General features: G+C 69.5%; 54 protein-coding genes (1 of these 54 running past the window's edge). 35 read left to right on the top strand and 19 right to left on the bottom strand.

Translation table 11 applies throughout. The annotated features are described in order from the left end of the window. The 17 genes from METY_RS15770 to acs all read left to right on the top strand — a co-directional run. Positions 1–1,527, top strand: the 3' portion of a protein-coding gene (locus tag METY_RS15770; protein ID WP_103122344.1) for an N-acetylglutaminylglutamine amidotransferase. 246 nt of this gene lie to the left of the window's left edge; only the last 1,527 of its 1,773 coding nucleotides appear in the window; its start codon lies beyond the left edge, outside the window; it ends in the stop codon at positions 1,525–1,527. A gap of 40 nt (positions 1,528–1,567) precedes the next feature. Further along, entirely contained in the window at positions 1,568–3,319 is a 1,752-nt protein-coding gene (ngg, locus tag METY_RS15765; protein WP_444849095.1) for an N-acetylglutaminylglutamine synthetase, read from the top strand. Positions 3,320–3,375: 56 nt separating this feature from the next. Next, positions 3,376–4,536 carry an osmoprotectant NAGGN system M42 family peptidase gene (locus METY_RS15760; protein ID WP_103122342.1) on the top strand — a complete coding sequence of 387 codons (1,161 nt, stop codon included), beginning with the start codon at positions 3,376–3,378 and terminating at the stop codon, positions 4,534–4,536. 78 nt (positions 4,537–4,614) lie between these two features. Beyond that, positions 4,615–5,007: an ester cyclase gene (locus METY_RS15755; RefSeq protein WP_103122341.1), complete on the top strand. Its 393-nt coding sequence runs from the start codon at positions 4,615–4,617 to the stop codon at positions 5,005–5,007. 144 nt (positions 5,008–5,151) lie between these two features. Beyond that, on the top strand, positions 5,152–5,919 hold the full coding sequence (locus METY_RS15750) for a chorismate mutase (protein WP_103122340.1): 768 nt from the start codon (positions 5,152–5,154) through the stop codon (positions 5,917–5,919). 25 nt (positions 5,920–5,944) lie between these two features. Next, complete coding sequence (locus tag METY_RS15745) at positions 5,945–7,081, top strand: pyridoxal phosphate-dependent aminotransferase (RefSeq protein ID WP_103122410.1); 1,137 nt, start codon at positions 5,945–5,947, stop codon at positions 7,079–7,081. Further along, positions 7,074–8,009, top strand: coding sequence for a prephenate/arogenate dehydrogenase family protein (locus tag METY_RS15740; RefSeq protein ID WP_103122339.1), 936 nt, complete (start codon positions 7,074–7,076; stop codon positions 8,007–8,009). Before METY_RS15745 ends, METY_RS15740 begins: the two co-directional genes overlap by 8 nt. 9 nt (positions 8,010–8,018) lie before the next feature. Continuing rightward, positions 8,019–8,882, top strand: a complete 864-nt coding sequence (mutM, locus tag METY_RS15735; protein WP_103122338.1) for a bifunctional DNA-formamidopyrimidine glycosylase/DNA-(apurinic or apyrimidinic site) lyase — start codon at positions 8,019–8,021, stop codon at positions 8,880–8,882. A 168-nt stretch (positions 8,883–9,050) separates the two neighbouring features. Then, entirely contained in the window at positions 9,051–9,833 is a 783-nt protein-coding gene (locus METY_RS15730) for an enoyl-CoA hydratase (protein WP_103122337.1), read from the top strand. A gap of 145 nt (positions 9,834–9,978) precedes the next feature. Next, complete coding sequence (locus METY_RS15725) at positions 9,979–10,785, top strand: TSUP family transporter (protein ID WP_103122336.1); 807 nt, start codon at positions 9,979–9,981, stop codon at positions 10,783–10,785. Positions 10,786–10,798: 13 nt separating this feature from the next. Beyond that, positions 10,799–11,299, top strand: a complete 501-nt coding sequence (locus METY_RS15720) for a hypothetical protein (protein ID WP_103122335.1) — start codon at positions 10,799–10,801, stop codon at positions 11,297–11,299. 73 nt (positions 11,300–11,372) lie between these two features. Next, positions 11,373–12,155, top strand: a complete 783-nt coding sequence (locus METY_RS15715; RefSeq protein WP_103122334.1) for an AcvB/VirJ family lysyl-phosphatidylglycerol hydrolase — start codon at positions 11,373–11,375, stop codon at positions 12,153–12,155. A 171-nt stretch (positions 12,156–12,326) separates the two neighbouring features. Next, a complete protein-coding gene (gene rpmI, locus METY_RS15710; protein WP_020187175.1) occupies positions 12,327–12,524 on the top strand; it encodes a 50S ribosomal protein L35 in 198 nt (65 codons plus the stop codon). 57 nt (positions 12,525–12,581) lie between these two features. Further along, entirely contained in the window at positions 12,582–12,956 is a 375-nt protein-coding gene (rplT, locus tag METY_RS15705; protein WP_020187176.1) for a 50S ribosomal protein L20, read from the top strand. 186 nt (positions 12,957–13,142) lie between these two features. Continuing rightward, positions 13,143–14,234: a phenylalanine--tRNA ligase subunit alpha gene (pheS, locus tag METY_RS15700; protein WP_103122333.1), complete on the top strand. Its 1,092-nt coding sequence runs from the start codon at positions 13,143–13,145 to the stop codon at positions 14,232–14,234. Between the two features lie 127 nt (positions 14,235–14,361). After that, positions 14,362–16,782: a phenylalanine--tRNA ligase subunit beta gene (gene pheT / locus METY_RS15695; protein ID WP_103122332.1), complete on the top strand. Its 2,421-nt coding sequence runs from the start codon at positions 14,362–14,364 to the stop codon at positions 16,780–16,782. Positions 16,783–17,004: 222 nt separating this feature from the next. After that, positions 17,005–18,960, top strand: coding sequence for an acetate--CoA ligase (gene acs, locus METY_RS15690; protein WP_103122331.1), 1,956 nt, complete (start codon positions 17,005–17,007; stop codon positions 18,958–18,960). Positions 18,961–19,046: 86 nt separating this feature from the next. Here the strand turns inward: acs and METY_RS15685 are convergent, their stop codons facing one another. Next, complete coding sequence (locus METY_RS15685) at positions 19,047–19,466, bottom strand: thermonuclease family protein (protein ID WP_244593690.1); 420 nt, start codon at positions 19,464–19,466, stop codon at positions 19,047–19,049. 287 nt (positions 19,467–19,753) lie between these two features. Between METY_RS15685 and METY_RS15680 the strand changes: the two genes are divergently transcribed. After that, positions 19,754–20,266 carry a L,D-transpeptidase gene (locus METY_RS15680; RefSeq protein ID WP_200819705.1) on the top strand — a complete coding sequence of 171 codons (513 nt, stop codon included), beginning with the start codon at positions 19,754–19,756 and terminating at the stop codon, positions 20,264–20,266. A 14-nt stretch (positions 20,267–20,280) separates the two neighbouring features. On the opposite strand, the gene METY_RS15675 is transcribed toward METY_RS15680, so the two are convergent. Beyond that, a complete protein-coding gene (locus METY_RS15675) occupies positions 20,281–22,680 on the bottom strand; it encodes a transketolase (RefSeq protein WP_103122330.1) in 2,400 nt (799 codons plus the stop codon). 136 nt (positions 22,681–22,816) lie between these two features. On the opposite strand from METY_RS15675, the gene METY_RS15670 reads away from it, so the two are divergent. Together METY_RS15670 and METY_RS15665 are read left to right on the top strand one after the other, a co-directional pair. Next, positions 22,817–23,320 carry an MmcB family DNA repair protein gene (locus METY_RS15670; RefSeq protein WP_244593689.1) on the top strand — a complete coding sequence of 168 codons (504 nt, stop codon included), beginning with the start codon at positions 22,817–22,819 and terminating at the stop codon, positions 23,318–23,320. A 249-nt stretch (positions 23,321–23,569) separates the two neighbouring features. Beyond that, a complete protein-coding gene (locus METY_RS15665; RefSeq protein ID WP_244593688.1) occupies positions 23,570–23,758 on the top strand; it encodes a hypothetical protein in 189 nt (62 codons plus the stop codon). 219 nt (positions 23,759–23,977) lie between these two features. Here METY_RS15665 and METY_RS15660 read toward each other — a convergent pair whose 3' ends face one another. The 3 genes from METY_RS15660 to htpX form a co-directional block, all read right to left on the bottom strand. Next, the gene (locus METY_RS15660; protein WP_103122329.1) at positions 23,978–25,735 is read right to left on the bottom strand and encodes a heparinase II/III family protein; all 1,758 of its coding nucleotides are present in this window, start codon (positions 25,733–25,735) and stop codon (positions 23,978–23,980) included. An 82-nt stretch (positions 25,736–25,817) separates the two neighbouring features. Then, on the bottom strand, positions 25,818–27,146 hold the full coding sequence (locus METY_RS15655) for an RsmB/NOP family class I SAM-dependent RNA methyltransferase (protein ID WP_103122328.1): 1,329 nt from the start codon (positions 27,144–27,146) through the stop codon (positions 25,818–25,820). A gap of 44 nt (positions 27,147–27,190) precedes the next feature. Then, on the bottom strand, positions 27,191–28,120 hold the full coding sequence (gene htpX, locus METY_RS15650; RefSeq protein ID WP_103122327.1) for a zinc metalloprotease HtpX: 930 nt from the start codon (positions 28,118–28,120) through the stop codon (positions 27,191–27,193). Between the two features lie 129 nt (positions 28,121–28,249). On the opposite strand from htpX, the gene METY_RS15645 reads away from it, so the two are divergent. The 4 genes from METY_RS15645 to METY_RS15630 all read left to right on the top strand — a co-directional run bounded on the left by METY_RS15645 (position 28,250) and on the right by METY_RS15630 (position 30,940). Continuing rightward, the gene (locus METY_RS15645) at positions 28,250–28,441 is read left to right on the top strand and encodes a DUF1674 domain-containing protein (protein ID WP_103122326.1); all 192 of its coding nucleotides are present in this window, start codon (positions 28,250–28,252) and stop codon (positions 28,439–28,441) included. A 100-nt stretch (positions 28,442–28,541) separates the two neighbouring features. Next, positions 28,542–29,186 (top strand): extensin-like domain-containing protein, encoded by a 645-nt coding sequence (locus tag METY_RS15640; RefSeq protein WP_103122325.1) that lies wholly within the window; start codon positions 28,542–28,544, stop codon positions 29,184–29,186. 102 nt (positions 29,187–29,288) lie between these two features. Further along, positions 29,289–30,593 (top strand): SAM-dependent methyltransferase, encoded by a 1,305-nt coding sequence (locus tag METY_RS15635; protein WP_103122324.1) that lies wholly within the window; start codon positions 29,289–29,291, stop codon positions 30,591–30,593. Between the two features lie 101 nt (positions 30,594–30,694). After that, complete coding sequence (locus METY_RS15630; protein WP_103122323.1) at positions 30,695–30,940, top strand: hypothetical protein; 246 nt, start codon at positions 30,695–30,697, stop codon at positions 30,938–30,940. Positions 30,941–30,949: 9 nt separating this feature from the next. Here the strand turns inward: METY_RS15630 and METY_RS15625 are convergent, their stop codons facing one another. After that, the gene (locus METY_RS15625; RefSeq protein WP_103122322.1) at positions 30,950–31,960 is read right to left on the bottom strand and encodes an inorganic phosphate transporter; all 1,011 of its coding nucleotides are present in this window, start codon (positions 31,958–31,960) and stop codon (positions 30,950–30,952) included. Positions 31,961–31,967: 7 nt separating this feature from the next. Continuing rightward, on the bottom strand, positions 31,968–32,612 hold the full coding sequence (locus METY_RS15620; RefSeq protein ID WP_103122321.1) for a DUF47 domain-containing protein: 645 nt from the start codon (positions 32,610–32,612) through the stop codon (positions 31,968–31,970). A gap of 89 nt (positions 32,613–32,701) precedes the next feature. Here METY_RS15620 and METY_RS15615 point away from each other — a divergent pair, with 89 nt between their 5' ends. Next, on the top strand, positions 32,702–33,148 hold the full coding sequence (locus METY_RS15615; RefSeq protein WP_244593687.1) for an NUDIX hydrolase: 447 nt from the start codon (positions 32,702–32,704) through the stop codon (positions 33,146–33,148). Between the two features lie 10 nt (positions 33,149–33,158). On the opposite strand, the gene METY_RS15610 is transcribed toward METY_RS15615, so the two are convergent. Next, the gene (locus tag METY_RS15610; RefSeq protein WP_103122319.1) at positions 33,159–34,106 is read right to left on the bottom strand and encodes an amidohydrolase family protein; all 948 of its coding nucleotides are present in this window, start codon (positions 34,104–34,106) and stop codon (positions 33,159–33,161) included. Between the two features lie 102 nt (positions 34,107–34,208). Beyond that, the gene (locus tag METY_RS15605) at positions 34,209–35,216 is read right to left on the bottom strand and encodes a TraB/GumN family protein (protein ID WP_103122318.1); all 1,008 of its coding nucleotides are present in this window, start codon (positions 35,214–35,216) and stop codon (positions 34,209–34,211) included. Between the two features lie 276 nt (positions 35,217–35,492). Between METY_RS15605 and METY_RS15600 the strand changes: the two genes are divergently transcribed. Beyond that, the gene (locus tag METY_RS15600) at positions 35,493–36,311 is read left to right on the top strand and encodes a HesA/MoeB/ThiF family protein (RefSeq protein WP_103122317.1); all 819 of its coding nucleotides are present in this window, start codon (positions 35,493–35,495) and stop codon (positions 36,309–36,311) included. A gap of 152 nt (positions 36,312–36,463) precedes the next feature. On the opposite strand, the gene METY_RS15595 is transcribed toward METY_RS15600, so the two are convergent. Beyond that, complete coding sequence (locus METY_RS15595; protein ID WP_103122405.1) at positions 36,464–36,832, bottom strand: hypothetical protein; 369 nt, start codon at positions 36,830–36,832, stop codon at positions 36,464–36,466. 122 nt (positions 36,833–36,954) lie between these two features. Next, the gene (locus METY_RS15590; protein ID WP_103122316.1) at positions 36,955–37,950 is read right to left on the bottom strand and encodes a 2-hydroxyacid dehydrogenase; all 996 of its coding nucleotides are present in this window, start codon (positions 37,948–37,950) and stop codon (positions 36,955–36,957) included. A 179-nt stretch (positions 37,951–38,129) separates the two neighbouring features. Between METY_RS15590 and METY_RS15585 the strand changes: the two genes are divergently transcribed. Beyond that, positions 38,130–38,696 (top strand): SH3 domain-containing protein, encoded by a 567-nt coding sequence (locus METY_RS15585; RefSeq protein ID WP_103122315.1) that lies wholly within the window; start codon positions 38,130–38,132, stop codon positions 38,694–38,696. A 42-nt stretch (positions 38,697–38,738) separates the two neighbouring features. Here METY_RS15585 and METY_RS15580 read toward each other — a convergent pair whose 3' ends face one another. Further along, positions 38,739–39,032 carry a hypothetical protein gene (locus METY_RS15580; RefSeq protein WP_146035739.1) on the bottom strand — a complete coding sequence of 98 codons (294 nt, stop codon included), beginning with the start codon at positions 39,030–39,032 and terminating at the stop codon, positions 38,739–38,741. Positions 39,033–39,111: 79 nt separating this feature from the next. After that, positions 39,112–39,615, bottom strand: a complete 504-nt coding sequence (irrA, locus tag METY_RS15575) for an iron response transcriptional regulator IrrA (protein WP_103122313.1) — start codon at positions 39,613–39,615, stop codon at positions 39,112–39,114. A 240-nt stretch (positions 39,616–39,855) separates the two neighbouring features. Here irrA and fabA point away from each other — a divergent pair, with 240 nt between their 5' ends. The 8 genes from fabA to METY_RS15535 all read left to right on the top strand — a co-directional run bounded on the left by fabA (position 39,856) and on the right by METY_RS15535 (position 46,404). Then, positions 39,856–40,377: a 3-hydroxyacyl-[acyl-carrier-protein] dehydratase FabA gene (fabA, locus tag METY_RS15570; RefSeq protein ID WP_020187203.1), complete on the top strand. Its 522-nt coding sequence runs from the start codon at positions 39,856–39,858 to the stop codon at positions 40,375–40,377. A gap of 115 nt (positions 40,378–40,492) precedes the next feature. Further along, complete coding sequence (fabB, locus tag METY_RS15565; RefSeq protein ID WP_103122312.1) at positions 40,493–41,704, top strand: beta-ketoacyl-ACP synthase I; 1,212 nt, start codon at positions 40,493–40,495, stop codon at positions 41,702–41,704. 212 nt (positions 41,705–41,916) lie between these two features. Continuing rightward, positions 41,917–42,753 carry an enoyl-ACP reductase FabI gene (gene fabI / locus METY_RS15560; protein ID WP_103122311.1) on the top strand — a complete coding sequence of 279 codons (837 nt, stop codon included), beginning with the start codon at positions 41,917–41,919 and terminating at the stop codon, positions 42,751–42,753. A gap of 63 nt (positions 42,754–42,816) precedes the next feature. Next, positions 42,817–44,076 (top strand): hypothetical protein, encoded by a 1,260-nt coding sequence (locus METY_RS15555; RefSeq protein ID WP_103122310.1) that lies wholly within the window; start codon positions 42,817–42,819, stop codon positions 44,074–44,076. Between the two features lie 49 nt (positions 44,077–44,125). Beyond that, positions 44,126–44,776 (top strand): YitT family protein, encoded by a 651-nt coding sequence (locus METY_RS15550; RefSeq protein WP_244593686.1) that lies wholly within the window; start codon positions 44,126–44,128, stop codon positions 44,774–44,776. 107 nt (positions 44,777–44,883) lie between these two features. Next, the gene (locus METY_RS15545; RefSeq protein ID WP_244593685.1) at positions 44,884–45,372 is read left to right on the top strand and encodes a sigma-70 family RNA polymerase sigma factor; all 489 of its coding nucleotides are present in this window, start codon (positions 44,884–44,886) and stop codon (positions 45,370–45,372) included. Continuing rightward, entirely contained in the window at positions 45,359–46,138 is a 780-nt protein-coding gene (locus METY_RS15540; protein WP_200819704.1) for an anti-sigma factor family protein, read from the top strand. The genes METY_RS15545 and METY_RS15540 overlap by 14 nt, the downstream gene beginning before the upstream one ends. After that, complete coding sequence (locus METY_RS15535; protein ID WP_103122307.1) at positions 46,135–46,404, top strand: hypothetical protein; 270 nt, start codon at positions 46,135–46,137, stop codon at positions 46,402–46,404. The genes METY_RS15540 and METY_RS15535 overlap by 4 nt, the downstream gene beginning before the upstream one ends. Positions 46,405–46,410: 6 nt before the next feature. On the opposite strand, the gene METY_RS15530 is transcribed toward METY_RS15535, so the two are convergent. The 6 genes from METY_RS15530 to infB form a co-directional block, all read right to left on the bottom strand. Beyond that, positions 46,411–49,185, bottom strand: coding sequence for a response regulator (locus METY_RS15530; RefSeq protein ID WP_103122306.1), 2,775 nt, complete (start codon positions 49,183–49,185; stop codon positions 46,411–46,413). 264 nt (positions 49,186–49,449) lie between these two features. Continuing rightward, positions 49,450–51,675, bottom strand: coding sequence for a polyribonucleotide nucleotidyltransferase (gene pnp, locus METY_RS15525; protein WP_103122305.1), 2,226 nt, complete (start codon positions 51,673–51,675; stop codon positions 49,450–49,452). Between the two features lie 332 nt (positions 51,676–52,007). Then, positions 52,008–52,277: a 30S ribosomal protein S15 gene (gene rpsO / locus METY_RS15520; protein WP_103122304.1), complete on the bottom strand. Its 270-nt coding sequence runs from the start codon at positions 52,275–52,277 to the stop codon at positions 52,008–52,010. 41 nt (positions 52,278–52,318) lie between these two features. Next, positions 52,319–53,248, bottom strand: coding sequence for a tRNA pseudouridine(55) synthase TruB (gene truB, locus METY_RS15515; protein ID WP_103122303.1), 930 nt, complete (start codon positions 53,246–53,248; stop codon positions 52,319–52,321). Then, a complete protein-coding gene (gene rbfA, locus METY_RS15510; RefSeq protein ID WP_103122302.1) occupies positions 53,245–53,679 on the bottom strand; it encodes a 30S ribosome-binding factor RbfA in 435 nt (144 codons plus the stop codon). The genes truB and rbfA overlap by 4 nt, the downstream gene beginning before the upstream one ends. Positions 53,680–53,821: 142 nt before the next feature. Then, a partial coding sequence (gene infB, locus METY_RS15505; RefSeq protein WP_200819703.1) for a translation initiation factor IF-2 occupies positions 53,822–55,892 on the bottom strand: 2,071 nt, incomplete at its 5' end.

Here is a 55,892-nt window from a genome sequence, read left to right as displayed (position 1 = left end):
GAGCTCCGCGTGGAGCTCGAGGCGAAGGGCCACCGTTTCTTCTCGGACGGCGACACGGAGATCATCGTCAAGGGGTGGAAACAGTGGGGGACGGAGCTGCCGAAGAAGCTGTTCGGCATGTTCGCCATCGCGATCCACGAGCGCGACTCCGGCCGCGTGATCCTCATCCGCGACCGCCTCGGCATCAAGCCGCTCTACGTCTCCGAGGGCGCCGGCCGGGTGCGGTTCTCGTCGTCGCTCCCGTCGCTGCTGAAGGCGGGCGGCGTCGACACCACGATCGATCCGGTCGGGCTCAACGCCTACATGACGTTCCACTCGGTGGTGCCGGCGCCGCGCACCATTCTCGCAGGCGTCCGCAAGCTGCCCCCGGCGACCCTGCGCATCTATGAGCCGGACGGCCGCACCAAGGAGGAGGTCTACTGGGCCGTCTCCTACGAGCGCTCCGCCGCCGACGTCGCGCGTTCCTTCGACGAGTGGCGCGAGCAGGTGCACCAGTCCTTACGCACGGCGGTGAAGCGCCGCATGGTCGCGGACGTGCCAGTCGGCGTGCTGCTGTCGGGCGGCGTCGACTCCAGCGTGGTGGTGGCGCTGCTGGCGGAGCTCGGCCACCAGAACGTCGAGACCTTCTCGATCGGCTTCGAGGCCCGCGGCGGCGAGGAAGGCGACGAGTTCAAGTATTCCGACATCGTCGCGCAAAAGTTCGGCACCAAGCACCACAAGATCACGATCGAGGAGCGCCGGATGCTGGACGCGCTTCCCGGCGCGATCGACGCCATGTCGGAGCCGATGGTGAGCCACGACTGCGTGGCGTTCTACCTCCTCTCGGAAGAGGTGCGGAAACACGTCACCGTCGTGCAGAGCGGCCAGGGGGCGGACGAAATTTTTGCCGGCTATCATTGGTACCCGCCGGTGGCCGCCTCCAATGCGCCGGCCGCGGACTACGCCCGGGCGTTCTTCGACCGCGACAACGCGCGGTACAACGCGCACGTCACGGAACAGTACGCGACCGCCGACCACGCCCGGGCCTTCGTCGAGGAGCACTTCGACACGCCGGGCGCCGACGACGCCGTCGACAAGGCGCTGCGCCTTGATAGCACCGTGATGCTCGTCGACGACCCGGTGAAGCGCGTCGACAACATGACCATGGCGCATTCGCTTGAAGCCCGCGTGCCGTTCCTCGACCACGAACTGGTCGAGCTCGCGGCGCGCATCCCCGGCGAGCACAAGCTCGCGGACGGCGGAAAGGGCGTGCTGAAGGATCTCGCCCGGCACATCGTACCGAAGGAGATCGTCGACCGGCCGAAGGGCTACTTCCCGGTGCCCGGCCTCAAGTATCTCGAAGGTCAGACGCTCGAGATGGTGCGCGACGCGCTCGGCAGCCAGGCCGCCCGCGAGCGGGGGCTGTTCCGGCCCGAGTATCTCGAAACCCTGTTCGACGATCCGACGGCGCACATCACGCCGCTGCGCGGCTCCGAACTCTGGCAATGCGCGCTGCTGGAGGTGTGGCTCCAGACCCACGGCGTCTGAGCGCCCGTCGACCGACCGACAACGAACGAAAGAGCCGAACATGATCGTTTCGGGAGACGCCGCGGCCCTCGCCTATCGCAACGGGCGGGGCCTTATGGGCGAAGCGCAAGAGGGGACTATGGCCAACACCACCGACGCGATCGTCGACTGCGGTTGGGGCCGACTGTTGTTCGCCCAGACCTTCGCCGATCCCAAGACCCTCGCCGAGGCCTTGCGCGAGGAGGGCCCGGACGCCCGCGACATCGCCGTCTACGTGGACGATCCCCACGTCCTGCTCGCGCAGGCGCCGCTCGAGCTCTTCCTCGACCCGAGCCACATGTTCCGGCTCGACCTCACGACCTACGAGCCCTCGAAGCGCGGACAGCGCGCGTTCGTCGTGCGCCGCGTGGAGCAGGCCCGCGACGCCGAGGAGATCAACCGCATCTACTCCGCGCGCCACATGGTGACGGTGCGGCCCGACTTTTTCGATCGCGCCCGCGAGGACGACGTCGTGATTCACCTCGTCGCCGAGGACGCGCGGACCCACGCCGTGATCGGGACCGTCACCGGCGTCAACCATGGCCATGCCTTCGGCTGCGGCGAGAAAGGCTCGTCGCTGTGGTGCCTCGCGGTCGACCCCCAAGCCCCCCATCCCGGCGTCGGCGAAACGCTTGTGCGCCGCCTTGCGGAGACGCTGCGGGACCAGGGCGCGCTCTGGATGGACCTGTCGGTCATGCATGACAACGCGCAGGCGATCAGCCTCTACGAGAAGCTCGGCTTCGCCCGCATTCCAACCTTCTCGGTCAAACGCAAGAACTCGATCAACGAGCGGCTGTTCATCGGCGACCAGGGCGCAGAGGGCCTCAATCCCTATGCGAAGCTTATCGTCGACGAGGCGCGGCGCCGCGGCATCGGGGTGGACGTGACGGACGCGGAGGGCGGCTTCTTCCGCCTGACCCACGGCGGCCGCTCCATTCTCTGCCGCGAGAGCCTGAGCGAGCTGACCACCGGCGTCGCCATGTCGATCTGCGACGACAAGGCGGTGACGCGTCGGGCCGTGTCCCGCGCCGGCGTCGCCGTTCCCGAACAGATCGAGGCCGGTGAACGGGAGGAAATCGAAACCTTTCTCGCCCGTCACGGCGCGGTGGTGGTGAAACCCGCGCGCGGCGAGCAGGGGCGCGGAATCGCCGTGGGGCTTCGAACGATCGACGAGGTCGAAGCGGCGGTGGAGCGCGCCAAAGCGTTCTGCGACCGCGTGTTGATCGAGCAGATGGCCGAAGGCGAAGACCTCCGGCTGATCGTCATCGACTTCAAGCTGGTCGCCGCCGCCGTGCGCCGTCCGGCCCAGATCACCACCGACGGCCGCTCGACCATCCGCGCGCTGATCGAGGCGCAGAGCCGGCGCCGCTCCGCAGCGACCGGCGGCGAAAGCCAGATTCCGATCGATACCGAGACCGAGCGCTGCGTGCGGGCGGCGGGCTTCGCGCTCGACGACGTCGCGCCGCCGAACCAGACCCTCGCCGTCCGTAAGACCGCGAACCTGCACACCGGCGGCACGATCCACGACGTCACCGGCGTGGTGCACTCCGCGCTGGTAGAGGCTGCTGTGAAGGTAGCGCGCGCCATCGATATCCCGGTCGTCGGCGTCGACCTCATGGTGCGCGCGCCGCATGAGCCGACCTACGCCTTCATCGAGGCGAACGAGCGGCCAGGCCTCGCCAACCACGAGCCGCAGCCGACCGCCGAACGCTTCATCGACCTGTTGTTCCCGCTGTCGATGCCGGCGAGCGTGCGGCGGATGGGGCTGGGGTGACGGCCGTCAGCTCGTGGTATTGAGGCCTCTCGAATCGCTCCAACCGCGGAGACCCCATGCCGCGTCTCGACGTCGACATCGACTATCTTGGCGACCAGCTCAAAGCGCTGCTTAGGATCCCGAGCCCCTCGGGCTTCACCGACACCATTACCCACGCGGTGGTCGACGAACTGCAGCGTCTCGGCGTCGAGCCCGAGGTCACGCGCCGGGGCGCCATCCGCGCCCGGCTGAAGGGCCGGGCCAAAGATCCCTCCCGCGCGCTGATCGCCCATCTCGATACGCTGGGCGCGCAGGTGAAGTACCTCAAGCCGAACGGACGGCTGGAGCTGGTGCCGATCGGGAGCTGGTCCGCCCGCTTCGCGGAAGGCGCGCGCTGCACGATCTTCACCGAAGCGGGCGCCTACCGCGGCTCCATCCTGCCGCTGAAGGCCTCCGGCCACACCTACGCCGACGAGATCGACACGCAGCCGACCGGCTGGCCCTATGTCGAGGTGCGGGTCGACGCGCTGGTGCGCGACGTACCGGACCTCAACCGGCTCGGCTTCCACGTCGGCGACGTCGTCGCGATCGATCCGGAGACCGAGTTCCTCGAGAACGGCTTCATCGTCTCGCGCCATCTGGACGACAAGGCCGGCGTCGCGATCCTGCTGGCCACGCTGAAGGCGGTGATCGACTCCGGAAAGAAGCCCGCGGTCGACACCTGGTGGATCTTCTCGATCGCCGAGGAGGTCGGCGTCGGCGCTTCCGCGGTGCTCCCGCACGACGTCGCCGCCATGGTGACGATCGACAACGGCACCACCGCGCCGGGGCAGGCGTCGGACGAGTTCGGCGTGACGATCGCCATGGCCGACCAGACCGGACCGTTCGATTACCATCTCACCCACGAGCTGATCCGGCTCGCGCGCGACAACGACATCCGACACCAGCGCGACGTGTTCCGCTACTACCGGTCCGACAGCGCCTCGGCCATCGAGGCGGGCGTCGACGTGCGCACCGCGCTGGTCACCTTCGGCATCGACGCGAGCCACGGCTACGAGCGCATCCACATGCACGCCCTGCGCTCGCTGGCCGAACTGATGACCGCCTATGTGACAAGCCCGATCGACATCAAGCGCGACGCGAAGCCGGTCGGCTCCATTGAGGGCTTTCCGCATCAACCGATCGAGCCGGCCGAGCCGGACATCGAGCCGGGCGAACAGCTGCCTGCGGAGGGCTGACGGCGCGGCGTCGATTCCCTCGCCCGGCCACTGCTCGGGCGACGCGCCATGATCGCAATGTCACGGGTTCGATCACCCATGCCAAGCAACGACGATCTCGAGGCCGCGTACCGCGGCTACATCGCCTGCCTCAATGGCCGGGACTGGACGATGCTCGACCAGTTCGTCCACGGCGACGTCCGTCACAACGGCAGGCCTCTGGGGATCGCCGGCTATCGGTCCATGCTGGAGGCCGATTGCGAGCGAATACCTGATCTGCGTTTCAGCGTTGAGCTTCTGGTCGTAGACCCACCGCTGGTGGCGAGCAGGCTGGACTTCGACTGCACCCCCAAAGGCGAGTTTCTCGACCTGCCCGTGCACGGCCGGAGGGTGCGGTTCTGCGAGAACGTCTTCTATCAATTTCGCGACCGACGGATTCTGGAAGTCTGGTCGGTCGTCGATAAGGCCGCGATCGAAGAGCAGCTTCGCTAGGCCGCCGCCCCCGCCCTTCTTCCGTCGCCGGATCTTTCCGCCGATCCTGCGCGGCGAGGTCGCGCGGTTTGCCTCTCGCCTTCGCTCGTCTATGAAGGAGCCGCCGCGGGCGAGAGGTCTGCCGGCCGAGCCGAAGACGCCGCCATGAACGACGCGACCCCTGATCCGCTGACCGACATCCGCCGTGAGATCGATCGGATCGACGAGGCCATGCATCGGCTGCTGATGGAGCGCGGCGCGGTCATCGACCGGCTGATCGCCATCAAGCGCACCTCGCAGACGGGCTCGGCGTTCCGGCCGGGACGCGAGGCCGACATGATGCGGCGGATCGCAGGACGGCATGAGGGCCGCCTGCCGCTTGCTACCGCCGAGCACCTCTGGCGCACCATCATCGCGACCTTCACCCATGTGCAGGCGCCCTTCACGCTGCATGTGGAGCAGGGTCCCCAAGCGCTCGCGATGCACGACCTCGCCCGTTTTCACGTGGGCTTCGACGTGCCGCTGGAAGGTCACGCCTTGCCCGGCCGCGTGGTGGAGGCGGTGCGCGCCTCGACCGGCGACCTCGGTCTCGTCCGCCTTGAGCCGAAGCCAGCCGGCGCTTGGTGGGAGGCGCTCGGCGGCGAGGGCCCGCAGGTCATGGCTCGCCTTCCCTTCCTGCCAGCGGAAGGCCATCCCGCGCCGACGCCTGCGCTCGTCATCGCCCGGCCGCTTGGGCCCGGCAGCGCGAGCGAGGTGTCCGTCTGGGCGGTGCATGACGACGGCGACCTCGCGCTGGCGCCGGATGTCGAAACCCTGGCTGCGGTCACGCGCAACGGCGTCCGCAACCGGCTCGTCGCCGCTCCCGGGGCGGAGCCTCCCGCGCCCAACGCCCTGCCGCTCGGCGGCTATGCGCAGCCGGCCGCGGCGCGCTGATCCCGTTTCACGAAAGCCCATCTCGATGACGTCCGCGTCCCCCGCCGCCCTCACACCTGCCGATCGCCCGTCGCCCCGGGCGGGCGCGCTCGCGATCGAGGCCTATGTGCCCGGCAAGAGCAAAGCGCCGGCCGGCGTGAAGCTCCATAAGCTCTCGTCGAACGAGACGCCGCTCGGCGCGAGCCCGCGCGCGATCGAGGCTTTCCGGGACGCGGCGGGCCATCTGGAAATCTACCCGGACGGCTCCTCCACCGCGTTGCGCGAGGCGATCGGCCGGGCCTACGGGCTCGATCCGGCGCGCATCGTCTGCGGCGCGGGTTCCGACGAGCTCCTGTCGCTGCTGGCCTATGGCTACCTCGCCCCGGGCGACGAGGGCGTCTTCACCGAGCACGGCTTCCTCGTCTACCGGATCGCGATCCTCGCCGCCGGCGGCGTCCCCGTGGTCGCGCCCGAGACCAACCTGACGGCCGACGTCGACGCCATTCTCGCCTGCGTGACCGATCGCACGCGCCTCGTCTATCTGGCGAACCCCAACAACCCGACCGGCACCTACCTGCCGTTCGACGAGGTGAAGCGGCTGCACGCCAACCTGCCGGGCCACGTGCTGCTCGTGCTCGACGCGGCCTACGCGGAGTACGTCCGCGCCAATGATTACGCCGCCGGCATCGAGCTCGTGAGCGGCTCGGAGAACGTGGTGATGACGCGCACCTTCTCGAAGGTGCATGGCCTCGCGGCGCTGCGCATCGGCTGGATGTACGGACCGGCGGCGGTGGTCGACGTGCTGAACCGCATCCGCGGGCCGTTCAACCTGTCGGCCCCGGCGATCGCAGCCGGCGCCGCGGCGATCGCCGACCGCGCGCATCTGGACGCCTCTGTCGACCACAACGCCCGCTGGCTGACGACGCTCACCGACGAGATCCGCGCGCTCGGCCTTGCGGTGACGCCGAGCGTGGCGAACTTCGTGCTGGTGCATTTCCCCGACGCGCCCGGCCGCACCGCGGCGGAGGCCGACGCCTTCCTGACCGCCCGGGGCGTGATCCTGCGCGCGGTCGCCTCCTACGGCCTGCCGCATGCGCTGCGGCTGTCGATCGGCTCCGAGGAAGCGAACCGCGCCGTGCTCGACGGGCTGAGAGCCTTCCTCGCGGGCGGCGCCCGTGGCTGACGCGCCTCTGTTCGACCGGGTCGCCATCATCGGCCTCGGCCTTATCGGCTCTTCGATCGCCCGGGCCGCAAAGGCCGGCGGCCTCGTGGGAACGCTGGTCGCCGCCGACCGGGACGCCGCAGTGCGCGCGCGCGTGGCCGAACTCGGCATCGCCGACGTCGTCGCCGAAAGCGCGGCGGAAGCGGCCGAGGCCGCCGACCTCGTCATCGTCTGCACGCCCGTCGGCGCCTGCGGCGCGGTCGCGGCCGAGGTCGGGTCGCGGCTGAAGCCAGGCGCGATCCTCTCCGACGTCGGCTCGGTGAAGGGCGCGGTCGTGCGGGACATGGCCCCGCACGTGCCGCCCTACGCCACCTTCGTGCCCGCTCATCCCATCGCCGGCACCGAGGACTCTGGACCCGACGCCGGCTTCGCCGAGCTGTTCCGGGGGCGCTGGGCGATCCTGACGCCCCTGTCGCCCGCCGATGAAGGCGACGTCGCGCGGCTCGGCGGGTTCTGGGAAGGTATGGGCGCGATGGTCGACACCATGTCGGTGGAGCACCACGACCTGGTCTTCGCCATCGTCAGCCACGTGCCGCACCTGATCGCCTACAATATCGTGGGCACCGCCGCGGACCTCGAGGAGGTGACCCAGCAGGAGGTCATCAAATACTCGGCCTCCGGCTTCCGCGACTTCACGCGCATCGCCTCCTCCGACCCGACCATGTGGCGCGACGTGTTCCTCAACAACCGCGAGGCGGTGCTGGAGATCCTCGGCCGTTTTGTGGAGGACCTGACGGCGCTGCAGCGGGCGATCCGCTGGGGCGAGGGCGACACGTTGTTCAACCTGTTCACCCGCACCCGCGCCATCCGCCGCTCGATCGTAGAGCAGGGCCAGGACACCGCCGCTCCCGACTTCGGCCGGCGAGCGGCCGCGTCGGCGAAGGACTGACGAGGCGGGATGCCCGAGCTCCCCGAGGTCGAGACCGTCCGCCGGGGGCTTGCGCCGGTCATGGAGGGCCGCCGCATCCTGAGCGTGGACGCGCGCCGCCCGGACCTGCGCTTTCCCTTTCCCGAACGGTTCGCGGCGAGGCTCAAGGACCGCACCGTCACGTCGCTGGGACGCCGAGCGAAGTACCTGCTCGCCGACCTCGACGACGGCGAGGTGTTGGTGATGCACCTCGGCATGTCGGGCTCGTTCCGCATTCTTCTCCCCGAAGCGGAAGTCGCGCCGGGATCGTTCCACCACCCCCGCTCCAAGGCCGCGATCCACGACCACGTGGAGTTCGCGTTCGAGGGCGGCGCCACGGTGACTTACAACGACCCCCGCCGCTTCGGCTTCATGACGCTCGGCCCGCGCGCGACCCTCGAGACGCACCCGCTGTTCCGCCACGTCGGGATCGAGCCGCTCGGCAACGCGCTGGACGGCGCCCTGCTGCTGCGCCTGTTTGGGACCAAGCAGACAAGCCTGAAAGCCGCGCTGCTCGACCAGCGGCTGATCGCGGGCCTTGGCAACATCTACGTCTGCGAGGCGCTGCACCGGGCGAAGCTTTCGCCGACCCGCGCCGCGGGCACGCTGACGATCCGGAAGGCCAATCTGCTGGCTGACGCGATCCGCGCGGTGCTCGAGGAGGCCATCGCCGCCGGCGGCTCGACGCTGCGCGACTTCGCCCACGCCGACGGGGCGCTTGGCTATTTCCAGCACGCGTTCCGCGTCTACGACCGCGAAGGCGACCCCTGCCCGACGCCGGGCTGCCGCGGCGTGGTCCAGCGCATCGTGCAGACGGGGCGCTCGACGTTCTTCTGCGCGCAGTGCCAGAAATGAGCGGCCGAATCCCCCACAGGCGTCGTCCGCCGGCTTGACCGGAGGAACCCGTCGTCGACGTCGAGCGTCACGCCGGACATGGATGGTCCGGTCAAGCCGGACCATGACGCGCTCTAAACGATATGTTCCCTTCACGGCCAAACGCCGCCGTCGCTTCTGAGAGGCCCCATGACCGACGCCGTTTACGAAACCCTGCTCGTCGAGACCCGCGGCGCCGTAGGCCTCATCACGCTCAACCGCCCGAAGGCGCTGAACGCCCTGAACGCGCGGCTGATCGCGGAGCTGGCGGAGGCCTTCGAAGCCTTCGAAGCGGACGACGCGGTGGGCGCCGTGGTGGTGACGGGGAGCGAAAAGGCGTTCGCGGCCGGCGCCGACATCAAGGAGATGGCGCAGAAGACCTACGCCGAAGCCTTCCTCGAGGACTTCGGCGCTGGCTGGCGGCGGATCACCACCTGCCGCAAGCCCTCGATCGCGGCGGTGGCGGGCTATGCGCTCGGCGGCGGCTGCGAACTCGCCATGATGTGCGACATGATCTTCGCCGCTGACACCGCGAAGTTCGGCCAGCCCGAGATCACCCTCGCCATCATCCCCGGCTTCGGCGGAACCCAGCGGCTGACGCGCGCCGTCGGCAAGGCCAAAGCCATGGACCTGATCCTGACCGGCCGGATGATGGACGCAGGCGAAGCCGAGCGCGCCGGTTTGGTCGCCCGGGTCGTCGCGCCGGAGCGGCTGGTTGACGAGGCGTTGGAGGCCGCGGCGAAGATCGCTTCGTTCTCGCGCGTGGCGGTGCTCGCCGCCAAGGAGGCGGTGAACGTGGCGCAGGAAACGAGCCTCGCCGAGGGCGTCCGCTTCGAGCGCCGCGCCTTCCAGGCCCTGTTCGCGACCGACGATCAGACCGAGGGCATGGCGGCCTTCGTTGAGAAGCGGAAGCCGACGTTCAAGAACAGATAAACCCCGCCGACCCCAGTTCCATGTCATCTCGGACGGCCGCAGGCCTGGCCGATCGTCCGCCGGACCCCCGCCTTATTGCTCCTCGATCCCGGCGCGCGCTTCGCTCGGCCGGGATGACGCCCGTCCTCTCGCCTGGCGCAGCCCCTTGGATCTTCCTCTCGAAATTCTCGCGCTCTTCGCCGTGGTGGGTTTGCTCGCGGGCGTGGTGGACGCCATCGCCGGCGGCGGCGGGCTGGTGACCGTGCCGACGCTGCTGCTTGGTGGGCTCGACCCGGTGTCGGCCATCGCCACCAACAAACTGCAGGGCGCGATCGGCACGGCCGCCGCCACCGCCCGCTTCGCCCGGGCCGGCATGCTCGACGTCCGGTCTCCTGCGACATGGGGGCTGTCGATCGCGGCCTTCCTCGGCGCGGTCGCCGGCGCCGCCCTCGTCGCCTTCGCGCCCGTCGAGCTCATGCGGGCCGCGCTGCCCTTCCTTCTGATCGCGGTCGCGCTCTATTTCACCTTCGGTCCACGGCTGTCCGACGTCGACGGCCGAGCCCGGCTGGGGCCGGTCGCCTTCGCGCTCGGCGTCGCAGCTCCCATCGGCGCCTACGATGGGCTGTTTGGGCCCGGCGCCGGCGCCTTCTACATGATCGGGCTCGTGGGACTGGCGGGCCTCGGCGCGGTGAAGGCCGTGGCGCGCACCAAGCTCCTGAACCTTTCGTCCAACCTCGCAGGACTGATCGTGTTCATCTTGGCCGGACACGTGGTGTGGTCGGCCGGCCTCGCCATGTCAGCGGGGACGTTGGTCGGCGCCCGGCTCGGCGCCGGCCTCGCGCTGAAGCACGGCGTCGGCCTGGTGCGCCCGCTCGTCATCGTGGTGGCCCTTGCCCTCTCCGCGCGCCTGATGTTCGATCCCGCCACCCGGTGGGCGCAATGGTCAGATCGGCGTTCTGACCGTGTCCGATAGCGAAAGATCGCCGTTGCGCGCCTCGACCTTCGCCCTCGCCCTTCTGGCCGCGGTCGCAGCCACTTCCGCTCTCGCCGCCGAGACCGGCGGCTGCGGCGCTTTCGCCTGGCCGATCGAGCCGGACAAGGCGCTGCTGGCGGCCGCCCCCATGGCCGAGAGCGGCGCGCGGCTCGATCTCTCCCGTCCCGCCGCCGTGCGGCTGGTGCTGACGGACGCCGCCAAGGCCGGCTTCGAGCTGCCGCCGGGCAAGCCGGCGGCGGCCGCGGCGCCAGCCGGCGTGCTGCGCTTCGAAGCCAGAACCGGCGCGTACCAGATCACCATGACGGAGCGTGTCTGGATCGACGTGGTGCAGGCCGGCAAACGCCTGGACGAGGCGGGATTCTCCGGCGTGCTCGACTGCGAGGGGGCGCGCAAATCCGTCCGCTTCGAGCTCCAGGACGGACCGGCGACGGTCCAGATCAGCGGCTCGCCGTCGCGCACCGTCGGAATCGCGGTGACAGCCCTGCCGCAGTGACGTATGGCGGCCCTGACCGCGCCGCAATCCGCGCGCGACGTCGAGCCATCCGGATGGCCTGCGGAACTTGCCTATGACGCCGCGCCGCGCTCTGATCAGCCTCGCCTTCGCCGGCGCCGCCCTCGCGGCCACGCCGGTCCTCGCCCGGACCTTTCATCACTGGTTTCCCGGCTTCGCCGCGGCGGCGCTGCCCCCCGGAGAAACGCTGCCGGAGATCGCGGACCTGCCTGTCGTGGCGGTCGCGCCCCGCGCCGGCCCACCTCGCGCCGCCGTAATCCTTGTCACCGGGAGCGGCGGATGGGCCGACCTCGACCGTAAGCTCGCCGCGGGCTTCGCCGCCGAAGGGATCGCGACGCTCGGGCTCGACAGCCTGCGCTACTTCCTCGCGCCACGGTCGCCGGACGAAGTCGGAGCCGACGTCGGCCGCATGATCGAGGCCGCCCGCCGCGTCTGGGGCGTGGAGGACGTGGCGCTGGTCGGCTACTCCTTCGGCGCCGACACGGTTCCAGTCGCCTACAACCGGCTTCCGCCGGCCGACCGCGCCGCCGTGCGCGCCGTCGCGATGCTCGGCTTGTCCCGCAGGGCGGATCTCGCGATGGGCGTGGCAAAGATCGTGGCGCGGTTCGACGGCTACCCGCAGTCGACCGCGAGCGAGGTCGCGCGCGTCGCGCAGGCCCCGGAGCGCGCGGCGATCGTTTGCGTCTACGGCGAAGAGGAGCAGGCGGAGGGCCGCACGCTCTGCCCATCGCTCGACCCGTCGCGCGTGCGCTTGATCGAGACCGCCGGCGGCCATCATTTCGACGGCGATTACGCCGCCCTCGCCCACGCCGTGGCGGCGACGCTGAAGCGCGCGTGAGCCGTTGCAAACGAACGGGAGCCCGCGTATAAGCCCGGCTTCCGCGCGTGCCCGGCCTGACATGGGCTGCCGTGGCGCGCCCCTCAACTGCTCGAAGCCTCGGGCTTGGCCGGTCTCCCCTCCGCGGGCGGCGGTCGATTGCCGGAGGCTTCTCCTCATTCGGAGAGCGAAATGCCCAAGATCAAGTCCAAGTCGGCGGCGAAGAAGCGTTTCCGCTTCACCGCGACCGGCAAGGTCATCTCCGCCCAGGCCGGTAAGCGCCACGGGATGATCAAGCGCACCAACAAGCAGATCCGCAACCAGCGCGGCACGACCATCCTGACCCCGCAAGACGCGCGGATCGTCCGGACGTTCCTGCCCTACGGCTGACGCGTCGACGCTTCCAAAGCGCTCATCCCGAACACCTGAGACGAGAGATTTACGACCATGGCTCGCGTTAAACGGGGCGTCACGTCCCACGCCAAGCACAAGAAGACGCTCGACGCCGCGAAGGGCTTCTACGGCCGTCGCAAGAACACGATCCGCGCGGCGAAGGCCGCCGTCGATCGGTCGATGCAGTACGCCTACCGCGATCGCAAGAACAAGAAGCGCACCTTCCGCGCGCTCTGGATCCAGCGCATCAACGCCGCGGTTCGCGAGCACGGCCTGACCTACTCGCGCTTCATCGACGGTCTCGCCAAGGCCGGCATCGAAGTCGACCGCAAGGTGCTCTCGGATCTCGCGATCCACGAGCCGGCCGCCTTCGCCGCGATCGCGCTGAAGGCCAAGGACGCGCTTCCGAAGGAAGCCGCCTCGGCGTGATCCTCGGAGCGGCCCGTCCAGCGCCGCTCCTTCTGATCCAAGCTCGTCGTCATGCCCCGGCGTGTCCGGGGCATCCACAGCAGTCGTAGAGCTCCACGCCGCCGGTGGATCCCCCGGACAAGCCGGGGGATGACGTTGCGTTTCAGGCCCGGGGACAAACCCGGCCGAGCGGAAGCGGCGTCTCGCATGACCGACATCGACAGCCTCAATGCCCTCGAAGCCGACGTGCTGGCGCAAGTCGCCGGCGCCGCCGACGAAGCCGCGCTCGAGGCCGTGCGCGTGGCGGCGCTTGGCAAGAAGGGCTCCGTCTCCGAAAAGCTGAAGACGCTGGGCTCCATGAGCCCGGACGACCGCAAGACCTTCGGTCCGGCGCTCAACGCGTTGCGCGACCGGGTCGCTGCGGCGCTCGGAGAACGGAAGGCCGCGCTCGCCGACGCGGCGCTGGAGGCCAGGCTCGCCTCCGAGCGGCTCGACGTCTCGCTCCCCGTGCGCGAGAGCGGCCTCGAGACTGGCCGTATCCATCCCGTGAGCCAGGTGATGGACGAGCTCACGGCGATCTTCTCCGCCATGGGCTTCTCGGTCGCCGAAGGTCCGGACATCGAGACCGACGAACTCAACTTCACGGCGCTGAACTTCCCCGTCGGCCATCCGGCCCGCGAAATGCACGACACCTTCTTCCTACCCGAGAAGCCGAACGGCGAGCGCCTGCTGCTGCGCACGCACACCAGCCCCGTGCAGGTGCGCACCATGAGGAGCACGCAGCCGCCAATCCGGGTGATCTGCCCCGGCCGCACCTACCGCTTCGACATGGACCAGACGCACACGCCGATGTTCCATCAGGTCGAGGGCCTCGTCATCGACAAGGAGGCCCATCTCGGCCACCTGCGCTGGGTGCTCGAGGAATTCCTCAAGACCTTCTTCGAGGTGCCGTCGGTCGAGCTCCGGTTCCGCCCCTCGTTCTTCCCCTTCACCGAACCGTCGATGGAGGTCGACGTCCGCTGTCGGAAGCTGCCCAACGAGGTGCGCATCGGCGAGGGCGACGACTGGCTCGAAATTCTCGGCTGCGGGATGGTCCACCCCAACGTGCTCCGCAACTGCGGCGTCGATCCGGACGTCTACCAGGGCTTCGCCTGGGGCATGGGGATCGACCGCATCGCGATGCTGAAGTACGGCATGCCCGACCTGCGCGACCTGTTCTCCGCGGACGCCCGCTGGCTCAGCCACTACGGCTTCCGCCCGCTCGACTTCCCGACGCTCGCGGGCGGGCTGAGTTCGTAAGGCGCGTCATCCCGCGCGGCCGCAAGGCCGATCCGGGATCGTTCGCCGTGAAAGACGCCTTTTTCTGACGACGATCCCGGCTCCGCGCTTCGCTTCGGCCGGGAAGACGCCCTGAGGGCCAATCCACATGAAATTCTCCCTCTCCTGGCTGAAAGAGCACCTCGCCGGCGACGCCGATCTCACGACGGTGACGGATACGCTGACCCGCGTGGGCCTCGAGGTCGAGCACGTGGAGGACAGGGCGGGCGACCTCTCGGCCTTCGTGGTTGGCCACATCCTCGACGCCCAGCGCCACCCCAATGCGGACAAGCTGCAGGTCTGTTCCGTCGACGTCGGCAAGGGCGCGCCGCTGCAGGTGGTCTGCGGGGCGCCAAACGCGCGGACCGGCCTGAAGGTGGTGTTCGCCGCGCCCGGCACGGTGATCCCGTCCTCCGGCGTCAAGCTCGGCGCCTCCGAGATCCGCGGCGTCGCCTCCGGCGGCATGCTGTGCTCCTCGCGCGAGCTGGGCTTGGGCGACGAGCACGACGGCATCCTGGAGCTGCCCGCCGACGCGCCCGTCGGCCGCCCCTTCGCGCCGCTTGTCGGCCTCGACGACCCGGTCATCGAGATCGCCGTCACGCCCAACCGTCCGGACTGCCTCGGCGTCCACGGCGTCGCCCGCGATCTCGCCGCAGCGGAGATCGGCGAGCTGATCGAGCCGCCCGCCCGCACGGTCCGGGGCGCTTTCCCTTGCCCGACGGCCGTCCGCTTCGACTTCGGCGACGCCGAGCCGCTGTCGCCGTTCTTCGCGCTGCGCCTTGTGCGCGGCGTCAGGAACGGGCCCTCGCCCGAGTGGCTGCAGCGCAAGCTGAAGAGCATCGGCCAGAAGCCGATCAACGCGCTCGTCGACGTCACCAACTACCTGACCTTCGACCGCGGCCGCCCGCTGCATGTGTTTGACGCCGCCAAGGTGAAGGGAGACCTCGTCGTACGCCGCGCGCGGGCGGGCGAGAGCCTCCTTGCGCTCGACGGCAAGACCTACGCGCTCGACGAGACCATGTGCGTCATCGCCGACGACAACGGCGTTCAGTCGATCGCGGGCGTCATGGGCGGCGCCGCCACGGGTTGCGACGCGACCACGACCGAGGTGCTGATCGAAAGCGCGTTGTGGGACCCGCTTAACATCGCCCGCACCGGCCGCGCGCTGAACGTCCACTCCGATGCCCGCCACCGCTTCGAGCGCGGCGTCGACCCGGCCTTCACCTTGCCGGGCCTCGAGCTCGCGACCCAGCTTGTCATCGACATCTGCGGCGGCGAGGCGTCCGACATCGTCACCGCCGGCGAGATTGTCGAGCGCGACCTGATCCTCGACTTCCCCGTCTCGGAGGTGAAGCGCCTCGCGGGCCTCGCCGTCACCCCGGCCGAGGTCAAGGTCCCGCTCCACCGGCTGGGTTTCTGGGTCACCGGCCAGGGCGAGCTGCTGAAGGTCGCGGTGCCGAGCTGGCGCCCGGACGTGTCGGGCAAGGCCGACATCGTCGAGGAGGTGGTGCGCATCATCGGGCTCGACCGGGTGCAGGCGACGCCTCTGCCGGCGGGCGCCAGCGTCGGCGGCGCGAAGCTCAGCCCGGTGCAGCGCCGCGCCCGCATCGCGCGTCGGGCCCTCGCGGCCCGCGGCATGGTGGAGGCCGTGACCTGGTCCTTCGTCTCCAAGGCGCAGGCCGACAGCTTCGGCGGATCGAAGCCCGAGCTTGCGCTCGCCAATCCGATCGCCGCCGACCTCTCCGACATGCGCCCCAGCCTGCTGCCGGGCCTGATCGCCGCCGCCCAGCGCAACGCCGACCGCGGCCTGTCCGACGTCGCGCTGTTCGAGGTCGGGCAGGTGTTCTGGGGCGACCGTCCCGAGGACCAGAAGATCGCCGCAGCCGCCATCCGGCGGGGGACGGCCAAGGCGCGCGGCGCCGGCCGTCATTGGGGCGAAGCCGCCGCGCCGGTCGACGCCTTCGACGCCAAGGGCGACGCTCTCGCCGTGCTCGCGAACCTCGGGCTGCAGCCTTCGGCCGTCCAGATTGCGCAAGGGTCCGCGCCGGCGTGGTTCCATCCCGGACGCTCGGGCGTGCTGCAGCTTGGTCCCAAGGTCGTGCTCGGCGCCTTCGGCGAGCTGCACCCACGCACGCTTGCGGCGCTCGGGGTCTCCGGTCCGCTCGTCGGCTTCGAGTTGATCCTCGACGCGCTGCCGCAGCCTAAGGCGAAGCCCACGCGAGCGAAGCCGCCGTTCGACGGCTCGGCGTTCCAGCCGCTCTCCCGCGACTTCGCCTTCGTGGTGGACCGCGACGTGCCCGCCGGCGAGCTGATCCGGGCGGCGCAGGCGGCGGAGCGGAAGCTCGTGACCCGCGTCGACCTGTTCGACCGCTACGAAGGACCGGGCGTGCCCGAAGGCAAGGTCTCGCTCGGCCTCGCCGTCACGCTGCAGCCGCGCGAGAAGACGCTGACCGACGCCGAGATCGAGGAGATTTCCGCCCGCATCGTCGCCCAAGTCGCCAAGGCCACGGGCGCGACCCTGCGGGGCTGAGTCCCTGCATCAAGTCTCCGTCAAGGCCCGCCCCCGGCGGCGGCGCGAGCTTTGCCGCGTGGAAGCCTTGACCTAGCTCATGGTCAGACGCCCACCGTCTGCGCGCAAAGTACAAGCTCGCAGCCGCTTGAGGCCGCGCGGCGCCGCAGCATAAGCTGGCGCGAGACCAAAAGCCCGCCGCCGTCACGAGCGGGCGGAACCGACGCCCGGGAGGCGAGCGAGATGTCCGAGAAACTGCACCCCGTTCCTCAGGAGTGGGCGAAGCGCGCCCATGTGGACGCCGCCAAGTACGACGCGGACTACGCCCGCTCGATCCAGGATCCCGACGGCTTCTGGGGCGAGGTCGGCAAGCGAGTCGACTGGATCACGCCCTTCACCAAGGTGAAGAACGTGTCCTATGCGCCCGGGAACGTCTCAATCAAATGGTACGAGGACGGCGCGCTCAACGTCGCCGCCAACTGCGTCGACCGCCATCTGGAGACCCGCGGCGACCAGGTCGCGATCCTGTGGGAGGGCGACGATCCGAAGGACTCCAAGGCGATCACCTATCGCCAGCTGCACGAACAGGTCTGCCGCTTCGCCAACGCGCTGAAGGACCGGGGCGTCGCGAAGGGCGACCGGGTCACGATCTACCTGCCGATGATCCCGGAAGCCGCCTACGCCATGCTCGCCTGCGCCCGCATCGGCGCGATCCACTCGATCGTGTTCGGCGGCTTCTCGCCGGACAGTCTGGCGAGCCGCATCGAGGGCTGCGCGTCAAAGGTCGTCATCACCGCGGACGAGGGCTTGCGCGGCGGCCGCAAGGTGCCGCTCAAGGCGAACACGGACGCGGCGATCGCCAAGGTCGGCGGCGTCGACACCGTCTTCGTCGTCACCCGCATCGGCGCCGACGTGGCCTGGACCGAAGGCCGCGACGTCCGCTACGAGGACGCGGTCGCGGAGGCTTCGCCCGAGCACGAGCCCGAGACGATGAACGCGGAGGACCCGCTGTTCATCCTCTACACCTCCGGCTCCACCGGCCAGCCGAAGGGCGTGCTGCACACCACCGGCGGCTATCTTGTCTACGCCTCCTACACGCACCAGCTGATCTTCGACTACCACGACGGCGACGTGTACTGGTGCACGGCGGACGTCGGCTGGGTGACGGGCCACTCCTACATCGTCTATGGCCCGCTTGCGAACGGCGCGACCACGCTGATGTTCGAGGGCGTGCCGAACTATCCCTCCACCTCCCGCTTCTGGGAGGTGGTCGACAAGCACAAGGTCAACATCTTCTATACCGCGCCCACCGCGATCCGCGCCCTGATGGGCGGCGGCGAGGAGCCGGTGAAGAAGACCTCGCGGGCCTCGCTGCGTCTGCTCGGCTCCGTGGGCGAACCGATCAACCCGGAAGCCTGGGAATGGTACTACCGGGTCGTGGGCGACAGCCGCTGCCCCATCGTCGACACCTGGTGGCAGACCGAGACCGGCGGCATTCTGATCACGCCGCTGCCCGGCGCGACGGATCTCAAGCCCGGCTCCGCCACCAAGCCTTTCTTCGGCGTGAAGCCGGAGCTGGTCGACGCCGAAGGCAAGGTGCTGGAGGGCGCCGCCGAGGGCAACCTGGTGATCGCGGACTCGTGGCCCGGCCAGATGCGCACGGTCTACGGCGACCATAAGCGCTTCGAGGACACCTACTTCTCGACCTACCCCAACAAGTACTTCACCGGCGACGGCTGCCGGCGCGACGCCGACGGCTACTACTGGATCACCGGCCGCGTCGACGACGTCATCAACGTCTCCGGCCACCGCATGGGCACCGCCGAGGTCGAGAGCTCGCTGGTTGCGCACGAAAAGGTGGCCGAGGCCGCGGTCGTCGGCTATCCGCACGACGTCAAGGGCCAGGGCATCTACGCCTACGTGACGCTCAACAGCGGCGTCGAGGGCGACGACGCGCTCCGCAAGGAGCTGATCGCCTGGGTGCGCAAGGACATCGGCCCGATCGCGGCGCCGGACCTGATCCAGTTCGCGCCGGGCCTGCCGAAGACCCGCTCCGGCAAGATCATGCGCCGCATCCTGCGCAAGATCGCCGAGGACGACTTCGGCGCGCTGGGCGACACCTCGACGCTGGCCGACCCCGGCGTGGTCGACGACCTGATCGACCACCGCCAGAACAAGGCGAAGAGCCAGGCGGCCTAAGCGCCGGGCCTGCGACGAGCGACGTCATCCCGGACGGCCAGAGGCCGATCCGGGATCGTCTTCTGGATCCAGCCCTCCACGCGCGCTCAGCACCAACCCGTGCGGCGGCCGCCGGCGTAGGCGCGGCCGTGGCCGGCTTTGATCAGGGTCTCGGCCACGTCGCCGACGCCGGACGCCGTTACGCGCGCGACCACGCGCCCGAAATACTTGTCGCCGCGCACGCCTGTAAGCGTCAGCGGACGGTCGCGGAGAAGGTCCGCCAGCGCCTCCCGGGCCGCCTCCGCCGAGGCGATCTCGACCGCGCACCGGCCGCGCCGCTCGGGCGTGTCGACGCCGTCGATCCGCACCCGCGCTACGATCTCCTGGCCAGGAAACGCCTGCACCCGAGCCTCGAAGGTGTCTCCGTCGACCACATCGAGCGCCGTGGCGCGCAGCCCCGGAAGTGATGCGGTCTGCGGCGACGGCGGCGCGGCGGGCGGCGGCGCGGCCTCTGGGAGGAGCAGCAAGGCCGCCGCCGTCACGGCCGCGCCAACGACCGCCCCAGCGAGCCCATCCGTGAGACGGCGACGACTGACATAAGACCAGAATCGGATCATGGTCCCAGTCACGGGTCTGTTTATGTCTAAATCAAGGAACAAAGTCCTTATTCAGCATTAGACAACTATAACGACCGTGCGTGCGGCCGCTGTGCAACCATCGACAGCGGCTACACGTTGTTAGGCCGGCGTGAACCGGACGCGCGGCACAAGAGTGCAGTCGTCTTCAAGTTGATCGGGTTGCTTAGGTGCGTTTCATGGGGAAGAGGTGGTGGTTCGCTCTGGGGGCGTTTGCGCTGGCGATCGCCGGCCCGCATCCGGAGGCGGCGGCGCGCGAAATCGTGCCGTTCGACAGCGACGCCTACAGCGCGGGCACCATCGTCGTTCGCAACGCGGAGCGGGCGCTCTACCTCGTCGGCGGGGACGGCCGGGCGATGCGCTACCGGGTCGCGGTCGGCAAGCCCGGCAAGCAATGGTTCGGCTCCGCATGGATCAAGGGTAAGTACGTGCAGCCGGCATGGTCTCCCCCGGAGGACGTCCGCCGCGACAAGCCGAACCTACCGGACGTGATCCCAGGGGGCAGCCCAAGGAACCCCATGGGGCCGCGCGCGCTCCTGCTTGACCGCGACCAGTACGCGATCCACGGCACCAATCGCCCGAAGTCGATCGGAACCTACGCGTCCTATGGCTGCATCCGCATGCGCAACGAGGACATCGTCGACCTCTACGAGCGTGTCCGCGTGGGCGGCAAGGTCGTCGTGGTGCCCTGACGGCTGAACTTGAACTACCCCAAGGCTGTCAGATGCCTCAGGGGCCGTCCGGGCGCCAGACCCTCCGCCGCCCGGACGAGGCCCTGCGCGTCGATGCCGAAGTGCCGGTAGAGGTCGGCGATGGTTCCGGTCTGGCCGAAGTGCTCGACGCCGAGCGCGCGGACGCGATGGCCGCAGACCGAGCCCAGCCAGCCGAGCGTCGCCGGATGGCCGTCGATCACGGTGACGATCGCGCAATGCCGGGGTAGCCGCCCCAGCAGGCGTTCGGCCAACGACGTCGCATGGGCGACGCCGCGTTCGCGGGCCCGGTGCGCCGCGGTCCAGCCTGCCATCAGCCGGTCGGCCGAGGTGACGGCCAGCAGACCCACGTCGCGGCGATCGCCGGCGATCAGCCCCACAGCCTCGATCGCCTCCTTCGCGACCGCGCCCTGATAGGCGATCACCACCTCGCAGTTCGGGCCGGGCTCGCGCCACCAGTAGGCGCCGTCGACGATCTCGCCCGCAAACTCCGGCGTCATCGCGCGCTGCGGCTGCTCCAGCATGCGTGTGGAGAGCCGGAGGTACACTGAGCCGCCGGTCTCCTCGCGCTCCCAATCCGCCACGCCGGACTTGCCGTCGCGCTGCACGTAGTCGAAGGCGAAGGCGAGGATCGCCGCCAGCTCGTCGGCGTAGGCCGGCTCGAAGCTCGCGAGCCCGTCCTGGGCGAGGCCAATCAGCGGGGTCGCGATCGACTGGTGCGCGCCGCCCTCCGGCGCGAGCGTCACGCCCGAGGGCGTCGCGGCCAGAATGAAGCGGGCGTCCTGGTAGCAGGCGTAGATCAGCGCATCGAGGCCGCGGGCGATGAAGGGGTCGTAGAGCGTGCCGACCGGGATCAGCCGCTCGCCGAACAGGGAGTGCGACAGCCCCAGGGCGCCCAGCGCCAGAAACAGGTTCATCTCGGCGATGCCAAGTTCGAGATGCTGGCCCTTCGGCCCGAACTCCCACTTCTGCGCCGAGGCGATGCGCTCCTCGCGGAAAAGATCCGCCATGCTCTCGCGGGCGAACAGGCCGCGACGGTTCACCCAGGGTCCGAGGTTGGTGGAGACGGTCACGTCCGGCGAGGTGGTGACGATACGATCGGCGAGGGCGGTGTCGCCTTTCGCGAGCCTGTCCAGCAGACGACCAAAGGCGGCCTGGGTCGAGGTCTCGACGGGAACGTCGGCCTCGAGCCGCGCGGGGACCGGAAGCTTGCCGCTCTCGTAGCCGCGGCGGCCCTTCGCGACGAAAGGAACGCCCGCAAGAAAGGCCTGAAGCTCGTCGGGCGGAATCGACAGGCCCTCGAACAGGTCCCACTCCCGGCCTTCGCGGACGCCCATGGACTGCCGAAACGCCGCCATCTGGGCCGGCGTCATCAGCCCGGAATGATTGTCCTTGTGGCCGGCGAGCGGCAGGCCGTAGCCCTTGATGGTGTAGGCGAGGAAGCAGACCGGCCGGTCGTGGTCGATGCGCTCGAAGGCCTCGAGCAGCGTCGGCAGGTCGTGGCCGGCGAGGTTCGTCATCAGCGCCGCGAGCTCGACGTCCGAGCGCCGCTCGATAAGGGCCGTGACCGCGCCTTGGTCGCCGATCTCGTCGAGCAGACGCTTGCGCCACGCCGCGCCGCCCTGGAACGACAGCGCCGAGAACAGCTGGTTCGGGCAGCGGTCGATCCAATCGCGGAGCTTTCCGCCCCCGGGCTCCGCGAAGGCCTCCTCCAGCAGGCGCCCGTACTTCAGCACGACCACGTCCCAGCCAAGGCCTTCGAACAGCGCCGAAATGCGTTCGTACAGGCCCTCACGCACGACCGCGTCGAGGCTCTGGCGGTTGTAGTCGATGATCCACCAGCAGTTTCGGAGCCCGTGCTTCCAGCCCTCGAGCAGGCACTCGAAGATGTTGCCCTCGTCGAGCTCCGCGTCGCCCACGAGCGCGATCATGCGCCCCTCCGGCCGCTCCGTCCCCAACCCCTTGGCGCGCAGGTAGTCCTGCGTCAGCGAGGCGAACACCGTGGCCGCGGCGCCGAGGCCGACCGACCCTGTGGAGAAGTCGACGTCGTCCACGTCCTTCGTCCGGGAGGGATAGGACTGCGCGCCGCCGAAGGCGCGGAACGCCTCCAGCTTCTCGCGGGTCTGGTTCCCGAACAGGTACTGGATCGCGTGGAACACTGGGCTCGCGTGCGGCTTCACCGCCACCCGGTCCTCGGGCCGCAGCGCCGCGAAGTAGAGCGCCGTCATGATCGTCGCGAGCGACGCCGAAGACGCCTGATGGCCGCCGACCTTCAGCCCGTCCGACGGGCGCAGATGGTTGGCGTTGTGGATCGTCCACGTCGCGAGCCAGAGCGCCTTGCGCTCGAGCTCCCGCAGCGGCGCGAGCCGCCGGTCGTCCGCCTGTCCCACCGCCATGATCTTGCGTCCTGTTCCGGGTTAGGGACGGTCATCATAGCCCCCGCGCGCCCCACGTCGACCGGTCTACGAGCATGGGAGCAACTTCACTCTTGCGCCGTTCCCTGTTCGTGCCATTATCGAACGTATGGAGAACATGTCGCCTTCAGAGACCTCGGCTGAGCTGCTTGACGAGGTCGTGGCGGAAGCCGCCCGGCCGTCGTCGTTGTCGGGAGTGGCCGCCACGCTGGCGCGCGGCGTGTGCCGGCATTTCGTCGCCGCCGGCTACGGCTGTCTCCGCGAGACGCCGCTCCGCTCCGGCCGGCGCGCGGACGTGATGGCGCTTGGCCGCACGGGCGAGATCGTCATCGTCGAGATCAAATCCGGGCCGCAGGATTTTCGCTCCGACCGCAAATGGCCGGAGTACCGGCCGTTCTGCGACGCGCTCTACTTCGCCGTGGGCGCGGACTTTCCGCAGGCCCTGATCCCCGAGGACGTCGGCTTGATCGCCGCCGACGGCTACGGCGCGGCCATTCTGCGTGAAGCCCCGCGCTTTCCGCTGGCGGGCGCGCGCCGCAAGGCCGTCTCGCTCGCGTTCGCGCGGCTCGCCGCGGCCCGCTTGCAGGCGACGGTGGATCCGGAAGGATTCAGCATGTCGTGAACGAATCGCAGGAAATGACGCAACCCAGCCACAGTCCAGTCTCATTTCAATACAAACTCAGTATTGACGTTCAGCAACGATGATTCGGACGTGAGTTTGTCTGTCGATCAAGTGTAGCGCTCGCTCTTTAGCTAGGAGTGGGCCGTGAAGCGGCGCGGAGGCGCTGATCCAATGTCGAACGATGACGTGAACGCCGTAGTCCTTCGCCTCGCCCGTACTCTTCAGCGTTGCGGGGAGGACCCGCGCGTCGTGTTCGCCGCGCTGATCGGCAGCGCCGCCACGATCGCCTCCGATCTGGGCCATGACGTCAATTCGCCCGACGACCTGCGCCGCGCGATCGACGAGGTCGTGGAATCCGGTCACCTCGGGGACTTTCGGGCGGGCGCGGTGAGCGCGGCCTCGGTCGTGATCCCCTTCCCCGCCGCGCGCGTCGCCTGACAAAGCGCGCCGACAGGTTCCGCATCGCAACCGATTGGTGAGATGATCGTTGGTCGCGGGGGATAGAAAGGCGCTCCGAGCGACCGGGCGGCCGAGGCGCAGAGCGGCTCGACGCCTTCCCAGACCGACCCTATGTGTCGAACTCCGCGCCGCGGAGCTGTCCAAGCTTGGCGCGTCGCTCGGCCGCTTCGCCGGGCGGCCTAGCCCAGACTCTTCGCCCTAGATCAGCGTCGGTCCGTCGTCGCGCCCCGTCGTCCGGGAGCGACGCTCCGTTCCAAGCTCGGCGTCGAGGCGACGGAAGCTCCAGCCGATCAGGGGCGCGCCTCGCACCGTCGCATGCACGACGATCTGTTCGGTTCGCCGCGGCCCGTTGGCGCCCGCGAAGTAGATGCTCTCCTCCAGCTCCACGGCGAAACCCGGCGCCGCGAACAGCCAGCCTCGGCCGCTCGGCAGCGCGAGCATGGCGCCCTGGCCGTCCTGCGTGACGCTCGCGCGCACGCCGGGATGGAGATGGAATCGAAGCGCCACGCGCGAATCCTCCGGTCCGCGCCCGGCGTGGACGGGCCGCAGAGCGTCTTCGCCTTCGAGACGGTCGCCCGCGCTCGCCACCGTCATCGTGCGCGCGTGGATCACCCCGAAGCGGCGAGCGTAGCCGTCGTGCGTGGCGGAGACGCGCATGCCCTCCCCCGTCCGCTCGCGGCGGGCGAGGACCGCGCGCGGGCCGGCGACCACGATCCGGCCCAAGAGTCCGGCGCAGCGAACGCCGGCGAAGCGGCAGGACGAGGTGTCCGCGACGACGAGGGTCGAATGGGCGGCCGTCGCGCGCGGCGCGAGGCCCCAACTCGCGCGGCCGAAGCGGGGGACCCCGCAGTTGACCACGATCTGCTCGGGGCCGCTGGACAGTTCGAACGACAACGCGCCGGCATGCGCGTCGCGCGACGCTCCCGGAGGCGGCGGCGGGCCCACGTCCACAAGCACCGCCGTTGGCCCGGCCTGCAGACGCGCATAGCCGGAATGAGGCGCCTCTTCGGGCAGCGGGCCGCGGGCGTCGTCATAGGCGAGGACCGTCGCCACCAAGTCGGCCTGCGTCGGTCCGGCGCCGTTGAACTGTGCGAAGGCCCCATCGCCGTGCCGGAAGAACCGGATCATCGGCATAGCGCGATCGACGGCGTTCAGGAGCGACTGCGGCGGTTGGGCGTTGCGGGCGGCGTAGGCCTGCCGCAGCGGCAGCAGATCTAGCATCGCCTCGACCAGCGCGCTCGGGTTCCGGCTGATATGCCCGCCGTCCGGAAGGATCTGGCGGTCGAGCTCCTCTCCAAGCGCGACGGAGGCCGATTTCAGCAGCCGCCCGTCGCCGGCGAAGCAGAGCCCGGCGTAGGCCAACGCGCAGACGACGTTAAGTCGCGGCAGGCCGTCGGGCGCGAGGCGGCGCGCGCGGCCAAGCCTTCGCGTCTGGCGCGCGAGGCTTCGCAGGAAGCGCCGGTAGAAGGCGCGGTCGGCGCCGTCGAGGATCAGCGGCGACTGGCAGAGCCAGGAGATCACGCGCCGCGCCGTGACATGGGCGGCGCGGGCGATCGGGTCTCCGCCGCCGCCAAGCGCGATCCACTCTTCGACCAGCGCCCGGGCGTTGGCGCGGGCGAGCGTCGTGTCGGCGGCGCGCAGGTGGCGCAGCCATCCGAAGCCGTGCAGCGCCTCCGCCCATTCCGGCGACGGCGGCTCGACACGGAACGGCGAGGCTCCTTCGACCGGCACGCTCTTTCCCGCGAAGGCGAACACCCCGGCGTAGATCTCGCCGGCTCGGGTCGGGTCCGAGGTGCGCAGGTCCTGCGGGGCGATGACGAGCTTGTCCGGCGCGCGCCCCGTCGCATGCAACGGCGCTGCGGCCAGGCCCGCCATCCGCCGCCAGCCGCCGCGCGCGACCTCGCCTACGGCGAAGCGCATGAGCCGCGCGGTCTCCTCGAGCGCCCCGATGCTCATGGCATGCGGGCCCTTCGCCGTTTCCCCCTCATTTCAGGAGTCGTCGCACACCTGCAGGCGCTTGTCGCGATTCGCGGACGCGTCAGCTCACGCGCATCCGCGCGGCGAAGAAGCCGTCGAGGCCGGCGAGCCGGGGGTCGTCCGCCGCAAGGTGGCTCGGCAGAGTGCGCAGGAAGCCGTCCGAACCCACGGCCTCGCCGTAGCCCGGCAACTCGGCCTCGGTCACAGGCTCGAGCGCGACGCGGCCGGCCGCACGAGCGAGGAAGGCCTCAATCTGACGCTCGCCTTCTTCCGGCTCCAGCGAACAGGTGCAGTACACCAGCAGGCCGCCCGGCTTCACCAGCCGAAGCGCCGCGTCGAGCAGCCGCGCCTGCAGCTTCGCGAGCGTCGCGATGTCGCTTTCCCGCTTCATCCAGGCGACGTCGGGATGCCGGCGGATGGTGCCGGTGGCGCTGCAAGGCGCGTCCAACAGCACGGCGTCGGCAGGCTCCAAAGACACGCTGGCGGCGTCGCCGACCCGGGCTTCGGCTGACAGCTTCAGCCGCGAAAGATTGTCGCTCAGGCGGCGCAACCGCTCGGCGGACTTGTCGACCGCGACGACCTCGGCGCCGGCCGCGGCCAGCTGGGCCGTCTTGCCGCCGGGCGCCGCGCAAAGATCGATGGCCCGCTTGCCCTGGAGGTCGCCGAACAGCCGGGCGGGCAGCGCCGCGGCGGCGTCCTGCACCCACCACGCGCCGTCGTCGAACCCGGCGAGCTGCGCCACGCGGCCGCCATGCGCCAAGCGCACGCCGCCGGTCGGCAAGGCGACCCCGCCGAGCGTTTCCGCCCAGCCAGCGGGATCCGATTTCACGGTGAGGTCGAGCGCCGGTTCGACGCTCAGCCGGAGCGCGATCGCCGCGGCGGCCTCCGCGCCATAGGCGCGCGTCCAGCGGGCGTAGAGCCATGCCGGCAGGTCGGCCCCTAGCGTCGGCTCGGGGGCGCCTTCGCTGACGATCTTGCGCAGCACGGCGTTGACAAGGCCGGAGAAGTGGCGCGCGTCCGGATCGGCGCGCGCGCAGGCGACGGCGAGGTCCACCGCGGTGTGCGCCGGCGTGTCCATGAACAGAGCTTGCGCGGCGCCGGTGGCGAGGATCGCCTCCAGCGGCCCTGCCTTCTTCGGCAAGCCCTTCTCGAGCTTCGCGGCGATCAAGGACCGCAGGGTGCCGAACCGCCGCAGCGTCGACCCGGCGATGGCGCGGGCGAGCGCCCGGTCGCGCTCCTCCAGCGCCCGGAAGCCGGTGGGGTCGTGCTCCGCCTCGAGCGCGCCGTCGAGCGGGCGCGAGCGGGACAGCACGCCTTCCACCAGCCGAACGGCCACGCGGCGCGGCCCGAGGCCCACCGGCTCAGGCGCCGGCCGCTGGCCGCCTCCCATCGAGCGGCGGCCAGGCGTCGAGGTTCGGAACGCGGGGGGGCGGGTCAACCCCAGGGGCCGCTTCGACGCTGCGATCCGCCCCAGGGGCCCGAAGCCGGACCCGACGGAGCGACGGAGGGCCGGGCGCCCATGCCACGGGCGAGCTCCATCAAGGCGGCGATCCGGTTCTCCGTCGCCGGGTGGGTCGAGAACAGATTGTCCATCCGGTGCCCCGAGAGCGGGTTGATGATGAACATGTGCGCGGTCGCGGGGTTGCGCTCGGCAGTGTCGTTCTCGATGTGGGCGGCGGCGCCGGCGATCTTGCCGAGGGCGGAGGCCAGCCAGTCCGGACGGCCACAGATCTCGGCGCCGAGCTTGTCAGCCTGATACTCACGGGTGCGGCTGATCGCCATCTGAACGATCATCGCGGCGATGGGGGCAAGAATCATCATCGCGATCGAGCCTATCACGCCGAAGGGCGAACCGTTGTTCTCGCGGTTTCCGGAGAACAGAAATCCGAAGTTCGCCAGCATCGAGATCGCGCCGGCGATGGTCGCCGTGATCGTCATGATCAGCGTGTCGTGGTTCTTCACATGCGCCAGCTCGTGCGCCATCACCCCCGCCACCTCCTCTCGGCTAAGGGAATGGAGCAGACCCGTGGTGGCGGCCACCGCCGCGTTCTCGGGGTTGCGGCCGGTCGCGAAGGCGTTCGGCTGAGGCTCGTCGATGATGTAGACGCGGGGCATCGGCAGTCGTGCGCGGGCCGCGAGCTCCTGCACCATCGTGTAGAATTCGGGGGCGGAACGGGCGTCCACCTCCTGCGCGTTGTGCATGCGCAGAACGGCCTTGTCGGAGTTCCAGTAGCTCCAGGCGTTCATGGCGAGCGCCACGACGAAGGCGATCATCAGGCCGCCTTTGCCGCCGATCAGGAAGCCCACTCCCATGAACAGCGCGGTCATGCCTGCCAGCAGAAGGGCCGTGCGGAAGTAGTTCATGTGGGTCGGGTCTCCACCAGGGGTCGCGAATGCTCGCGCGGGCGCGGAAGCGGCTTATATGTGGGGGGCGTCCTCGTTTTGCGCCAATGCGTCGCGGGGTCACGATTGGATCAGCGGAGGAAGCAGGCCATGGCCGAGGAGCCGCGAAGAGACTTGAGCGAGGCCGCCGCCCGCGCGCTGGCGGAGGCCGAAACTCGCCGCGCCGACTACGAGCGTCAGGCGGCGGAGCTTACGAAGGCCAAGGAACTGAACGGCCGCAAGGGGCCGGAGCCCGTGCGCTACGGCGATTGGGAAAGCAAGGGATTGGCGAGCGATTTCTGAACGCCCGCCGGCCCCCGAAGCGGCGAACGAGCCGCCGCCTCGCCCGCGACGTCGGCCGATCCTCGGTCGCCTCGTCGCCCGCGGCCTTCTGGGGGTCGCCGTGGTCGTCGGCGTGACGGCGGCGATCGTCGCGTCCGATCTCGATCGCTATTGGCCGCTCGACCTGCGCGACCCCCCAGGCGTCTTCACCCAGTGGCGCATCCGCGCGCTCGCCGCCTCGCCCGATCTGTGCCGCCGCGTGCTCGCGCGCTCCGAGATCGAGGTCCGCGCGGCCTCTCCGCGGCCGCTCGTCGGCGGCTGCGGCTATGTCGACGGCGTGGTTCCGGCAGCGGCCTCGATCGCCCTCGACGCTCCGCCGGCGATGCGCTGCGCCCTCGCGGCTGCGGTGGCGGCCTGGGAGCGGCGCGTGGTGGAGCCGGCGGCGCTCAAGCACCTCGGATCGAAGCTCGTCGAAATCCGCCACTTCGGCAGCTATTCGTGCCGCAACGTCTACGGCCGGGCGAACGGCCGCCGCTCGCAGCACGCCACCGCAAATGCGCTCGACGTCGCGGCCTTCCGCCTCGCCGACGGTCGCACGATCAGCGTGCTCGGAGACTGGAGCGACGGCGGCGCGCGCGGCGCCTTCCTGCGTGAGGTCCGCGACGGCGCGTGCGGCCTGTTCGCGGGCGTGCTGTCGCCCGACTACAACGCCGCCCACCGTGACCATTTCCACTTCGACCTCGGCCCGTATGACGTCTGTCGCTGAAGCGCGCTTGCGCTTGACCCGGCGCGTCGTCCGTCGCACACGGCGTGCGGGACGCGCCTTGCGATCGGGGACGCACGGCGGATCGCGAGGAGAGCCGGCTCGATGACCGCCGCTGAACGACGCTTGGCGCTCGCGCGCGACATCGCCGCGTCGGTGGCGCCCCTGCTCGGACCCCATCTGGCGCTCAGGTTGTGGGACGGCTCGACCGTTCCTGCGAACGCCGGCCCCGATCAGCTGGTGGTGACGTTCGGCGACGAAGGCACCCTCGCCGCGCTGTCGAAGTCGCCGAAGCTCGACACGCTGGTGCGCCTGCACGCGCTCGGCCGAATCGATCTCGAGAACGGCGACCTGTTCGATCTCGCCGAACGTCGCCCCTCGGTTCGTGGCCGCGACCTGCTGCGCGCCGTAGGTCCGCTGAAGCTCGCGCGCGGGGCGGCCGCCTTCCTCAAGGTGCCGGCTGGCCAGACGAAGCTGCCTTGGGAGGGCCAACCCGGCGCCGCGCCGGGGAAGTCCGGCGACCCTGACAACAACCAGAAGAATATCGCGCACCACTACGACGTCTCGAACGCCTTCTACCGACTGTTTCTGGACGAGAAGCTGATCTACTCCTGCGCCTATTTCGAGGACTGGGAGCAGGATCTGGACGCGGCCCAGCAGGCGAAGATCGATCTGGTGTGCCGCAAGCTGCGGCTGCAACCCGGCGAAACCTTCCTGGACGTGGGTTGCGGCTGGGGCGCGTTGATCTGCCACGCGGCGGAAGTCTACGGCGTCACGGCCCATGGCGTGACGCTGTCCAAGGAGCAACTGGCCGGCGCGCAGGAGGAGATCCGCGCGAGGGGCCTGCAGGGCCGGGTCACCGTCGCGCTCGCGGACTGGACGATGGTCGCGGGGGCGTTCGACAAGATCGCCTCGGTCGGCATGTTCGAGCACGTCGGCCTCAGGAACGCCGACGCCTACTACCGCGGCATTCGCAAGCTGCTGCGGCCGGGCGGGCTCTACCTCCATCACGCCATCACGCGGCGCGCCAAGCCCGGCGACGACCGCAAGCTGCGGCCGGAGGCCAAGGCGATCCTGCGCCACATCTTCCCCGGCGCGGAGCTCGACCACATCGGTTCGACGCTTGCGGGAATGGAGCGGGCCGGACTGGAGCCGCAGGACGTGGAGGCGCTGCGCCGGCACTACGCCCGCACCACCGCGCTCTGGTGCCGCCGGCTTCAGGGCAACCGCGCCGCAGCCATCGCCGAGGTCGGGGAGGTGCGCACCCGGATGTGGATCGCCTATCTGGCCGGCGTCTCGCTCGCCTTTGCGCGAGGCTCGATCGGCGTCTGCCAGACGCTGGCTTCCGCCCGTCAAAAGAGCGGGGCGGTCGAGCTTCCGCTCACTCGGCGCGACCTCTACCGGGGCTGAAGACGGCGCGCGAAGCCTCGATGGGGCGCGCGAGAGCCGCCCTTTCAATCCTTCGCGACTACGTCAAAAGACACAGCACGGCGTAGGTAAAGATGCGTAGCATGGCGGAAAATGTCCGGGAGGACGCCATGCCCTACAACGTACTCGTCACTCAAGACGGGCGATCGACGATCGCTTTCGCGCGCAGCGCCACCGAAGCGTTGGCGCTTGCCCGCGAGAAGGAAGCCTCCGGCCTCAGCGAGATCGTGGTGATGTCGAACGACGGCGGCGAAGTCGCCGTGGACCGGCTGATCCGCCTTGCGGAACTCGAGGCGATCACCCTCTCGCCGCCGACCGTTTTCGGCTAAGAAGCGGCGTCAGCCGAAAAGCCAAGCCATGATCTTGTAGGTCGCGAATCCGATCACCGCGGCCGCCGGCAGCGTGAGCACCCACGCGGTCACGATGTCGCTCGCGACATTCCAGCGAACGGCGGTCGTGCGCCGCGCGGCGCCGACGCCCACGATCGCGCCGGTGATGGTGTGCGTGGTCGAGACCGGCACCCCGAGCCAGGTCGCCATGAACAGCGTGATGGCTCCGCCGGTCTCCGCGCAGAAGCCCTGCATGGGGTTCAGGCGGGTGATCTTCGATCCCATCGTGTGGACGATGCGCCAGCCGCCGCAGAGCGTGCCCAGCGCCATGGCCGCCTGGCACGAAAGCACGACCCAGAGCGGGACGTGGAACGCGCCGCCGAGCATGCCCTGCGAGTAGAGCAGCACGGCGATGATGCCCATGGTCTTCTGCGCGTCGTTACCGCCGTGGCCGAGCGAGTAGAGCGAGGCGGAGACGAACTGCGCAATGCGGAAGGTGCGGTCGACCGCGAAGGGGGTGAACCGCACGAAGGCCCACGACACCGTGAGCACGAGAACGAGCGCGAGCAGGAAGCCGACCAGCGGCGACAGCACGATCGCGGCGACGGTCTTGCCCAGTCCGGCGAGCACCACGACGCCGAAGCCGCCCTTGGCGGTCGCGCCGCCGACCAGTCCACCGATCAAGGCGTGGGAGCTGCTGGACGGGATGCCAAGGATCCAGGTGGCGACGTTCCAGACGATCGCGCCGATCAGCGCTGCGAAAATCACGGTGGGATCGATGATCTGGGCGTCCACGATCCCGACGCCGATGGTCTGCGCCACGTGCAGACCGAAGAACAGGAAGGCGATGAAGTTGAAGAACGCCGCCCAAAGCACGGCGAAACTCGGCCTGAGCACGCGGGTGGAGACAATGGTCGCGATCGAGTTAGCGGCGTCGTGCAGGCCGTTCAGGAAGTCGAACAGCAGCGCGACGGCGATCAATCCGACCAGAAGAGGAAACGCGAGCGCCGCATCCGCCATCGCGCTGTCACACGTTCTCGACGACGATGCCGTTTATTTCGTTGGCGACGTCCTCGAATCGATCGACGACGTCTTCGAGCTGCCCGTAAATTTCGCTTCCGATGATGTAAGCCATGGGATTCGCTTGGCCCTCGCCTTTGAACAACGCCTTCAGGCCCTGGTCGTGAAGCTCGTCGGAGCGGCCTTCGACCGCAACGATCCGTTCCGTCAGCTCGCCCAACCTGGCGGCGTTCGCGTTCGGCGTCTTCAGCAGCGGGATCGCCTCAGCCGTCAGCCGCGCCGCTTCGGCCACGCAGGCCGCCATCTCCCGCATGACCGGATCAAAGGTGGTCAGCTCGTACAGCAACACCGTCTTAGCCACCCGGTGCATCTGGTCGATCGCATCGTCCATAGACTGGATCAGATCAGTGATGTCGCCGCGATCGAAGGGCGTAATGAAGCTGCGCCGCACGGCGAGCAGCACGTCGCGCGTCACCTCATCGGCCTGATTCTCGTAATCCGCGACCTCTCGCGCGCGGGCGGCCACGCCCTCGCCGCCCTCGAGCAGCCCTTCGAGGGCGCGCGCGCCGCTGACGAGCGTCTGCGAGTGCCTTTCGAACAGGTCGAAGAAGCGCTCCTCTTTCGGCATCAGCGCCCGGAACCAGCCAAGCATCGCACGTTCCCCAAAGCTTTCGCGTCAATCGCTCAACGAAGCGGCGTCGTTGGTGTTCCCCTGCGACGTGCGCGTCATAAATGAGCGGCATGCCGAAAGCTGCAAAAAAGAAGACCAAGCCGCGCCAGCAATTCGGCGTCGCGCCCTACCGCAGCCTCCCCGACGGCGGGCTGGAGGTGCTGCTCGTCACCTCGCGCGACACCGGCCGCTGGATCATTCCCAAGGGCTGGCCGATGAAAAAGGGCTCGCCGCTGAAGGCGGCCCTGCGCGAAGGCTTCGAGGAAGCCGGCGTGCGGGGCGACGGCGGAGCGGAAATCGGCGTCTTCGAGTACGTAAAGGTCATGGAGTTCGGCCGCGACCGCCCCTGCCGGGTGGGTGTGTTCGCGCTGAAGGTGACCGAGGAGCTCGAGGACTGGCCGGAGCGCGAGGAACGCGTGCGCCGCTGGTTCTCGCCCGCGGAGGCCGCGGCCGCGGTCAACGAAGATGGCCTCAAGGAAATCCTCGAGACGCTTCCGGCCCGTCTGAAAAGCGCCTGACCGAGACGGCTCAAAGCTCGGCGCGGGGGGCGACGCCCGGCGCGGGGGCGGCGGCTACGGGGGGAAAGCCGTAGAGGCGCGCGGGGTTCTCCACGAGGATGCGCGCGCGATCGAATGGCGTGGGCGCCCAGTCCGCGAACACGTCCAGCAAGTGCCCGACGTCGAGAGACGGCGCCCAATGTGCGACGTGCGGCCAGTCCGAGCCCCAAAGGCAGCGCTCCGGAGCGGCCTGGAGCAGCGCGCGGGCGAAAGGCGCGACGTCGCGGTACGGCGGTCCGTCGATGCTGATGCGGTAGGCTCCCGACAGCTTAATCCAGGCGCCGTCGGCCGCCAGTCCGACGAGCGTGCGGAAGCCGGCGTCGTCCCGTCCGCGGCTCGTCGGCATATGGCCCATGTGGTCGACCACGAAGGGCACGGGCAGGGCTTTCAGGCGGGGCGCCAGGATCGGCAAGTCCGCGGCGTCCAGCAGGAACTGGAGGTGCCATCCCATCTCGCGGGCGATCGCGCCGTAGGTCTCGAGCTTGTCGAAGCCCACGCCCCCGCCGAACAGCACGTTGAGGCGCAAGCCCACGACGCCAGCCTCGGCGAGCGCCGCGAGGTCGCGTTCTGAAGTCTTCGGCGGGATCACCGCGACGCCGCGCAGGCGGTCCGGGTTGGCGGCGAGCGTGCGGAGCATCAGCCGGTTGTCGGTCCCGTGGGCGCTGACCTGGACCAGCACGCCATAGGTCATTCCGGTGGCGTCCAGCATCCTGAGATAGGCGGCGGGGGTCGCCTCCGGCGGCGTGTAGCTACGCTCCGCGACGAAGGGATAGGCCGGAGGCAGGCCGATGACATGGGCGTGGCAATCGACCGACCCAGGCGGCGGATCGAACCGCGTCGCCGCATGGGGCGCTGGCGCCGGCCCAGGGCAGACCGGAGGCTCGCCCCGCGGCGGATGGACCGGACGATCGATCCTCATGGCGCCCCGCCAACCCGCGGCCAGGCCGCGCCTGTCGCCCTCGTCATGTCGCCCTCCCTCTCGGCGTCTCTGACGTCCGCCTTCACGAAGAAACTAGCGCGGTCACCACGCCTTTTCGACAGCGTATCCCGCCTGGCGGTAGAGCTCGACCAGCCCTTTCGGACCCGGCAGATGCAGCGCGCCGACCGCAACGAAGGCTCCGCCCTCATCGATAAGGGCCTTCGAACGCTCGGCCATCAGGGTGTTGCGCCGGTCGACCAGCTCAGACATGAAATCCGCATAGGCCTCGACGTCGAAGCCGGCGCCGAACAGGCCGCCTTTCATGGCGAGATACCAACCGACCTTCCGCGCGCGGTAGAGCGCGAGCGTCGTGGTCTGGAGGTCGCCGCCAGCCTCGGGGGTCGCGACCGTGTCTCGGATCATGCGGCGGGCGGTCTCATCCGGAATTTTCGACACGGCGTCGAGCTGTTCCGTGATGCTCTCAAGACCCACGATCCTGGCGCCTCCGTCACGCCCGATCCGCTCGACCGCCCCATCGACCGTGAGGCGCCCCTGCGCCATGCGCTTGGTCTCGCAGGCCGAGACCTGGAGGGTGATCCCGAGGAACCACGGCTTCAGCGATCCCGCGACCGACGCGGGCAGACCATTTTCCGCGATCCGACGTCCGACCTCCTTCCGCTGCGCCTCGTCGAGACCCTCGAGCCCCTTGCCCGAGAAATCGAGGGCGTTGCGGGTGACGTAGGCTACCACCTCCGCCTGCGCCGCCGCGCCGTTGGCGTCGGCGATCTCGACCGCGACGGTTCCGGCGTCCTTCAGCGCGGCGCGCACCGGCTCGCTGAGGGCCACCAGATCGGCGTCGGTCGTGTGCATCGTGCCGAAGAGGTAGGATGGCGCGACATTTGCGGCTTTCGGCGTGATCCGCCACAGCAGGCCTTCGGCGTTCGGCACGGCGCGCGCCTCCGCCTCGAAGGCGGCGTAGGCCTTGGGATGCTCGGCCTTCGCCTTCGCGATGAGGTCCCGCCCTTCGCAGGACGGCGCCGAGTCCTGCGCGGCGACAGGCGAGACGATGAGTGCTGCGGCGAAGGCTGCGGCGAGGCGGCAGAAGAACATGGTGCGAGCGCGGTCCGGCGTGCGAGGTCGCCAATCCTCGCCCGGCCGCGCTTGCGGCGGGTTAACGCCTGCGGAAAGTTCGACGCGTCGTTAACGGGCGATGTCGCAGAGGCGGTCGTTGCGCTTGTGATCCAGGTTTGCGGAAGGCGGCCGCCTCGTCGTCCACCGCCGACGCTCCTCCGCCTCGGTCTTGCGGCGGCTTCATACGCGGCGGCCGTTCGTCCGCCGCAGCGTGGTCGCTCTTGCCCGGCAGGGCCCGCGGCGTATGGTGCGGCCATGTCGCTCAGTCCCTCGGAAGTCGAACGCTACGCCCGTCACATCGTGCTGCACGACGTGGGCGGGCCGGGCCAGCAGAAGCTCGCCAAGGCCCGCGTGCTGGTCGTGGGGGCCGGCGGCCTGGGCAGCCCCCTCGCGCTCTATCTCGGCGCCGCGGGCGTCGGGACGATCGGGATCGTCGACGACGACCATGTCTCGCTCTCGAACCTGCAGCGGCAGGTGCTGCACGGCACCCCCGACGTCGGCCGTTTGAAGACCGACTCGGCCGTCGAGGCTCTCGCCCGCGTCAACCCGCACGTGACGGTGGAGCCGCACCCGACGCGGCTGACCGCCGACAACGCAATGGCGCTGGTCGAGGCCTACGACATCGTCGCCGACGGCTCGGACAGCTTCGCGACCCGCTATCTCGTCGCCGACGCTTGCGCGCTCGCGGGACGCCCGCTCGTCACCGCCTCGCTTGGGACCTTCGACGGCGCGATCACCACCATTCGCGCTCACGAGACCAACGCCGAGGGCGAACGCAACCCGACGTGGCGCTGCCTGTTCCCGGAGCCGCCGCCCCCTGGCGCCGTGGCGAGCTGCGCCGAGGCCGGCGTGCTGGGCGCGCTCGCCGGTCTGATGGGTTCGATGATGGCGATCGAGACGCTGCGCGAGATCGTCGGCTTTGGGCAGGGGCTCGTCGGCCGCCTGCTGGTGATCGACGCCCGCGCCATGCGGTTCGAGACCGTCGCCTACGGCTGGGATCCGGACAACCCGGTGACCGGCCGCGCTCCGACGATCACCGACCTGTCGATCCACGCCAAGAAGTCCGCCGGCTGACGCGCGGGACCCGCACCGCCGTTCCCTCGTTCCTTCCATTGACTGGAGACTTCCATCTTCGACGGCCCGCTCCACGCGTCACGTGGACGGTCCGGCCACGCCGGACCATGACGGCGCGGGTGCGAGGAGGACCTAGGCTCCCGACGGAGCCGTCAGCGGCGCCAGACGAAAGCGGCGCCCTGACGGCGAACCACCTTCAGCGAGCCGTCGTCGGCCTTGATGGCGAGATAGCAGGACTCCCGGCGGGCCTGGCCGAGCTTCATGCAGAAGCCCTCGTCGTCGACCCTCCACGTCCCCTCGGTCGCGGAGCCCGGGCGGCCGCCCGCGCGGGTCACCTTGCCGTCGGCCGCGAACGCGAAGGTCGAAGCCCCGCCGCGGGGCCCGGTCGTCGAAACCGTGCGGCCATCGAGCCAGTTCGCCTTCAGGTCCTGCGGGCCGACCAGCTCGGCGGCGCCCGCGGAGTGGGACCCGAAGCCCGCCATCAGGGCGACCGCGCCCGCCAGAATGCCGATAATGCGCATGTCGCTGTCGCCGCCCCCGTTCGCGTCTTGTTCCCGGAACAAATGCAGCACGAGGTCCGCACCGAGTCAAGGCGGTTGCAGGAGCTCCGATCTTCGCGTCGGCCAGCCTGAGCGCTGACCGCTCAGAGCATCGAGGGCAGCACGCGGTCGGGCGGCCGGTGGCCGTCCATGAAGGTCTTGATGTTGACGATGACCTTTTCGCCCATGTCGACGCGGCCCTCGAGGGTGGCCGAGCCGAGATGGGGCAGCAGCACCACTTTGTTCTGCCGCGCCAGCTTGACGAGCTTGGGGTTCACCGCGGGTTCGTTCTCGAACACGTCGAGCGCGGCGCCCGCGAGATCGCCGGCCTCAAGCATCCGGGCGAGCGCGTTTTCATCGATCACCTCGCCGCGCGCGGTGTTGACGATGAAAGCCTCTTTCTTCAGCAGCTTCAGCCGCCGCGCCGAAAGCAGGTGGTAGGTCGCCGGCGTGTGCGGGCAGTTGACCGAGACGATGTCCATGCGGGCGAGCATTTGGTCGAGGCTCTCCCAGTAGGTCGCCTCCAGCTGCTCCTCGACGTGGGGCGCCACCCGCCGGCGGTTGTGGTAGTGGATCGAGAGGCCGAAGGCGCGGGCGCGCCGCGCCACAGCCTGGCCAATGCGGCCCATCCCCACGATGCCGAGGCGTTTGCCCCAGATGCGGCGGCCGAGCATCCAGGTCGGAGACCAGCCGCTCCACTCGTGATCGTCCGGCACCACACGAGCGCCCTCCGCGATGCGGCGCGGCACCGTGAGGATCAGACCCATGGTCATGTCGGCGGTGTCCTCCGTCAGCACGCCAGGCGTGTTAGTGACGGTGATCCCGCGGTCGAGCGCGCTCTGAACGTCGATGTTGTCGACGCCGTTGCCGAAGTTCGCGATCAGCTTGAAGTTCGACCCGGCCTGGGCCAGCAGCCCGGCGTCAATCCGATCGGTGACGGTCGGCACGAGCACGTCAGCCTCCCGCACGGCGGCCGCCAGCTCGTCCGAGGTCATCGGCTTGTCGTCGTGGTTCAGCCGCGCGTCGAACAGCTCGCGCATGCGCGTCTCGACCACGTCGGGCAGCCGACGGGTCACGACGACGAGCGGACGCTTCTTCATGGCCGGCGACCTTTCTGGAGGAGCTCGGGCGTACGGTTAATCCATCGTCAACGTGGACGACGGATGCTTGCTCGAGGCCGCGCGGATGCGGCGAACGCGACCCGCGGCGACCCCTCGCGTCTCTAGCAGACGGCGGGCGGAACGCAAGACGGCGACGAAAGACGGAGCGTGCGACGCGCATGGCTGGGAATCGACTGAAGGCCTTCGGACGGGCGGCGCTGGCGGCGGCGGCCGCGCTCGGCGTTGTGGCCGGCTTGAGCGGCGCGGCGCGCGCTCAGGCCGCCAAGGAGACAGAGGCCGGAGTGATGATCGGTCCGGTGTCGGGCCTTCCCGTCCCGCGATACGTCAGCCTGAAGAGCGCGAAGGTCTACGTCCGTCAGGGCCCGACCAAGGACCATCCCGTGGCGTTCGTCTATCGGCGCGCCGGAGAGCCGGTCGAGATCGTCGCCGAGTACGACAACTGGCGGCGCATCCGGGATTCCGAGGGTTCGGAAGGATGGGTGTGGCACAGCCTGCTGTCCGGCCGCCGGACGGCGCTGGTCGCGCCCTGGTCGAAGGACAGCGCGCTCCCGATCCGCGCCTCGGCGACGGCGGACGCCCGCCTGTCGGCGCGGCTGGAGCCGAAGGTGCTGGTCGAGGTGCGCCGCTGCGACGGCTCGTGGTGCAGGGTCGAGGGCGACGGCTTCGACGGCTTCATCCCGCAGGATCGCCTCTGGGGCGTCTATCCCGGCGAACGCTTCGACTGAGGCGCTCGACGGCGGACCCCAGAGAGCGGCTTCCGCACGGCGTCAGGGCGCGGGCGCCTCGGAGTCGCTGCGAAAGCAGGTCCAGTTCCGGAACGAGACGCAGACAAACGCCTCGTCGCCGCGCGTCAGGCGGCGGAACCGACCATAGATCGGATCGCCCGCGCGGCATCCGTCCCATGCATCCCCAAGGACCTTCAGCGTGTAGCAGGTGACCGGGTGCGCCTCGAGCAGCCGTCCCTGGGCGACCAGTTGAAACCCCTGCAGCACCAGATCCTCGACGGTGCGCGTTTCCGCCGCTCGGACAGGCGCCGCGGCGGTCGCGGCAAGGCTCGCCATCGCGAGCGCCAACGAGAAAAGGCCGCCTCGCTGCGAGACGGCCTTTTTTCGTGTCATCAATGGAGATCGTGCTGGGAGATCAGCTCACACGCTTGCGGCGCAGTCGGACCACGACGTCGACGCGTGCGATCTCCATGCCGTCCGGGATTTCCGGAAGGCGGTCGACGGAGACATGCGCGCCCGGGATGTCCATCAGGCGGTTGTCGTCTTCGACCAGGAAGTGGTGGTGCTCGGTGACGTTGGTGTCGAACCAGGTCTTGGAGCCGTCGACCGCGAGCTCGCGCAGCAGGCCCACTTCAGTGAACTGATGGAGCGTGTTGTAGACGGTGGCGAGCGACACCGGCACGCGGGCGCGCATCGCCTCCTCGTGCAGGATTTCCGCCGTCACGTGCCGGTCGCCCTTGGCGTAGAGCAGGCGGCCGAGCGCGATGCGCTGGCGGGTTGGACGGAGGCCGGAGTCGCGCAGCAGACCGCCGACGTCGCGCGCGACGCAGAGGGACGGCCGCAGGCCGCAGTCGACCGTGCGATCGGCCGCGGCGGAGGAAGCGACGGGGGCGGCGGTGGTCGTGATCGGTTCGGCCATCGTCGGTCTCGGGTACGCTCATGTTGAAGGCGGGGCCGAAGGACGGTCGCGCCGGACAAGGACACGCGCGCAGCAATGCGCAGCGAAAGCATGCGTAATCGTATCGTGTCGCAACGCAGCGAGCAACCTCCTTCGCTCGGAACGCTTTTCGCCGGTCCGACATGTGTGCTAGCTAAGCCGCGCTTCGCGCGCCGGACTTCTGGCGAACGCAATGATCCATAAGGACGCAGACGCAGTCACATGACCGAACGCAAGGCCAGCTACGAGTACGAAGACCTTCTGGCCTGCGGCCGCGGGGAGCTGTTCGGGGCGGGCAACGCCCAGCTTCCCCTGCCGCCCATGCTGATGTTCGACCGCATCTCGGAGATCTCGGAGACCGGCGGCCCGCACGGCAAGGGCTTCGTCCGCGCCGAGCTCGACGTGACGCCCGACCTCTGGTTCTTCGACTGCCACTTCAAGGGCGATCCGGTGATGCCGGGTTGTCTCGGCCTCGACGCGCTCTGGCAGATGACCGGCTTCTTCCTTGGCTGGACCGGATCCTCGGGCCGTGGCCGCGCGCTGGGCACGGGCGAGATCAAGTTCACCGGTCAGGTGCTCCCGAGCGTCAAGAAGGTGGTCTACGGCGTCGACTTCAAGCGAGTCGTTCGCGGGCGCCTTGTGCTCGGCATCGCCGACGGCTGGCTTCAGGCCGACGGGCAGACCATCTATGAGGCGAAGGACCTGAAGGTCGGCCTGTTCAAGGCCGAGGCCGCCGCGGCCTGAGCCTCGGAGGTCGCCTTTACCCCCGGCGTCGCGACGCGGCGCGTCAACCTGATCCGGCTCGCGTCCTGCGCAAGGCGCTGCGGACGCCCGGCCGTTACGGAATTGGAGGCTCCCCATGAGGCGCGTCGTCGTCACCGGCATGGGAATCGTGTCGTCTATCGGAAACTCCACGCAGGAGGTCGTCGCCTCCCTGCGCGAGGCGAAATCCGGCATCACCCGCGCTGAGCAGTTCGCGGCCCATGGCTTCAAGTGCCAGGTTCAGGGCGCGCCGACGCTCGATCCGGCCGAGGTGGTCGACCGTCGCGCCATGCGCTTCCATGGCGGCGGCTCCGGCTGGAACCACGTCGCCATGGACCAGGCGATCCGGGACGCAGGGCTCGAGGAGAGCGACATCTCCGACGAGATGACCGGCATCATCATGGGCTCCGGCGGCCCATCGACCAAGGTCGTGGTGGAGGCCGCGGACATCACCCGCGAGAAGGGCGGCCCGAAGCGCATCGGCCCCTTCGCGGTGCCGAAGGCGATGTCCTCGACCGCGTCTGCGACGCTCGCGACCTGGTTCAAGATCAAGGGCGTGAACTACTCGATCTCCTCCGCCTGCGCGACGTCGAGCCATTGCATCGGCAACGCCGCCGAGATGATCCAGTACGGCAAGCAGGACGTGATGTTCGCCGGCGGCTGCGAGGAGCTCGACTGGACGCTCTCCGACATGTTCGACGCCATGGGCGCCATGTCGAGCAAGTTCAACGACACGCCGGCGACCGCCTCGCGGGCCTATGACAAGAACCGCGACGGCTTCGTCATCGCCGGCGGCGCCGGGGTGCTGGTGCTGGAGGAGTACGAGCGGGCCAAGGCGCGCGGCGCCAAGATCTACGCCGAACTCACCGGCTACGGCGCGACGTCGGACGGCTACGACATGGTCGCCCCCTCGGGCGAGGGCGCGGTGCGCTGCATGCGCCAGGCGATGAAGACCGCCCGCAATCCGATCGACTACGTCAATCCGCACGCGACCTCGACCCCTGTCGGCGACGCCAAGGAGATCGAGGCTTTGCGCGCGGTGTTCGGGGACAAGTGCCCGCCGATCTCCGGCACCAAGTCGCTCACGGGCCATTCGCTCGGCGCGGCCGGCGTGCAGGAGGCGATCTACTCCCTGCTGATGATGCAGGGCGGCTTCATGGCCGAGAGCGCGCACATCGAGGAGCTCGATCCGGCTTTCGCCGACATGCCGATCCTGCGCGAGCGGACCGACAAGACGCTGAACGCCGTGATGTCGAACTCCTTCGGCTTCGGCGGCACCAACGCCACGCTGGTGTTCGAGCGGGTGTGACCCTTCTTGCGTCGGCGGATCGGATCCGTCGACGCCGAACCTAAAACGCCTCGTCAGCCCCGGCTTGTCCGGGGGATCCGGCCGGGGCATAGGGCGCTTAACTTGCGATCGCGGTGCGAAGCGGCGCTCTGGATCCCCCGGACAAGCCGAGGGATGAAGGCCGAGGGTGTCCGACCGGGCGCTGTCCGTCCAACGTAACGGAGGAGACCGGAATGGTCGCCGGACTTCTTTCAGGCAAGCGCGCCCTCGTCATGGGCGTCGCCAACGACCACTCGATCGCCTGGGGCTGCGCCAAGGCGCTAGCGCAAGCCGGCGCGGAAATCGCCTTCACCTACCAAGGCGACGCACTTGGCAAGCGCGTGCGACCGCTGGCGGAGACCCTCGGCTCAGATCTCGTGCTGCCCTGCGACGTGGAGGACATCGCCTCGGTGGACGCCGTCTTCGCCGCGCTCAAGGAGCGGTGGGGCGGGCTCGACCTGCTGGTCCACGCCATCGGCTTCTCCAACAAGAACGAGCTGAAGGGCCGCTACGCCGACACCAGCCGCGAGAACTTCTCGCGCACCATGGTGATCTCGGCCTTCTCCTTCACGGAGGTCGCGAAGCGCGCCGCCGAGCTGATGACCGACGGCGGTTCGATGATCACGCTCACCTACGGCGGCGCGACTCGCGTCATGCCGAACTACAACGTCATGGGCGTCGCCAAGGCGGCGCTGGAAGCGAGCGTGCGCTACCTCGCCGCCGACTACGGCCCGCAGGGAATCCGCGTCAACGCGATCTCCGCCGGGCCGGTGCGGACGCTCGCGGGCGCCGGCATTTCCGATGCGCGGCTGATGTACGAGTACCAGCGCCGCCACGCGCCGTTGCGCCGCCCGATCACCATCGAGGACGTCGGCGGCGCGGCGCTCTACCTGCTCTCCGATCTCGCGTCCGGCGTCACGGGTGAGATCCACTTCGTGGACGCCGGCTACAATGTCATCTCGATGCCGCGGCCGGACAGCCTGAAGACGATCGTCGCGGCGGAAGACGCGGCGGAGAAGGCCGGCGGGTGACATCTACAAGCTCAAGGCTCGTCCGCCCTTGAGACCGAGCGAGAGCGTTTCGGAGCGATCCACGTGAGCGACATCCCGTCCGACTTCGTGGCCGCCCGTACGGACGCCTATTTCGCGAAGACGTCCGAAATCGTCGCGGCGCATGGCGACGCGCGCGTCACCTATGCGGTGTTCCTGCGCGCCGACGCCGTGGTGGCGCTCGATCGGGCGATCGCCTTCCTCGAGGACGTCTATCCCGCCGACGCCGCGATCCCGCTGACGCTCGACCGTACGGCGCCGGAGGGCGCCGCGCTCGCGCCGGGCAAGCCGATGCTCTACGTGACCGGGTCGCTGGCCGCTCTCTCGCCGATCGAAACGCTGCTGCTGCAGCGGATCGGCTTCGCCTGCGTGTCGGCGTTCAACGCCTTCTCCATGGCGCTCGCGCTGCCGGACTGCGCCTTCCTCGCCATGGAGGCGCGCCACACCACCGGCGATGACATGCACCTCGCCTGCTCCTACGGCGCGAGCGTCGGGTCGCGCACCGCGCAGCTGATGGGCGCGAAGGGCTTCGTCGGCACCTCCACCGACCTCGCCGCGCCGCTCTATGGAACGTCCCGAGGGCTTGGCACCATGCCGCACTCGCTGATCGGCTACGCCAAGGCGCGGATGCTGAGAGACGGCCGCGACCCAACGGTGGAGAGCGCGACGCTTGAGGCCGCCAAGCTCTACGTCGCGCAGTTTCCGGACGAGCCCGGCATCACGGCGCTCGTCGACTACGACGGCCGCGAGGTGACCGACGCGCTCGCCATCTGCCGCTGGTTCTACGCGCCCGGCGGCCCCGCTGAGGCCGGGAAGACGCTGAGCTTCCGGCTCGACACCCACGGCGGCCGTCACCTCGAAGGGCTGGACTGGGACGAGAGCGTCCGAACGCTGCTCAAATGGACCCACCGGCACACGCCGGGCGAGGTGGCGAAGCTCGCGCTGCAGGGCTTCGATCTGGCCGAGCTCGACGGCCTTTCCGCCGACGAGATCCGCGACAAGGTCCTGTTCGGAACGGGGGTGACGGCCGCGGCCGTGATCTTCTTCCGCAAGGCCCTCGACGACGCCGGCTTCAAGCAGCCAAAAATCGTCGCCTCCTCCGGCTTCGACACGCTGAAGTGCCGCGTGTTCGGCAATCTCTCGGCGCCGGTCGACGTGGTCGGCACCGGCTCCTTCCTGCCGTCCAAGCTCTCGCGCACCTACGCCACCGCCGACATCGTGCGCTACGACCTGCCGGAAGCCGACGGCGGCTGGCGCCGCTTCGATCTGGTGAAGGTCGGCCGCGAGTTTCTGAAGATCAGCTAGGCCCCCGCCGGCGTGGACGCCGGCGGCGGGCCGTGGCTTGCTGGCGTTTATGGACATCAGCAAGCCCGCCGCCCGCCTCGCCGAAAAGCTGAAGCCGCAGGGCGACGCGCGCAAACACACGCGGCTGGAGGACGCCGTCGCCTTCTGCATCGCGGTGGTGCTGATCGGTCTCGGCTTGGCGCTGCTGCAGGCGGCGGGACTCGCCACCGGCGGCGTCGCCGGCATCGCGCTGATCCTGCACTTCGCCCTGGGATGGCCGACGGGCGTGCTGTTCCTGCTGGTCAACCTCCCGTTCTACGCGCTCGTCTACCGGACGATGGGGGCCGAGTTCACCCTAAAGACCCTGATCGTCAACGCGATGCTCGCCGGGTTCGGAGCGCTGGCCCCGCACGTCTTCGCCCTGCAGTCCAAGAGCGGCGTGTTCGCGGCCCTCGCCGGTGGCGTTCTGCTGGGCATGGGCGTACTCGCCCTCGCCCGCCACAAGGCGAGCGTCGGCGGCACGAGCGCGCTTGCGCTCTACGCCCAGGAGCGCGGCTGGCTGCGGGCCGGCCACGTCCAGGCCCTGACCGACTTTCTGGTGCTCGCCGCGGCCGCGACGGTGCTCGACCTCGAGCATCTTGCGCTCTCGGTGCTGAGCGCGCTGACGCTGAGCGTGGTGCTGGTCTTGAATCACAAGCCCGGCCGCTACGCAGGCTTCTGACCGGCGCTTTTTTTGCGCCCCGTCGGGATTAAACCCTCGGCCGGCTCCGTAAACGCATCATGACCACATCGAAGCGCGGGTTTGACGTGACCGGGGAGCTTGGCCCCATGCGTCGCTACGCCCGGGCTTTGGCGGGGTCCCATGGCGACGCGGACGATCTGGTGCAGGAAGCGCTGGCGCGCGCCCTCGAACGGCGCGCAAGCTTCCGCTCGGACATGGCCTTGCGGCCCTGGCTGCTGGCGATTCTGCACAACGTGTTTGTGGACGGGGTCCGCCGCCGCCGTGCGGAGTTGACCCGGCTCGAAGTGAGCGAGGCGGTGGCGACCGCGCTCGACGCGCCGCAGGAACACGCCGTGCGCCTCGCCGAGGTGCGCGCGCGGTTCGACGCCCTTCCCGAGGATCAGCGCGCGGCGCTGCACCTCGTGGCGATAGAGGGCCTTTCCTACCAGGACGCCGCCACCGCGATCGGGGCGCCCGTTGGGACATTGATGTCGCGGCTTGGCCGCGCGCGCGCCGCGCTGCGGGCGCCGGAGGCCGTCGCGTCTCCGGGCCCCGCTCGCCTGCGGCTCGTTGGAGGTTCGGATGATCAACACTGACGACGACCGGGTGTCCGAGGCCGATCTCGACGCCTATGTGGACGAGCAATTGCCCGCCAGCCGGCGCGTGGAGGTGGAGGGCCATCTCGCGCGCCACCCCGCCCTCGCCAGCCGAGTAATGGCGGATCTCCGCGCGCGCGACGAGCTGAGGCTCGCCTTCGCGAGCGTCCCTGGCCCCACCGACAGGTCTCTCGCCGCTGCGCGGCGCCTGCAGCGGGCAGCGTGGCTGGACACGCGGTTCTTGGGCTTCCGGCGCGCCGCGGCCGTTCTGTTTCTGGTCGGCGCGGGCTGGGTCGCGAACGAGCAGCTGGACAATCTGCTCGTCAGCAAGGTCTCGGCGTCGACGCAGCCCCCGACCTTCGTGACCGAAGCGGTGATGGCGCACCGCACCGCGCTGCTGCGGGGCGAGATGCGGTCCCAGATCGAGGCGCCGGACTACGATCCGGACGAAGTGCGGTCCGCCACCGCGATCGTCATGCCGCGGCTGCCCTCCGGCTGGAAGGCGCTCGACGTCCAGGTTTTTCCATCCACCTACGGGCCGAGCGTGCAGATGACGCTCGCGACCGAGCCCTTCGGTGTCGTCTCGCTCTACGCCTCCCGCCCGGGCGACCGGCGCACCGAGCCCGCCGCCCTAGCTCAGACGGACGGCGCGACCGCCGCCTTCTGGCGCAAGAGCGAGGTCGGCTATGTCCTGGTGGCGAATCCCGGCGTGGACGCCGGCGACCTCGTCGAGGTCGCGGGCGATCTGGCGCGGCGTCGCAAATGAGGTGTGACGTCATCGCCCTTCGCCGCGGCGCGACGGCGCCGAAGCCGGAGCGGCCGGCCGCCTGCACCTCGCGCCTGCGCGACGCGCTGTGCGCCGGCCGGGTTGACGAGTTCATCGAGGAAACGCTCGTCGAAACGGCGCCCCCGCGCGCCAAGGGCAACGTCGTCGGGCTGCTGCGGGCGATGGGCGGCCGCGTGTCTTCGCCGCTGTCCTCAATCAGGCGGCTGGCCCCGCGCGACGGCGGGGCGCCCCGCTCCGACGACTAAACGCGGTCAGCTCTGCGGGACAAGCGCGGTGGCGGCCTGCGCCGGCCCCGCGACGGCGGGGCGCGCGGCGGCGAGCGCCGCTTTCAGCGCTTCGGCGTCGTACGGCTTCCGCAACAGAAGCGGCGCTTCGCCGTCGACCTCGGGCGCGACGTCGCTGCCGGTCGCGAAGATCACGCCGACGCCGGGCCGCAGTTCGCGCGCGCGCGCCGCGAAGGCTCCGCCCGAGACGCCGGGCAGCCCGAGATCCGTCATCAGCACATCGACGGGCATGGTTTGAAGCGCCGCGTCCGCCTCTTCCGCGCTGCCGGCCTCAACGACGATGTGGCCGAGGCCCTGGAGCATCTCCGCCGCGTTCGCGCGGATCACGGGGTCGTCCTCGACCAGCAGGACGGTCAAGGGCGCGGCGTCGGCGACGGCGCCCGCGGGCTCAGTCGCAGTCGTATCCGGCGCAGTGACGGACTCCACGGCCTGCGCCCGCTGGGCCTGGTTCGCCAGCACGTGCCGGATCTTCCGCGCCAACGCCTCGCGGGCGTAGGGCTTCGACAGCAGCTCGACGCCGGCGTCGAGCCGGCCGCCGTGCACGATCGAATTTTCGGTGTAGCCCGAGGTGAACAGCACGGCGAGGTTCGGCAGACGCAGGCGCGCCCTTCGCGCGAGTTCGGGGCTCTTCAAGGGTCCCGGCATCACGACGTCGGTGAACAGCAGGTCGATCGGGACGCCGCTCTCGACGACGCTCAGCGCGCTTGCCGCGTCCTTGGCGGTCAGCACGTGGTAGCCGAGATCGGCGAGCGTTTCGACGACCGTGGCGCGGACTTCCTCGTCGTCCTCCGCCACGAGAATCGTCTCGGTTCCGCCCCGCGCCGGGGTCGCGTCCGGGACGGCCCGCACGTCTTCGACCTCGTCCGCCCGCGGCAGATACAGCTTCACGGCGGTCCCGAGGCCCGGCTCGCTGTAGAGCTTGATGTGGCCGCCCGACTGCTTGACGAAGCCATAGACCATCGACAGCCCGAGCCCGGTTCCCTTGCCCTCCGGCTTTGTCGAGAAGAACGGCTCGAACACCTGCTCCAGCACCTCCGGCGTCATGCCGGAGCCGGTGTCGCTGACGGCGACCATCACGTACTCGCCCGGCGTCGCCTCGTCGTGGCGCCGGGCGTAGTCCGCGTCGAGGACCACGTTGCCAGCCTCGATCATCAGCTTGCCTGCGCCGTCCATGGCGTCGCGGGCGTTGATGGCGAGGTTCAGGATCGCGGTCTCGATCTGTGTGGGGTCGATCAAGGTGTTCCAGAGATCGGCGCTCGCGATGGTCTCGATCTCGATGGACTCGCCGATCGAGCGCCGCAGCATGTCGTCCATGCCTGCGATCAGACGGCCGACGTTCACCACCTTCGGCGCCAGGGGCTGCCGTCGGCCGAAGGCCAGGAGTTGGCTCGCCAGCTTCGCGCCGCGCGACACGCCCGCGAGCGCGTTCGCGAGCCGCCGCTCGGCGCGCTCGTTGCCCTCCAGGTCCTTCGTCAGCAGCTGCAGATTGCCGGAGATCACCTGGAGCAGATTGTTGAAATCATGCGCGACGCCTCCGGTGAGCTTCCCGATCGTCTCCATCTTTTGCGCCTGCTGAAGCGCCCGCTCGGCCAGCCTCCGGTCGGCGATCTCGGACGCGACTTTCGCTTCGAGCGTTTCGTTGAGCTGCCGCAGCTGATCCTCAGCCCGCGCCCGGTGCCGCAGCTGCCGTTCGAGCTCCGCGAACAGGCGCGCGTTGTCGATCGCGACCGCGGCCTGACCCGCGAGGCTGAGCAGGCTTGCCTCCGCCGTCACGTCGAACCACCTAGGCTCGCTATGACCAAAGAGCAGCGCGCCGATCCCCTCCCCGGACCGGGACTTCACGGGCACCGCGAGATAGCTGCGCATCGGGAAGTCCCCGTCCGGCAAGCCGGCCTCGGGAGCGTTCAAGCCGGAGCGCGGATCCCGCGCGACGTCGTCCGCCCGCACGACGGTCTCGCCGCTGAAGGCCGGAGCGAACAGCGCGGTGTTCCAAGGCTTAGGAAAGCGCGCGAAGGTGTCGGGGTCCGCCCCGGACAGCGCGTAGAGCCTGCATCCCTCGGCGCGCTCGTCCTTGGTGTTGTAGAAGAACGCGCCGAACTCCGCTCCGGTGAGAGCCACCCCCGCGTCCGCGGTGGTCTGGGCGACGCGCCCCACGTCGAGTTCTGACGTGATGGCGACGCCCGCGCGGTTGACCGTCGCCAGCGCGTCGGTGCGCGCTTTCAAGGTCGAAAGCGCCTCCCGCTCGCGTCGGGCCGCCAGCACGCCTTCGGTCACCTCGGTGGTGATGCACAGAAGGCCGTCGATCGCGCCGCCATCTCCGCGCAGCGGAGTGAACGAGAAGGTGAACCAGGTGTCGACGAGATGGCCCGCCCGCATCATCGGTATCGGCAGGTTCTCGAACAGGACCGGCTCGCCGGCCAGCACGCTCGCGACCGTGCCCCCGAACTGCGCCCAGACGTCGGACCACACCTCCGAGAACGGCCGCCCTAGGGCGCCGGGGTGTCGCTCCGGGAAGATCGGCACGTAGGCGTCGTTGTAGAGAAAGGCCAGATCCGGCCCCCAGGCCACGTACATGGACTGGCGGGACGCCAACATCGTCTCGACATGGGTTCGCAGAGCGGCGGGCCAGGCGCCGACAGGGCCGAGGCCCATCGCCTCGAAACCCGGGACGCGCAACAAGCGGCCGACGTCGCCTCCCGCGGGGGGCCAGTCAGCACCGACAGGTCCGTCGATAGAGGTCATGTGGTCCGTCATTCACGAGGCCCGCGAAGGGCCGGGGGCGCAGCAGGCTCGATCGCCGAAACGCAAGCGCCTAGGGACGCGCGTCGCGTCCCATCGGACTAGTTAGCGCCTGCGGCGCCCACTCGTCCAGATCGGGGCAACTCCCGGATAAACATGGATGTCTGCGATCCTCCACCCCGCGCCTGCGGCTTTGCGGCGGCAAGAAAAAGCCCGCCGACGTTTCCGCCGGCGGGCTGTCAATCATTGGTCGGCGGAAAGCCCGGCTTACTCGGCCGCCTCTTCGCGACGGCGACGACCGCCGCTGCGACGACCGCCCGAACGCTCCTCGCCGCCCTCGGAGGTCTCCGCCGCGGGGGCTTCGGCGCCCTCGGCGCCGCCCTTGCCCTCGAGGTCCTCGCCGGTCTCCTGGTCGACGACCTTCATGGACAGACGGGTCTTGCCGCGGTCGTCGAAGCCCATGAGCTTCACCTTGACCTTGTCGCCCTCCTTGAGGACGTCCGAGACCTTGGCGACGCGCTCGCGGCTGATCTGGCTGACATGGACGAGGCCGTCCTTGGCGCCGAAGAAGTTCACGAAGGCGCCGAACTCCACGACCTTCACGACGGTGCCGTCGTAGACCACGCCGACTTCCGGATCGGACGCGATCGAGCGGATCCAGTTGAGCGCGGCCTTGATGGCCTTGCCGTCGCTGGAGGCCACCTTCACGGTGCCGTCGTCCTCGATGTTTACCTTGGCCCCGGTCTTCTCCACGATCTCGCGGATGACCTTGCCGCCGGTGCCGATCACTTCCCGGATCTTGTCGGTCGGGATCTTGATGACCTCGATGCGCGGCGCGTACTCGCCGAGCTCGGTGCGGCCGGCCTCAATCGCCTTCGACATCTCGGTGAGGATGCCGAGACGGCCGTCCTTCGCCTGGGCGAGGGCGACCTTCATGATCTCCTCGGTGATGCCGGCGATCTTGATGTCCATCTGGAGCGCGGTGACGCCCTGATCGGTGCCGGCCACCTTAAAGTCCATGTCGCCAAGGTGATCCTCGTCGCCGAGGATGTCGGAGAGCACGGCGAACTTCTCGCCCTCGAGGATGAGGCCCATCGCGATGCCCGCGACCGGGCGCTTCAGCGGCACGCCGGCGTCCATGGCGGACAGCGAGGCGCCGCAGACGGACGCCATCGAGGACGAGCCGTTGGACTCGGTGATCTCCGACACGATGCGCAGCGTGTACGGGAACTCCGTCACTTCCGGCAGCATCGGGTGGATCGCGCGCCAGGCCAGCTTGCCGTGGCCGATCTCACGACGGCCGGGCGCGCCCATGCGGCCGGTCTCGCCCACCGAATAGGGCGGGAAGTTGTAGTGGAGCAGGAAGCGCTCCTTGTAGGTGCCGCCGAGCGAGTCGATGAACTGCTCGTCCTCGCCGGTGCCGAGCGTCGCGACCACGAGGGCCTGCGTCTCGCCGCGGGTGAAGATCGCCGAGCCGTGCGTGCGCGGCAGGACGCCGACTTCCGCAAGGATCGGGCGGACAGTCGTGAGGTCGCGGCCGTCGATGCGGATCTTGTCGTCCAGGATGCCCCAGCGGACGATCTTGGCCTCAAGCTCCTTGAACACCGCGCCAAGCTTCAGCGGATCGACCGGGTTCTCGGCGCCCTCGCCCGAAAGCGCCTCGAGCGCCTTCTTCTTGGCGGCGCCGACGGCGTCCTGGCGATCCTGCTTGCGCTTGATCTTGTAAGCGTCGCGGAGGTCGGCCTCGACCAGCTCGCGGAGCTTCGCCTCGAGCTCGGAGACGTCGGCGACCTGGTGGTCACGCGGCTCCTTGGCGGCCTTCTCGGCCAGACGGATAATGGCGTCGATCACGGGCTGGAAGCCTGCGTGGCCGAACATCACGGCGCCGAGCATGACCTCCTCGGAGAGCTCCTTGGCCTCCGACTCTACCATCAGCACCGCGTCCTGAGTGCCGGCGACCACGAGGTCGAGCGCCGAGGAGCTCATGCGGTCCTGGACCGGGTTCAGGACGTATTCGCCGTCGATATAGCCGACGCGGGCGCCGCCGATCGGGCCCATGAAGGGCACGCCCGAAAGCGTCAGCGCGGCCGAGGCGCCGATCATGCCGACGATGTCGGGGTCGTTCTCGAGGTCGTAGGACAGGACCGTGACGACGACCTGCGTGTCGTTCTTGTAGCCCTCGGCGAACAGCGGCCGGATCGGGCGGTCGATCAGGCGGGAGGTCAGCGTGTCCTTCTCGGTCGGACCACGCTCACGCTTGAAGTAGCCGCCCGGGATGCGGCCCGCGGCGTAGTACTTCTCGGTGTAGTTCACGGTCAGCGGGAAGAAGTCGACGCCGGCCTTCGGCGCCTTGGCCGAGACGGCGGTCGCGAGCACGGTGGTGTCGCCGTAGGTGACGAGGACGGCGCCGTCGGCCTGGCGGGCGACGTGTCCGGTCTCGAGCGTCAGCGTGCGGCCGGCCCACTCGATCTTTTCGCGATGGATCTCAAACATGCAAAATCATTCCTTGCGGTCTGGAACCGTCAAGGAGGCCGTCGGGCGTCGTGAAGGCCATGGGCAAGACGGCGCGGCGCTTCTCCGCAAACTCAGGCCGTCGTCTCACGACGTCGGCCGGGAAAGCGCCCTGCGATCCTGCCCCATGACGTTCGGGCCCGATGGCGTCCCGGGTCCCTTCGTTCGTGGCGTGAGCCGGCGCCCCATGCGCCGACCACCCTTATCGTCTTGGTCGCCTCGGGAGACCGCCGTCTGCGGCCTCCGCCATGCTCGTCTCACCGTCGCATGACAGGCGGATGGCGGTCGATCGGCGACCGCCCCTCAGCGTAGCGTCAGCGGCGGATGCCGAGACGCTCGATCAGGCTCTGGTACCGAGCCTGATCCTTGCCCTTCACGTAATCCAGCAGCGAACGGCGCTGGCTGACGAGCTTGAGCAGGCCCCGACGCGAATGGTTGTCCTTCGCGTGGCTCTTGAAGTGGCCGGTCAGGTTGGAGATGCGCTCGGTGAGAATCGCGACCTGGACTTCCGGCGAGCCGGTGTCGCCCTGCTTGGTGGCGTACTCGGAGACGAGCTCCTGCTTGCGTTCTGGAGTGATCGACATCGGTCTCTCTCGTTCGATCGGTTTTGGTCGTCGCCCGGCTCTCAAGGCCGCGCGATGTGGAAGATGCGTCGGGGATGAAGTTCGCCGCGTTCGATCTCGCCGAGCGCGATCAACGCGCCGTCGGTCGTCACGGAGACCGTACCTTGGAAGGTCGGGGCATCCCGTCCGCGCAGCAGCACCGGTTGCCCATTGAGCAGCCGAGCCGCCTCCGCCCGATTGACGGCGAGCGCCGGGATGTCGTCCAGCGCCGTCTCGACCGGAAGGAGAGCGTCAGCGAGACCATGCTCGCCGGCGGCACCCTGTCGCAATTGCTCCAGTTCGTCCAGTGAAATCGCGTCGTCCTCGGTGAACCCGCCGACGACGGTGCGCCTCAGCGCGGTTACGTGACCGCGAGTTCCGAGCGCCCGGCCCATGTCACGGGCGAGCGCGCGGACATAGGTGCCCTTGCCGCATTCGGCCTCGAACACCGAACGGTCCGGCGCCGAGGTTTCGACCAGCTCCAGCCGGTGCACCTCGATGGTGCGCGCCACAAGCTCGACCTCCTCGCCCTCGCGCGCGAGATCATAGGCGCGCTGACCGTCGATCTTGATCGCCGAGAACTTCGGGGGCGTCTGCTCGATCGAGCCGTGGAACGACGGCAGCAGCGCGCGGATCTGCTCAACCGTCGGCCGAACGTCCGAACTTGCGATCGCCTCGCCCTCGGCGTCGTCGGTGTCGGTCTCGACGCCCCACAGCACCTCGAAACGATAGACCTTCCGGCTGTCCATGACGAAGGGCACGGTCTTGGTCGCTTCGCCGAAGGCGATCGGCAGGATGCCGGAGGCGAGCGGATCGAGCGTGCCGGCGTGCCCCGCCTTCTTCGCTTGGTAGAGCCAGCGCGCCTTCGACACCGCATGGGTCGAGGTGACGCCGACCGGCTTGTCAAGGATCAGCCAGCCCGAAATCTCGAGTCCCTTCTTGCGGCGGCTCACCGTGCGTCCTCCGGACCGTCCGACGACCCGTCGTCCTCGTAGGCCTCGAGGTCGCGTTTCACCTCGGGCGACCGCAGCAGGGCGTCGATCTGCGCGCCGCGGTCGAAGCTCTCGTCGACGCGGAAACGGATGTCGGGCGCCGACTTCAGCTCGAGCCGCTTCACCACCAGCATGCGGATCTGTTTGCGGTTGGCGTCGAGCGCCGCCAACACCTTCGTCACGTCCTTGCCGCCCAGCGGCATGACGTAGGCGGTCGCGAGCTTGAGATCCGGCGTCATCCGCACCTCAGGCACGGTGACGACGTGCCTCTCCAGCACGGGGTCGGGGATTTCGCGCCGCTGAAGCACGTCGGCCAGCGCATGGCGCACGAGTTCGCCCACGCGGAGCATGCGTTGCGACGGGGCTTTCGAGCCCCCGGAAGAGCGGGACATTTGACTTGTTCCTCAAGCGCCTATGCGGCGGCCGGGCGACCGGCTGCGCCGTCAGGGCCGGGATCGGACCGGCCGTGAGCGGATAAACGAACGACCCGCGGCGTGAGCCGCGGGTCGCAAACGGTTCGAACGGCGAGTGCGCTTAGAGGGTGCGCTTCACTTCCGTCACGCGGTAGCACTCGATGACGTCGCCCGCGCGCATGTCCTGGTAGTTCTCGAAGGACATGCCGCACTCCGTGCCGGCGCGAACCTCCTGCACATCGTCCTTGAAGCGCTTGAGGGTCGCGAGCTTGCCTTCGTGGATGACGACGTTGTCGCGGATGAGGCGCACGCTGGCGCCCTTCTGGACCACGCCGTCGGTGACGAGACAGCCGGCGATCTTGCCGACCTTCGACACCGCGAAGATCTCGCGGATCTCGGCGTTGCCGAGGAAGTCCTCGCGCCGCTCCGGCGACAGCATCCCGGACATCGTGGACTTAATGTCGTCCACCAGGTCGTAGATGATGTTGTAGTAGCGGATCTCGGTGCCGGTGCGGTCGGCCGCGTCCCGGGCTTCTTTCAGCGCGCGGACGTTGAAGCCGAGCACAGCTGCCTTCGACGCCGCCGCCAGGATCACGTCGCTCTCGGTCACGCCGCCGACGCCCGAGAGCAGCACCCGTACACCGACCTCGTCGTTGCCGATCTTTTCGAGCGACTGCACGATCGCCTCGACCGAGCCCTGGACGTCGCCCTTGATGACCAGCGGAAGCTCTTTCCGACCGGCCGTCTTGATCTGCGACATCATCTCCTCGAGACCCGACACGCGCACCGTGGCGCGCGCGGCCGCCTGCTCGCGCTTCTGGCGCTGGCGGTAATCGGCGATCTCGCGGGCGCGGGCCTCGTTCTCGACCACGGCGAAGCGGTCGCCCGCTTCGGGCGCGCCGTTGAAGCCGAGGATCTCGACGGGGGTCGACGGCAGGGCGTTCGGGGTGGACGCGCCCTTGTCGTCGACCAGCATACGCACGCGGCCCCATTCGGAGCCGGCGACGACGATGTCGCCCTGATGAAGCGTGCCGCGCTGGACGAGCACGGTCGCGACCGGACCCCGGCCGCGGTCGAGCTTGGCCTCGATCACGACGCCTTCCGCGGCGCGGTCGGCGTTCGCCTTCAGGTCGAGGATCTCGGCCTGCAGCTGGATCACCTCCAGCAGCTTGTCGAGACCTTCGCCGGTCTTGGCCGACACCTCGACCTCCAGCGTCTCGCCGCCCAGCGACTCGACCTGGATCTCGTACTGCAACAGCTCGCTGCGGACCTTGTCGGGCTTGGCCTCGGGCTTATCGATCTTGTTGATCGCCACGATGAGCGGAACGCCGGCCGCGCGGGCATGATTGATGGCTTCAGCCGTCTGCGGCATGACGCCGTCGTCGGCCGCAACCACCAGCACCACGATATCGGTCGACTTCGCGCCGCGCTGACGCATCGCCGTGAACGCGGCGTGGCCCGGCGTGTCGATGAAAGTGATCAGACCGCCGAGCGGCGACGGCACCTGATAGGCGCCGATGTGCTGGGTGATGCCGCCGGCCTCGCCCTTCACCACCTTGGTGTGCCGAATGGCGTCGAGCAGCGACGTCTTGCCGTGATCGACGTGGCCCATGATCGTGACGACCGGCGCGCGCTGGGTCTGCGCCCCCTCGGCGTCAGGCGCGTCGAAAAGACCTTCCTCGACGTCGGACTCGGCGACCCGGCGGACCGTGTGGCCGAGATCCTCGGCGACCAGCTGCGCGGTGTCCGCGTCGATCAGGTCGGTGATCTTCTTCATGACGCCCTGCTTCATCAGCAGGCGCACCACGTCCACCGCGCGCTCCGACATGCGGTTCGCGAGTTCCTGAACGGTGATCGTCTCAGGCACCACGACCTCGCGGGCCAGCTTCTCCTTGGGCTCCTGATGGCCCTTGCCGGAGAGACGCTGCACGCGGCGGCGGTAAGACGCCACCGAACGCGTTCGGTCTTCGCCCGTCGCGCCGGTCGCCGTCGCGATGGTCAGGCGGCCGCGCTCCTTCGTCGGGGCGGCCTTGGCGCGCTCCGGCTTCGCGGGCGTGACGGGGCGAGACGGGGCGGCGCCGAGACGCCGCGGCGCGGCGCGCGCGGGCTCCTCCGGCTCGGCCATCGTCGGGCGACGCACGCCGCCGGGGGCGGCCGAGGTCGGCGCGCTCGGGCGGCGGGCCGCCGGCGAC

The organism is Methylopila sp. Yamaguchi, from assembly GCF_002897035.1.
Classification (GTDB): Bacteria; Pseudomonadota; Alphaproteobacteria; order Rhizobiales; family Methylopilaceae; genus Methylopila.
The sequence above is the reverse complement of the archived record's forward strand: the minus strand, read 5'-3'. Positions and strand labels throughout refer to the sequence as shown.

Excerpts from the sequence above, each read along its gene's own strand:
- ngg (WP_444849095.1), top strand. The coding sequence starts at position 1,568 with ATGATCGTTTCGGGAGACGCCGCGGCCCTCGCCTATCGCAACGGGCGG.
- METY_RS15760 (WP_103122342.1), top strand. The coding sequence starts at position 3,376 with ATGCCGCGTCTCGACGTCGACATCGACTATCTTGGCGACCAGCTCAAA.
- METY_RS15755 (WP_103122341.1), top strand. The coding sequence starts at position 4,615 with ATGCCAAGCAACGACGATCTCGAGGCCGCGTACCGCGGCTACATCGCC.
- METY_RS15750 (WP_103122340.1), top strand. The coding sequence starts at position 5,152 with ATGAACGACGCGACCCCTGATCCGCTGACCGACATCCGCCGTGAGATC.
- METY_RS15745 (WP_103122410.1), top strand. The coding sequence starts at position 5,945 with ATGACGTCCGCGTCCCCCGCCGCCCTCACACCTGCCGATCGCCCGTCG.
- mutM (WP_103122338.1), top strand. The coding sequence starts at position 8,019 with ATGCCCGAGCTCCCCGAGGTCGAGACCGTCCGCCGGGGGCTTGCGCCG.
- METY_RS15730 (WP_103122337.1), top strand. The coding sequence starts at position 9,051 with ATGACCGACGCCGTTTACGAAACCCTGCTCGTCGAGACCCGCGGCGCC.
- METY_RS15715 (WP_103122334.1), top strand. The coding sequence starts at position 11,373 with ATGACGCCGCGCCGCGCTCTGATCAGCCTCGCCTTCGCCGGCGCCGCC.
- rpmI (WP_020187175.1), top strand. The coding sequence starts at position 12,327 with ATGCCCAAGATCAAGTCCAAGTCGGCGGCGAAGAAGCGTTTCCGCTTC.
- rplT (WP_020187176.1), top strand. The coding sequence starts at position 12,582 with ATGGCTCGCGTTAAACGGGGCGTCACGTCCCACGCCAAGCACAAGAAG.
- pheS (WP_103122333.1), top strand. The coding sequence starts at position 13,143 with ATGACCGACATCGACAGCCTCAATGCCCTCGAAGCCGACGTGCTGGCG.
- pheT (WP_103122332.1), top strand. The coding sequence starts at position 14,362 with ATGAAATTCTCCCTCTCCTGGCTGAAAGAGCACCTCGCCGGCGACGCC.
- acs (WP_103122331.1), top strand. The coding sequence starts at position 17,005 with ATGTCCGAGAAACTGCACCCCGTTCCTCAGGAGTGGGCGAAGCGCGCC.
- METY_RS15680 (WP_200819705.1), top strand. The coding sequence starts at position 19,754 with ATGGGGAAGAGGTGGTGGTTCGCTCTGGGGGCGTTTGCGCTGGCGATC.
- METY_RS15675 (WP_103122330.1), bottom strand. The coding sequence starts at position 22,680 with ATGGCGGTGGGACAGGCGGACGACCGGCGGCTCGCGCCGCTGCGGGAG.
- METY_RS15670 (WP_244593689.1), top strand. The coding sequence starts at position 22,817 with ATGTCGCCTTCAGAGACCTCGGCTGAGCTGCTTGACGAGGTCGTGGCG.
- METY_RS15660 (WP_103122329.1), bottom strand. The coding sequence starts at position 25,735 with ATGAGCATCGGGGCGCTCGAGGAGACCGCGCGGCTCATGCGCTTCGCC.
- METY_RS15655 (WP_103122328.1), bottom strand. The coding sequence starts at position 27,146 with ATGGGAGGCGGCCAGCGGCCGGCGCCTGAGCCGGTGGGCCTCGGGCCG.
- htpX (WP_103122327.1), bottom strand. The coding sequence starts at position 28,120 with ATGAACTACTTCCGCACGGCCCTTCTGCTGGCAGGCATGACCGCGCTG.
- METY_RS15645 (WP_103122326.1), top strand. The coding sequence starts at position 28,250 with ATGGCCGAGGAGCCGCGAAGAGACTTGAGCGAGGCCGCCGCCCGCGCG.
- METY_RS15635 (WP_103122324.1), top strand. The coding sequence starts at position 29,289 with ATGACCGCCGCTGAACGACGCTTGGCGCTCGCGCGCGACATCGCCGCG.
- METY_RS15630 (WP_103122323.1), top strand. The coding sequence starts at position 30,695 with ATGGCGGAAAATGTCCGGGAGGACGCCATGCCCTACAACGTACTCGTC.
- METY_RS15625 (WP_103122322.1), bottom strand. The coding sequence starts at position 31,960 with ATGGCGGATGCGGCGCTCGCGTTTCCTCTTCTGGTCGGATTGATCGCC.
- METY_RS15620 (WP_103122321.1), bottom strand. The coding sequence starts at position 32,612 with ATGCTTGGCTGGTTCCGGGCGCTGATGCCGAAAGAGGAGCGCTTCTTC.
- METY_RS15615 (WP_244593687.1), top strand. The coding sequence starts at position 32,702 with ATGCCGAAAGCTGCAAAAAAGAAGACCAAGCCGCGCCAGCAATTCGGC.
- METY_RS15610 (WP_103122319.1), bottom strand. The coding sequence starts at position 34,106 with ATGAGGATCGATCGTCCGGTCCATCCGCCGCGGGGCGAGCCTCCGGTC.
- METY_RS15605 (WP_103122318.1), bottom strand. The coding sequence starts at position 35,216 with ATGTTCTTCTGCCGCCTCGCCGCAGCCTTCGCCGCAGCACTCATCGTC.
- METY_RS15600 (WP_103122317.1), top strand. The coding sequence starts at position 35,493 with ATGTCGCTCAGTCCCTCGGAAGTCGAACGCTACGCCCGTCACATCGTG.
- METY_RS15595 (WP_103122405.1), bottom strand. The coding sequence starts at position 36,832 with ATGCGCATTATCGGCATTCTGGCGGGCGCGGTCGCCCTGATGGCGGGC.
- METY_RS15590 (WP_103122316.1), bottom strand. The coding sequence starts at position 37,950 with ATGAAGAAGCGTCCGCTCGTCGTCGTGACCCGTCGGCTGCCCGACGTG.
- METY_RS15585 (WP_103122315.1), top strand. The coding sequence starts at position 38,130 with ATGGCTGGGAATCGACTGAAGGCCTTCGGACGGGCGGCGCTGGCGGCG.
- METY_RS15580 (WP_146035739.1), bottom strand. The coding sequence starts at position 39,032 with ATGGCGAGCCTTGCCGCGACCGCCGCGGCGCCTGTCCGAGCGGCGGAA.
- irrA (WP_103122313.1), bottom strand. The coding sequence starts at position 39,615 with ATGGCCGAACCGATCACGACCACCGCCGCCCCCGTCGCTTCCTCCGCC.
- fabA (WP_020187203.1), top strand. The coding sequence starts at position 39,856 with ATGACCGAACGCAAGGCCAGCTACGAGTACGAAGACCTTCTGGCCTGC.
- fabB (WP_103122312.1), top strand. The coding sequence starts at position 40,493 with ATGAGGCGCGTCGTCGTCACCGGCATGGGAATCGTGTCGTCTATCGGA.
- fabI (WP_103122311.1), top strand. The coding sequence starts at position 41,917 with ATGGTCGCCGGACTTCTTTCAGGCAAGCGCGCCCTCGTCATGGGCGTC.
- METY_RS15550 (WP_244593686.1), top strand. The coding sequence starts at position 44,126 with ATGGACATCAGCAAGCCCGCCGCCCGCCTCGCCGAAAAGCTGAAGCCG.
- METY_RS15545 (WP_244593685.1), top strand. The coding sequence starts at position 44,884 with ATGCGTCGCTACGCCCGGGCTTTGGCGGGGTCCCATGGCGACGCGGAC.
- METY_RS15540 (WP_200819704.1), top strand. The coding sequence starts at position 45,359 with ATGATCAACACTGACGACGACCGGGTGTCCGAGGCCGATCTCGACGCC.
- METY_RS15535 (WP_103122307.1), top strand. The coding sequence starts at position 46,135 with ATGAGGTGTGACGTCATCGCCCTTCGCCGCGGCGCGACGGCGCCGAAG.
- METY_RS15530 (WP_103122306.1), bottom strand. The coding sequence starts at position 49,185 with ATGACCTCTATCGACGGACCTGTCGGTGCTGACTGGCCCCCCGCGGGA.
- pnp (WP_103122305.1), bottom strand. The coding sequence starts at position 51,675 with ATGTTTGAGATCCATCGCGAAAAGATCGAGTGGGCCGGCCGCACGCTG.
- rpsO (WP_103122304.1), bottom strand. The coding sequence starts at position 52,277 with ATGTCGATCACTCCAGAACGCAAGCAGGAGCTCGTCTCCGAGTACGCC.
- rbfA (WP_103122302.1), bottom strand. The coding sequence starts at position 53,679 with ATGTCCCGCTCTTCCGGGGGCTCGAAAGCCCCGTCGCAACGCATGCTC.